Origin of the sequence: Actinophytocola sp. (assembly GCF_036555685.1) — a bacterium.
GTDB lineage: Bacteria > Actinomycetota > Actinomycetes > Mycobacteriales > Pseudonocardiaceae > Actinophytocola.
Map to the genome: position 1 here is coordinate 1 of NZ_DATBKY010000019.1, position 56,686 is coordinate 56,686.

Sequence of the window (56,686 nt, forward strand, 5' to 3'; positions counted from 1 at the left end):
CGGGAGAATCTCGGTGACCCGCACGCGATCTTCGCCGGCGGGGAGCGGTACGTCTCGCCGCGGTTCGCCGACGAGGCGGCCGCCTTGCTGCGCCACGAGCTCGCCGATGCGGGGCTCGGCGGCCGCGACGTGCTCGACGACCTCGTCGACCGGCTCGCGCTCGTGCAGCGGGCGGCCGTCGAGTTCTACGGCTGGGTCTCCACCGAGCACGGCGACTACGCGCTGCTCGCCGCATCCGCCGGACGGCGCGCGATCGTCGTCACGCGGACAGGTGACAGCGTGCGGCTCGAACCGGCGGACCCGGACCGGCTGGTCGAGACGCTCGTGCGGCGGCTGCCGGACGTTCCGCCGGGGCACGGCGACTCGGTGTCCGTGCTCGCGGCCGAGTTCGCCAGCCGGGGCGACCGGCAGCCCGGGTCGATCATGCGGCGCTCCGGCTCGGGCCGGTCCGATCAGGCGCGGCGGCTCGACGCGCTGCTCAAGGAGCCGCGCCTGGGCGGAGCGAAGCTGTACGCCGCCGCGCGCGACCGGGCCGGGGTGCGGAGCCGGTCCGTGGAATGGCTGACCGTGCTCGACCTCGTGACCGGGCGGTGGGTCGTCTATCCGACGCTGGGACGTGGCGAGCGCGCCATCAACGCCGTGCCCGGAACGCCGCAGCTGCTGGCCACCAAGCTCGGCGAGCTAGCGCGGACGCTTCGCTGACACCAGAAACACGAGGGCGATCGCGACGTAAAGGGCCATCGCCACGGTGAGGCCCTGGTGGTCGGCGACGAGACCGATCGCGAGCGGCGTCAGCACACCGACATTCGCGACCGCCTCGGCGACCGCCGACGTCGTGCCCGCCTGGCCGGGCCGCAGCGTCATGTACCCGGCCTGCAGGATGATCCAGGCCAGGTTCACCGCCGCGCCGACGGCGGCCGTGCCCACCGCAGCAGCGACGACGCTCGGCACCAGCAGGAGCAGCAGCACGCCCGCGAGCAACAGCGCCGCGCACGGGCGCAGGCCGATCTGCCGGCGGTTGGTCCGGCTCGCCCACGCGGCGGCGGCGATCCCACCCGCCATGCCGGCACCCGCGGCGAGCGTCGCGACCGCGGGAGTCAGGCCGCGGTCGGTGGTCAGGAACGCGACCGCGAAGCCGACGAACGTGTCGTCGAACGCCACGATCACCGCGACGAACAGGCCGGCGACGAGCACCCGGCGATCGCGGGCGACATCGAGGAAGTCCCGCCACGGCCGGCGTTCCTCGTCGTCGTGCCCGGTCGGGCGGGGCAGGGGCTGGGTCGCGAGGACGACGCCGTAGGCGATCATCAGCGCGCCGGCCGCCCAGAACGCGCCGCGCCAGCCGAAGCCGGTGGCGAGCGAGGCGGCCAGTAGAAGGGGCCCGACGAGGTCGCCGATCGCGGCGAGCAGGTTGGACCGGGCGAGGGCGGGTTCGAGCTTGTCGCCGGCGACGTCCACGAGCGCGACCTCGACGGCCCGGGTGAGCGCGTCGCCGACGAGGCCCATGATCACGACGGCGGCGAACAGCGTGACGAAGTCGCCGGCGATCGCGAACAGGCAGAGCCCGAGGCCGTAGCCGATGCCGCCGATGGCCGCCATCGCCCGGCGGCTGACGTAGTCGACGACCACGCCCAGCGGCGTGGCGAGCAAGCCGATGCCCGGGTAGAGGGCGAGGAGGAAGCCGGCCTGGACGTAGCTGATGCCGACGTCCTCGCGGATCGATTCGACGGCACCGTAGGGCAGGAACGCCACCGTCTCGTCGGCGAACCCGACGAGCAGCAGCGACGCGACCAACGCCGCCGGAAAGCGGGGTGCTAGATCAGTTCACCATCGAAACCAAGCGCGCATGACACCGAGGCTACCGACCCCCGCGACCGAATAACCCGACCGAACTACCCCCGCGCGCACGCGCGTGCAGAACGCAAGAAACGTAGCCCCCACCCTCTCCGGGGGCACCCCTCGTGACCGTCAGTCTACTGGGGAGGGCTGACAAAAGGGCTGGTCAGTCGTGGTCTGTGGACAAGTTCGCGGGTTGTGGACAAGTCAGCCGCGGGCGTGCGCGGCCACGATGTGGGCCACTGCTTCCGTGACGCGCTTGGCTTGTGCGATGTTCAGCCACTCGTCCGGGACGTGGGCGTTGCTGTCCGCGGACAGTGCGCCCGTCACCACGAACTGCGCCTCCGGGTAGCGCTCGGCCAGCGTGCCCATGAACGGGATCGAGCCGCCCAGCCGCATCGTCAGCCACGGGTTGCCGCCGAACACGGTCTGGCTCACAGAGTCCAATGTGGACTCGAGCCATGGCGCCATGACGGGGGCGTTCCAGCCAAGGCCCTCTTCCGAACGCGACAGCGAGACCTGCGCACCGTACGGTACGTCGGTCGTCAGCGCCTTCTCCAGCGCGGCGAGCGCGGCCGGCGGCGAGGCGGTCGGCGGCAGCCGGAAGCTCAACGTGAACGTCGTGTCCGTGCGCAGCACGTTCCCGGCCTCCTCCGGCAGCGGGAAGCCCGCGCCGCCGATCACGGACAGCGTCGGGCGCCACGAGTTGTTCAGCAGCAGCTCGACGTCGTCGTCCGACGCCGGGCTCATGCCCGCCACCAACGGGAACACCGCCTTCGCCGCGCCGGGCGCGAGTGCGGCCATCGCCTTGATCTCCGCCAGTCGCTCGGCCGGGACGTCCCCGTGCATCTCCGGCAGCAGGACCTCGCCGGTCTTCGAGTCCTCGAGCCGGTCGAGCAGCATCCGCATGATCCGGAACGAGCTCGGCACGATGCCCGACGCCATGCCCGAGTGCTGCCCGGACTCCAGCACCTTCACCGTGACCGTCGTCGACACGAGTCCGCGCAGCGACGTCGTCAGCCACAGCCGCTCGTAGTCCTGGCCGCCCGAGTCCAGGCAAACCACCAGCGACACCGGGCCGAGCTTGTCCGCGTACCGCTCCAGGTACGCCGGCAGGTGGATGCTCCCCGACTCCTCGCTCGTCTCCAGCAGCACGACGCACCGCGCGTGCGGGACCCCGGCCGCGCGCACCGCCTCGAGCGCCGCGGTCGCCGCGTAGCCGGAGTACCCGTCGTCCGCGGCACCCCGGCCGTACAGCCGGCCGTCCCGCTGCACCGGGGTCCACGGGCCGAGGCCCTCGCCCCAGCCACCAACCGGCGGCTGCTTGTCGAGGTGGCCGTACAGCAGCACGGTTCCGGCGTCCGCGCGCACCTCGCCGGTCGGCGGGACGTCGAACAGCAGCACCGGACTCTTGCCGGGCAGCCGGAGGATCTCCGCGCTCGCGCCCTCGATGTTCCGCGCGACGAGCCAGCGCCGGACGTGCTCGACGGCCGCGTCGAGGTGGCCGGACGCCGCCCAGTTCTCGTCGAAGATCGGGGAGAGCGCGGGAATCGAGACGAACTCCGAGAGGCTGGTCAGAACCGCGTCGTCCCAGACCCGCTCGACGGTGCCGCGTACCAAGCTGTTGTCCACCCGAACGATCCTGCCACGGCGGGTGAACGCGAAGTGCCTGCCAGGCGGCTACCAGGCGTCGTGGAGGATCGGCGGCTGGTCGTCCTCCGGCGGCTCGGGCCGACCGGACGGCGCGGGCGGCAGCGACGCGACGACGGCCCGCTGGGCGTCCGCGATGATCTCGTCGGCGGTACGAACGGCGACGGCCAGCGCTTCCTCAGCCTCACGGACGCGGGCGTCCTTCCAGCTGTCGTCGGCCATTCGCGAAGCGTATGCGAACTGGATCAGCCGTCGAGCCGATCCGACTAAGATGGCTGTGACGCACATCACGAGCAGGAGAGAAACGTCGCAGCGACGGGTCACGGGGCCGGGACAGCCCGCGGGGGGACCGCCGGTGGCGGCCGCCCTGAGCTGCCGCGTTCGGGAGGAGGTCCGCCGTCACCCGAATGCCTCGCGCTGACGCCCTAATGTCGGTTGTCCAATCGTTTTCGCAGCTCAGCGCATCACGTATGGGTGCGGACCGACGTTCGGGCCTCACCGTATCGAGGTAACGCATGCCAGGATGGACCTCGAAACCGTCAGCGCCGCCAGTGGCTCGCACCGCCCTCTACCCGGGTCGGTAGCCGCCGTCGGTGCGGCCGGAAGCGACGCCACAAGCGAGCGCCCCGGCGCCGACACCAAGGAGAACGCATGCCGTCCCCAGAACAGTGGACGCACCCGGAGCCGGGGGTCGGGCCGGCCGCCACCGCGGCCAAGCCCACCGCAGAGCAGGTGATCGCGGGTTTGCGAGCAACGAGCGAGGGTGGCCCGGAGCTGGTTCAGCTCCTCACGCCCGAGGGCGAACGGGTCGAGAACCCCGAATGGGACCCCTACGTAGCCGACGTCACCGCCGAGGACCTGCGCAGCCTCTACCGCGACATGGTCCTGACCCGCCGGGTCGACCGCGAGGCCAACGCCCTGCAACGCCAGGGACAGCTCGGCATCTGGGTACCGCTGCTCGGCCAGGAAGCCGCCCAGATCGGCGCCGGCCGGGCACTCAAAGCGAACGACATGGTCTTCCCCAGCTACCGCGAGCACGGCGTCGCCTGGTGCCGCGGGGTGCATCCCAGTGAGCTGCTCGGCATCTTCCGCGGCACCGACCACGGCAGCTGGGACCCGCTCGCCACGCGGTTCCACCTGTACACGATCGTCATCGGCAACCAGGTCCTCAACGCCGCCGGCTACGCGATGGGCCAGCGCTTCGAGGGCAAGGTCGGCGACGTCGACGGCGAGGCCACGATGGTCTTCTTCGGCGACGGCGCGACCAGCCAGGGCGACGTGCACGAGGGATTCGTGTGGGCTTCGGTGTACGACGCGCCGCTCGTCTTCTTCTGCCAGAACAACCAGTGGGCGATCTCCGAGCCGACCGAGCGCCAGAGCCGCCTCCCGCTCTACCAGCGCGCCCGCGGCTACGGCTTCCCGGGCGTCCGGGTAGACGGCAACGACGTCCTCGCCTCGCTCGCGGTGTCCCGCTGGGCGCTCGACGAGTGCCGGCACGGCAACGGGCCCGTGCTGATCGAGGCGTTCACCTACCGCATGGACGCGCACACGACCACCGACGACCCCACCCGCTACCGGCTCGCGGACGAGCTGGAGGCGTGGAAGCTCAAGGACCCGATCGAGCGCGTGCGGGTCAACCTGGTGCGCCACGAGCACGCCGACAAGGAGTTCTTCGACTCCGTACAGGCCGATGCCGACGCCCTCGCCGAGGAGCTGCGCGAGTTCTGCGTGAACATGCCGGATCCGCCGAAGGAGCGGATGTTCTCGAACATCTACGAGGACGTCAGCGTGCCGCTCGAGGCGCAGAAGAACAGCTTCCTGGAGTACTCCGCCGGCTTCGCGGGAGGTGAGCACTGATGGCTACTCCGGTCATGAACCAGGCCACCGACGCCGCCGCGTCGACCACGCGGACCGTCACGCTGGGCAAGAGCCTCAACCTGGGCCTGCGCGCGGCGATGGAGGCCGACCCGAAGGTCATCGTGATGGGCGAGGACGTCGGCAAGCTCGGCGGCGTCTTCCGGATTACCGACGGGCTGCAGAAGGACTTCGGCGAGCACCGCGTGCTGGACACGCCGCTCGCGGAGTCGGGCATCGTCGGCACCGCGGTCGGCCTCGCGATCCGCGGCTTCCGCCCGGTGTGCGAGATCCAGTTCGACGGCTTTATCTTCCCGGCGTTCGACCAGCTGGTCTCGCAGGTGGCGAAGCTGCACTTCCGCAGCCAGGGCAAGGTCAAGCTGCCCATGGTGATCCGCGTGCCGTTCGGCGGCGGCATCGGCGCGGTCGAGCACCACTCCGAGTCGCCCGAGTCGTACTTCGCGCACACCGCGGGGCTCAAGGTCGTCTCGTGCTCGAACGCGGTCGACGCGTACTGGATGATCCAGCAGGCCATCCGCTGCGACGACCCGGTGCTGTTCTTCGAGCCGAAGCGGCGCTACTACGAGAAGGGTGAGCTGGACGTCAACGCGACGCCGGACTCGTTGTTCTCCTCGCGCGTCCTGCGCACCGGGTCAACCGCGACGCTCGTGACGTACGGGCCGATGGTCAAGACGTGCCTGGAGTCCGCGGCCGCCGCGGCCGAGGAGGGCACCGAACTCGAGGTGATCGACCTGCGCACGCTCTCGCCGCTGGACCTGGACCCGGTTTTCGAGTCGGTGCGCCGGACCGGTCACCTGATCGTGGTCAGCGAGGCGCCGGGCGAGTCGTCGATCTCCTCGGAGGTCGCGGCCCGGGTGCAGCAGGAGTGCTTCTACTCGCTGGAGGCGCCGGTGCTGCGGGTGACCGGGTTCGACACGCCCTACCCGCCGTCGAAGCTCGAGGAGGACTTCCTCCCCGACCTCGACCGGGTCCTGGACGCCGTCGACCGTTCGCTGGGCTGGTGAGGCATGCCTGACTTCAAAGTCTTCCCCCTGCCCGACACGGCCGAGGGTCTGGTCGACGCCGAGATCCTGGCGTGGCATATCAAGCCGGGCGACGAGGTCAAGGTCAACCAGATCATCGTCGAGATCGAGACGGCGAAGGCGGCGGTCGAGCTTCCGTGCCCGTGGGCCGGCTTGGTCACCGAGCTGCACGCGCAGGTCGGCGAGACGGTCAACGTGGGCAGCCCGATCGTGACGATCGACGTCGACCCCGGTGGCGAGGCCGCTCCCGCCGCGGCCGCGGCTTCCGCGCCCGCCGCCGAGCAGAACGGCCAGACCGCGATGCTCGTCGGCTACGGCCCGAAGGCCGGCACCGCGAAGCGCCGCCCGCGCAAGGCCGCCGCGTCGTCCGCGCCCGCCGCGCCCGCCGCGTCTTCCGCGGCCGCACCGGCAGCGCCGGCCGAGCCGGTCGCGCCGGTCGCGCCGGCGGCCGTGGTGGCGCCCCCCGAGCCCGCGCCCGTTGTGCCGGACACCCCGGCGGCGCTGCTCGAGCCGCGCGGCCTGGTGCCGCTGGCGAAGCCGCCGATCCGCAAGCTGGCCAAGGATCTCGGTGTCGACCTGCGCACGCTGACCGGTACGGGCGACGGTGGCGTCATCACGCGCGACGACGTGCAGCGCGCCGTGGCCGCGCCGTCCACCGTGGGCCCCACGGCGGCTGACGGTGGAGCTCGCGAGCGGCGGGTCCCGGTCAAGGGCGTGCGCAAGATGACCGCACAGGCCATGGTCGGCTCGGCGTTCACCGCGCCGCACGTCACGGAGTTCCTGACCGTCGACGTGACACCGATGATGGAGCTGCGCGCGAAGCTCAAGACGCACCCGGCGTTCCGCGACGTGAAGATCACCCCGCTGACGTTCGCGGCGAGGGCCGTGTGCCTGGCGGCGAAGCGGACTCCCGACGTCAACGCGACGTGGGACGGCGAGGAGATCGTCTACAAGGACTACGTGCACCTGGGCATCGCGGCCGCGACGCCGCGCGGCCTGGTGGTGCCGAAGGTCCGCGACGCGGACGCCATGTCGTTGCGCGAGCTGGCCGAGGCGATCGAGGTGCTGACGGTGACGGCCCGCGACGGCAAGACGGCCCCGGCCGACATGCTGAACGGCACGTTCACGATCACCAACGTCGGAGTGTTCGGAGTGGACACCGGCACCCCGATCATCAACCCGGGCGAGTCCGCGATCCTGGCCCTGGGCGCGATCCGCGACATGCCGTGGGTGGTGGCCGGGCAGATCGTGCCGCGCAAGGTCTGCCAGCTGTCGCTGAGCTTCGACCACCGCGTGGTCGACGGCCAGCAGGGCAGCCAGTTCCTGGCCGACGTGGGCGCCATCCTGTCCGACCCCGCAATGGCGATCACCTTCTGAGCAGTTCTGCCGAAGGGCGGGCCGGCCGCGAGCCGGCCCGCCCTTCGGCACCTGCCAGGCGACGTGGTCACCTCGGCGAAGTCCGTGCCCAAGAACCTCGAGCTGTGGCCCTGCCTACGGCTTGGGGAGGTCGAAGTAGTTGATCAGCCCGGCGGCGAAGGCTATGTCGCCGCGGACCTTCACCTTGCCGCGCATGAAGAGCATGGCCACGTTGACCGTGCCGGTGACCGCGCGGAGGAAGTCGACCGGCGAGAGGGTCAGCGTGACGCGGGCATCGGCCGTCGGGTGGCGGGCGGACGTGCACGCGCCCGATTCGATCAGCGTCTGGAAGCGGTCGTAGCCGCCGTCGCCGGTGCCGCCCGTGAAGCGCCAGTGGATCACCGCGCGCAGGTCGGCGGCACGTACCGGGTCCAGGTGCTCGCTCATCCGGCGGAAGATCTCGCCGAAGACGACGTGCCGCAGATGGTCGTGCGCCATCAGCTGCTCGAGCTGCGCGGCGGACGCGCGCGAGACGAACCAGACGAACGTGTCCGTGCGCATCCCGGCCAGCTCGATGCCCGTGCCGGCCCGACCGAGCATGTCGAGCACGTCGATGAGCTGGACGAACTGCGCCTCGTCCAGGCGTTTCGGGTCGACCGCACGGGCGAACGCGTCGATGTCGACGCCCGGCGCCGCGGCCGGGCCGGCCACCTCGGAATCGGCTTCGGACTCGGCCTTCCGCCTGAATCGCATGTCCCATTGTCTACTCACGGGTAACACTACGTCCCGGTAGGTACCCTGGCGGGGAACATCGGGAGGGCCCAGTGACGGTGGAAGAGCGGCGGCGGGTCAGGAGACTGCCTCGCGAGGTGCGCGAGCGGCAGATCCTCGACGCCGCCGTGCGGGTGTTCTCCGAGCGCGGCTACCACAGCGCGTCGATGGACGAGATCTCCGAGGTCGCGGGCGTCTCGAAGCCGATGATCTATGCCTACCTCGGGTCCAAGGAGGACCTCTTCGCCGCGTGTATCCACCGCGAGGCGGCCAACCTGCTCGACGCCGTGACCCGCGGCGTGCAGGGTGACCTGCCGCCGGACATGCAGCTCTGGCACGGCCTGCGCGCGTTCTTCGACTTCGTCGAACAGCAGCGGGAGGGCTGGCAGGTGCTGCACCGTCAGGCGATCTCGCAGGGCGGGCCGTTCAGCGAGGAGCTCCTCGCCATGCGGGACCGGGCGATCAGCCTGGTCGACACGCTGCTCGTCCGCGTCGCGACCAAGCAGGGCCTCGATGACAACGCCACCGAGGCCCTGGCCGCCGCGCTGGTCGGCGCCGCCGAGTCGCTCGCCGACTGGTGGCTCGACCATCCGGACGTGCCCAGCAAGGCCGTCGCGTCCAGGCTGATGAACCTCGCCTGGATGGGCTTCGGGGACCTCGTCGAGGGCAACACCTGGCACCCCGCCGGATAGCGAACGGGTCGCGCGCGCACGCGCGTGCAGAACTCAAGAAACGTAAGCCCCCGCCCTCTCCGGGGGCACCCCTCGTGACCGTCAGTCTACCGGGGGCAACTGACGAAAGTGGTGGTCAGCCGGGTTCTGTGGACAACTGCGTGGGTTGTGGACAGTTGCGTTCGGCACGCGCGGTGCGAGCCCCGGCGGGGTCAGGCCGGGGGCTTGAAGACCCCGAAGTGGTTGCCCGACGGGTCCTGCAGGTCCGCGAACGTCAGGCCCGCCGGCGTGGTGACCGGCGGCGTGACGACCTTGCCGCCCAACCGTTTCGCCTGCGCGACCGCCTCCGCGACGTCCGACACGAGCACCACGAACGTCGCGCGGTTCTCCGACTTGCCCTCCGTGTCGGCGATCCCCCCGTGCGGGGCGTTCGCGCCGGCGTACGTGGCCAGGTGGTACTTGCCGCCGCCGTTCGGGTCCGCCGCGAACGTCCAGTCGAACAGCTCGCCGTAGAACTTCTTCGCGCCCTCGGGATCGTCGGTGTCCACCTGCACCCAGCCGACCGTTCCGTGCGTCATCCGATGCCTCCTTCGTAGTAGGTGACACCAGGATCGAGCGGCTTCGCGACAGCAGCCTGTCGGTGTTTCCCGCCTGTTTTCAGGCGAGTGCGGCGACGCGTGTCACGTTGTCCGGCAGGTACGGGGTGATCGACTCGGCGGGCCGCGCGGGCGCCGGCCGGCCGGTGTCGTGGAATGTGATGATCCGGTCCACCCGGAACGCACGCAGCTGTTCGCGTAACCGGCACCAGGCCACGAGGTACCAGCCGTGCACCCCGGCGAGGAACATCACCGGCTCCACCTCGCGCTCGGTCGGTACGCCGTTCTTGTCGATGTAGTCGATGCGCAGCACCCGCTTGGCGGCCAGCGCGTTCTCGATGACGAGTGGAATGCCGGCCGGCTCGCCCTCCTCCGACCTCGTCATGAACTGCACCCGCTCGGCCAGCTCGTGCGCGGCCGACGCCTGCCGCGCGGGCATCGCCGCCATGATCTTGCGCAGCGCGCTCTCCGCCTCGCGTGCGAACGGCGACCCGACCGCCGCACGTAAGGCGACCGAGACTGCGACCGCCTCGGCGGGCGTGAAGTTCAACGGTGGCAACGTCATCGCCGGGTCGAGCGTGTACCCGCCGCGCCGGCCCGTATCGGCGTAGATCGGCACGCCGGCCTGCTGCAGCGCGCCGATGTCGCGCTCGATCGTGCGCACGCTGACCTCGTACCGCTCCGCGAGCAGCCGGGCCGACCGCCGCCGCGGTGCGACCGCGCGGAGGTCCTCGACGATGGCGTACAACCGGTCCGTTCGGTTCATGCGGCGGACGCTAGCCGGGACCACCGACAAAACCGGGCCACGAACCGGCTATCCGATCGTGCCTGCCACGTGCGGTTTTCCGTTGCGCACACCGAAGAGCTCGAACCGCCACCCCGCGCCCTCCGGCGACGCGGCGAAGCCGACCTTCGTCGGCAGCGGGACCGGCGTCTTGAACCGGACGTCCACGGTGCACGCCTCGGGCAGCCGGCCCTCGAACGCGGCCAGGCAGCGCGCCTTCGTCCACATCCCGTGCGCGATCGCCCGCGGGTAGCCGAACATCTTCGCGGTCAGCTTGTGGAGGTGGATCGGGTTGCGGTCGCCGGACACCTCGCCGTAACGCCGCCCGATGTCGTCGGGTACGGCCCAGATCGCCGTCGGCGCGGGCGGTTCCCGTTGATCCCGGTCCGAAGAGGAACCCGAACCGCCGCCGCGGCGCAGGTAGGTCGACACGTCCGTCCATACGACCTCGCCGCCGGCCAGCGCCTCGGAGACCATGTCGAACTGCTTGCCACGCGGGTGGTCCCGGAGGTTGGCCACGTGCGCGCGCAGCTCCAGCTCATCGCCCAGAGACAGCGACCGCGCCTGCGTGATCTTGTTCGCCACGTGCACCGAGCCGGCCAGCGGGAACGGGAAGTCGCCCGCGGTCATCAGCTTGACCTGCAAGGGAAACGTCAGCACGTGGGGATAGGTCGCCGGCAGCGCATCGGTGAGACGGAACCCGCAGACCCTGTTGTACGCGGCCAGGTGCTCGGGGTCGATCCTGACGCCGGGCAGCGCGTACACGGTGTCCGGCAGCTCGCCGCCGCGCCGCCGGAACCCGGACAGCACGGCCTTCGGGTACAGCGCGGCGAGGCTCGGTGGGCTCGACAGCTCGGTGATCGCCACGTCAGGCCCCCAGCAGGCTCTGGCCGCACACCCGCACGATGTTGCCGTTCACCGCGGCCGACCCCGGATTGGCATACCACGCAATCGTTTCCGCCACATCGACCGGCAGGCCACCTTGCGACATGCTGTTCATCCGTCGGCCCGCCTCGCGGATGAACAGTGGGACCGCGGCCGTCATCTTGGTCTCGATGAAGCCCGGCGCCACGGCGTTGATCGTGGCGCCACGCTCGGCGAGCAGCGGGGCGTACGTGTCGACCATGCCGATCACGCCGGCCTTGCTGGTGGCGTAGTTGGTCTGGCCGACGTTGCCGGCGATGCCCGCGATCGACGAGACGCCGATGATCCGGCCGTTCTCGCGCAGCGCGCCGGCCTCGAGCAGCGCGTCATTGATCGCCAGCTGGCTCGCGAGGTTCACCGCGAGCACGGCGTCCCAGGCGGAGTCCTTCATGTTGCCGAGCGTCTTGTCCCGCGTGATGCCGGCGTTGTGCACGACGATGTCGACACCGCCGTGCCGCTCGGTCAGATGCTTGACGAGCCGCGCGGGCGCGTCGGCGGCGGTGATGTCGAGCTGCAGCGAGGTGCCCTTCACGCGGTTCGCGACCGCGGAGAGCTCGTCGCCCTGAGCCGGGACGTCGAGGGCCACGACGTGCGCGCCGTCTCGGGCCAGCACGTCGGCGATCGACGCGCCGATGCCGCGCGAGGCGCCGGTGACCAGCGCGACCTTGCCGTCGAGCGGCATCGTCCAGTCGTCCGGCTCGGCCGTCGTGGTGGCGTGCGTGCCGATCCGGATCACCTGCGCGTCCACGTACGCGGACCTCGCCGAGAGCAGGAACCGCAGCGTCGACTCGCTCGCCGCCTCCGCGCCCGGCGCGACGTAGCCGAGCTGAATCGTGGCACCGCGCTTGAGCTCCTTGCCCACCGAGCGGGTGAACCCCTCGAGCGCGCGCTGTGCGATGGCCGCGCGACCGTCGGCGGACTCCGGCGGCGTCCCGAGCACGACGACCCGGCCACACGTACCGACCGTGCGGATGACCGGGTGGAAGAAGTCGTACAGCTCCCGCAGCCGCTCCGGCCGGTCGATGCCGGTCGCGTCGAAGACGAGCGCGGCGTGCGTCACGCGCTCACCCTCGGGAGCGGTCAGCGGCTCGGTCAGCGCCTCGATGCCGGCGGACTTGAGGACCGCGTGCAGGGTCTCGGACAGCCGTCCGCCCTCGGCCGCGCCGACCAGCGCCGGACCGTTCAACGCCGGGTCACCCGGCTTGTACCGGCGCAGCGGGGTCGGGTTGGGCAGGCCCAGCCGGCGGACGATCTGCCGGCCCAGGCCGGAGGAGGCAAACTGCTGGTAGCGGTCGGTCATGATGCTCCGCTTTCGTGTTCGGGGCCTCATTCGACGTCGAGCCTACTCGCGAGTAGGTTAGAATCGCCAGCCGGGATGGATGTCGACCACTGGGAAGTGACAGATGGCGCAGGTGCGAAGGGTCGCGATCGTCGGTGGCAACCGGATCCCGTTCGCGCGGTCCAACGGCCGTTACGCGACCGCCGCCAACCAGGACATGTTCACCGCCGCGCTCGACGGTCTGGTGAGCCGGTTCGGCCTGCAGGACGAGCGGCTCGGCGAGGTCGCCGCGGGTGCCGTGCTCAAGCACAGCCGCGACTTCAACCTCGCGCGGGAGAGCGTCCTCGGCTCGCGGCTCGCGGCGGAGACCCCGGCCAACGACGTGCAGCAGGCGTGTGGCACCGGGCTGCAGGCGGTGTTCCAGGTGGCGAACAAGATCGCGCTGGGACAGATCGACTCGGGCGTCGCCGGCGGCGTCGACACGACCAGCGACGCGCCGCTCGGCTTGAACGAGGACCTGCGGCAGATCTTCCTCGAGCTCAACCGCGCGAGGTCGGTCGGCGCCCGGCTGAAGGCGCTCACGAAGCTGCGGCCGACGCAGATCGTGCCGGACATCCCGCGCAACGCCGAGCCGCGGACCGGCCTGTCGATGGGCGAGCACGCGGCGATCACCGCCAAGGAGTGGGGCGTCTCCCGGGAGGCGCAGGACGAGCTCGCGGCGGCGTCGCACCAGAAGCTGGCGGCCGCGTACGAGCGCGGGTTCTTCGGCGACCTGCTGACGCCGTACCTGGGCCTGACCCGCGACGCGAACCTGCGACCGGACTCCACGGCGGACAAGCTCGCGAAGCTCAAGCCGGTGTTCGGTGGGCCCGAGGGGACGATGACCGCCGGCAACTCGACACCGCTGACGGACGGCGCGTCGACCGTGCTGCTGGCGTCCGAGGACTGGGCGAAGGCGCGCAGCCTGCCCGTGCTCGCCTACCTGACGCACTCCGAGACCGCGGCGGTGGACTACGTGCACGGCGGGGAGGGCCTGCTGATGGCGCCGGCGTACGCGGTGCCGCGGATGCTCGCGCGGGCCGGGTTGTCGTTGCAGGACTTCGACTTCTACGAGATGCACGAGGCGTTCGCGTCGCAGGTGCTCGCGACGCTGGCCGCGTGGGAGAGCGTCGACTTCGCGAAGGGCCGGCTGGGCCTGGACGAGCCGCTGGGCGCGATCGACCGCTCGAGGCTGAACGTCAACGGCTCGTCGCTGGCCGCGGGTCACCCGTTCGCCGCGACGGGCGGGCGCATCGTGGCCACCCTGGCCAAGCTGCTGGCGGAGAAGGGGTCGGGACGGGGCCTGATCTCCATCTGCGCGGCAGGCGGCCAGGGTGTCACGGCGATCCTGGAAGCCGCCTAGTTACCGCGGCACCTGGGCGTTGCTCCAGCCGAGGTAGTTGACGAAGTAGTTCTTGTTGCTCGCGTGTCCGATGTGGCCGCCGACGCTGGAGGAGTAGAACCCTCCGTTGCCGTCGGAGATGCCGACGTGCCCGAACTGGCTGGTGTTCCAGTACACGAACGCACCGCGGGGCGCGGCGTAGCTACCCGGGTGCGCCTTGCCCGCGTTGATGGCGCCCTGCCAGTGAGCCTTCGCCGACGCCCAGACACCGGTGGTGCCGTAGGCGTTCTCGACCGCCTTCTCGCAGTAGCCCTCCCAGGCGGTGCTGCCGGCGTGGTTCTGCATCCACTGGATCGCGCCGCTGATCGTGCCGTCACCCGCACTCATGGGGCCGACATCGGTGGCGGCGGGAACCGGAGCGGACGTGAGCGGCGCCGCGTTCGCCGTGCTGGCGAGCGGGACGACGAGCACGAGAGCGGCAGCGCCGACGGCGACCGAGCGGCCCAACCTGGTCAGAAATGTGTTCACGAAGACTCCCGACAAATCGTGATTTTCTAACTGACGATCTACGACGTTACCGTTCGCGATCATCTGGCACCAGGCCGTGAGCACCGTCCCCGGTTGCCAGATGCGCGACACGCCGTAGGGGTTTCTCGCGCAATATCGGGCTCGCGCTAGAAACGCGGATACGGTGCGATCGTGGACCCGGTGCGCAATCCGTTCGCCCCCGGCGCGGGCCAGCGACCCCCCGAGCTCGCCGGCCGGGAGAAAGAGGTCGGCGCCTTCGACGTGGTGCTCGAGCGGGTCGCGCGCGGGCGGCCGGAACGCAGCCTCGTGCTCACCGGGCTGCGAGGTGTCGGCAAGACCGTCCTGCTCGGTGAGCTGCGGTCGATGGCCGTCCGCCGCGGGTGGGGCGCCGGCAAGATCGAGGCGCGGCCCGACGCGGGACTGCGCCGGCCGCTGTCCGCCGCCCTGCACCGGGCCGTGCGTGATCTCGCCGTGCGGCATCGCGCGCCCGACCGGGTCGAGCAGGTACTCGGCGTGCTCAAGGCGTTCGCGCTGCGGGCCTCGCCCAGCGACTCGAAGCTGCGCGACCGCTGGCAGCCGGGCATCGACGTGCCGCCGACCCAGGGCCGGGCCGACTCCGGGGACATCGAGATCGACCTGGTCGAGCTGTTCACCGACGTCGCCGAGCTGGCGCAGGACGTGGGTACCGGCGTGGCGCTGCTGATCGACGAGATGCAGGACGTCACCGCCGAGGACGTCTCCGCGCTGTGCGCCGCGTGCCACGAGCTGTCCCAGTCCGGCGCGCCGTTCGTCGTCGTCGGGGCCGGCCTGCCGCACCTGCCGGCCGTGCTGTCGGCGTCGAAGTCCTATTCGGAGCGGCTCTTCCGCTACGTGCGCATCGACCGCCTCGACCGCGCGGACGCGGACCGCGCCGTGATCGCCCCGGTGTCGCGAGAGGACGCGGGCATCACGGACGAGGCGCTCGACGCGCTGTACGACGCGGCCGGTGGTTACCCGTACTTCATCCAGGCCTACGGCAAGGCGGCCTGGGACGCGGCGCCGAGCGATCCGATCACCGCGGAGGACGTCGGTGTCGCCGCGCCGGAGGCGGAGGCCGAGCTCGCGGTCGGCTTCTTCGGCTCGCGCTACGAGCGGGCGACGCCGGCCGAGCGCGAGTACCTGCGTGCGATGGCCGAGCTGACCAAGGGCAAGACCGACGAGGGGGCGGCCACCGCCGACATCGCCGGCCACCTCAGCCGCAAGCCCTCCTCACTGTCGCCGGCCCGCGACTCGCTGATCAAGAAGGGTCTCATCTACTCGGCCGAGCGCGGCCGGATCGCGTTCACGGTGCCCCACTTCGGCCGGTACCTGCTGAACATGGACGACTAGCGTCCTCTGCCCCTTTCTCGCGGTGTCTAGCGATCTTACTAGACGTCCGGATACTCCTGCATCGACCTCATCAGCCGCATCTCCACGTCCGGCCCAGTCGCTAGTTGACCGATGAATCCCCGGCATGTGCGCTTCTTCACCGAATAAACAGGTGACCTGTGACGTTGCAACAGGCATAATAGTCAGTAGCTGGAGGAACCAGCGGAAGTCGAAGGGGAGAAGCAGACATCATGAACATCACCGCCAAGCTCCGCGCCCGCCGCGTCGAGGCCCGCAACCGTCGCGCGGTGAACCAGGCGCTGGCTCAGGCCAAGACGCCGGCGATGTACGAGGAGATCCTCGCGGTCGCGCAGCGGCAGCAGCAGTCGATCCGATAAGTCGCAAAACTTTCTTCGTGACGGTGTAACGCCCCAGGCGACCCTCACGATGAACCGGTTGACCCCGTAGTGCTGGCGGACCCCCGACCTGGCAGCACTGCGGGGTTTCCATATCCCTGCTCGCCGCTGTGCGGCTTCGCCCGGACCCCTTCGTCATTGCCCTGGGGGGCCGAGCCCCCCACACCCCCACGGTGCGAGCTCCCCCAGACCCGGCGTTGTTGCGTCCACTTCGACCAGCACCGGGATAGGCCGCCGTCGTGACCGGCACACCACGGCGCGAGCTCCCCAGACCCAGCGTGGCTGCGTCCACTTCGACCAGCCCATGGCTTCCGCATCTTGCGGGTTGGCCTTCTTTGGACAACTTTCTGTTGCTTGCTTGTCTCTTTGGGTGAACTGCCCGCACAGTGCCTGACATGGCTGCTGTGTCCGTGGTGTCCACCGAGCTGTTCGTCGGGTCGGTCGAGGCGCCGCTTCAGGTTGTCCGGGTGTCGTTCGCCGGGGCCGGGACCGCCCGGGTCATCGTCGAGGGGACCGGGGTCTCCACGCCGACACCCGTCGAGCTGGTCGTGCAGGGTGAGGTCGGCGTCGAGGTCGCCGTCGACACCCACGGCGCAGCCCCCGGAACGACCGTGCCCGCGCGGGCGGTGGTCGCGTCCGGGACAGACCGGTTCGAGGTCGACTTCGACCTCACGGTCGCCGAGCCCGGCTGGACCATGCACCTCGTCAGCCACTTCCACTACGACCCCGTCTGGTGGAACACCCAGGCCGCCTACACCGTCTCCTGGGACGAGCTCGACTTCCCCAGCTCGCACCGCGGCGCTCGCCAGCTCGCCGGCTTCGACCTCGTCCGCGCGCACCTCGACCTCGCGCTCGCCGAGCCCGCCTACAAGTTCGTGCTCGCCGAGGTCGACTACCTCAAGCCGTACTGGGACACCTATCCCGCCGACCGCGCGGTGCTCCGCCGGCTCATGGCCGAGGGCCGCGTCGAGGTCATGGGCGGCACCTACAACGAGCCGAACACCAACCTGACCGACCCCGAGACGACGATCCGCAACTTCGTGCACGGCATGGGCTTCCAGCGCGACGTCCTCGGCGCCGCGCCCGCCACCGCCTGGCAGCTCGACGCGTTCGGCCACGACCCCGCCTTCCCCGGGTTCGCCGCCGACGCCGGGCTGACCTCCACCTCGTGGGCGCGCGGGCCCTTCCACCAGTGGGGCCCGATGCTCGGCAACGGCGACCCGACCCGCATGCAGTTCCCCAGCGAGTTCGAGTGGGTCTCACCGTCCGGCCGCGGGCTGCTGACCTCGTACATGACCGACCACTACGGCTCCGGCTGGAAGCTCGACTCCGCGCCAGACCTGCACGCCGCCGGCGAGGCCGCGTACACGCTGTTCCGCGAGCTCAAGAAGGTCGCCACCACGCGCCAGGTCATGCTGCCGGTCGGCGGCGACTACACCCCGCCCAACAAGTGGATCACCGAGGTCCACCACGACTGGGCCCGCCGCTACGTATGGCCGCGGTTCGTCTGCTCGCTGCCCCGCGACTTCTTCGCCGCCGTCCGCGCCGAGCTGGCCGAGCGCGGGGAGGCGCCGACGCCGCAGACCCGGGACATGAACCCGATCTACACCGGCAAGGACGTCTCCTACATCGACACCAAGCAGGCCCAGCGGGCCGCCGAGGTCGCGGTGCTCGAGGGCGAGGCCTTCGCGACGTTCGCCGCGCTGGTCGCCGGTTCGTCCTATCCGGACGCCGCGCTCGCGAAGGCGTGGGTGCAGCTCGCATACGGCGCGCACCACGACGGCATCACCGGGTCCGAGTCCGACCAGGTCTACCTCGACCTGCTCACCAGCTGGCGCGACGCGCACGATCTCGGCGCGGAGATCCGCGACAACGCGCTCGCCGTGCTGTCCGCGCAGGTCGCCGCGACGGGCGAGGGCCGGCCCGTCGTCGTGTGGAACTCGCTCAACCACGCGAGAACCGACCTCGTGACGGTCCGGCTCGACGAGCCGCTGCCCGGCGTCGCGGTGACCGACGACGCCGGCGCGCCGGTGCCGGCGCTGGTCGAGCACGCCGGCCGGTCGGTGACGTTCCGCGCGGCCGACGTGCCGCCGCTCGGCTGGCGCACGTATCGCATCGAGCCGGCCGTGCGCGACGACCAGGGGTGGGTCGCGGCGGACGGGGTGGCGATCGAATCGGACCGGTTCCGCGTCACGGTCGACCCTTCGCGTGGTGGTGGGGTGTCGAGCCTGCTCGACGACGGCCGGGAGCTGATCGCCGAGGGACGGGTGGGCAACGAGCTGGCCTTGTACGAGGAGTACGCCGACCACCCGTCGTTCGGCGAGGGGCCGTGGCACCTGCTGCCCCGCGGTCCGGTCACGACGTCTTCGTCGGGCCGGGCGTCGGTGTCCGTCGAGCGTGGACCGCTGGGCGAGCGCGCGACGGTGTCCGGGTCGGTCGGGTCGGTGACGTACACGCAGACGATCACCGTGTGGCACGGCATCGACCGGGTCGACTGCACGACGACGGTCGACGAGTTCACCGGCTCGGACCAGCTGTTGCGGGTGCGCTGGCCGTGTCCGGTGCCGGGCGCGCTGCCGGTGAGCGAGGTCGGGAACGCCGTGGTGGGGCGCGGTTTCGGGCTGATCGACGTGGACTCGGCGCAGCATCCGTGGACGTTGGACAACCCGGCGCACACCTGGTTCGGGCTGTCGGCGGCGGCGTCGCTGCGGCTGGCGGACGGCGCGTTGCGGCCGATCGGCGTGGCGGAGATCGTCGTGCCGTCGCTCGCGGACGGTGCGCCGATGGCTCGGTCGCTCGCCGTGGCGCTCGCCCGCCGCGGGGTGACCTCGACGGTGTCTCCGGCTTCGGGCACGCGGTACGGCGACCTCGGCGTGGACTCGAACCTGCCGGACGTGCGGATCACGCTGGGTGACGCGGAGACGAACGCGTTCACCGCATCGGTGTTCGAGGGTTCGGAGACCGGCGTCTACTGGGTGCCGCCGGACAAGCCGCTGGAGGAGGTGTGGCAGCCCAGCGCCGACCTGCGCGACGAGCACGCACTGGGGGTACTCGTCGTGGCGGCTCCGCGGGCGGACCTACCGTCGCTGATTCAGTCCATTGTGGACGACCTGGCGGACGGCGTGATCGAGGTCGGCTCGGGCGATCCCGGCCAGCCGCCGTACGCGCAACGGTCCGTCGCGGTGCTGAACCGCGGGCTGCCCGGGTTCGCGGTGGACTCGTCCGGCACGTTGCACACGTCGCTGCTGCGGTCGTGCACGGGCTGGCCGGCGGGCGTGTGGATCGACCCGCCCACGCGGACGGTGCCGGACGGGTCGAGCTTCCAGCTGCAGCACTGGACGCACGAGTTCCGGTACGCGATCGCGGCGGGTCCGGGTGACTGGAGGGCGGCGGGGATCGCGGAGGCGAGCGCGTCGTTCAGCCGGCCGCTGCACGCTGTCCTCGCGTCCTCGTCCGGCTCGATCTTGCCGGCGTCCGGGTCGCTGCTGCGTGCCTCGCCGGCCGACCGGGTGCGGGTGGCGGCGGTGAAGGCGGCGGGGAACCCGCTGGTGCGCGGGTCCGCCGCAGCGGTCGACCCGCGGCGGCGGGTGGCGGTGCGGCTCGTCGGGCACCTGGGCATGCCGGTGGCGGCTTCGCTGTCCTCGGACGTCGTCTCCTTGCGCGACCTGGCCTCGGCGAACCTGCTGGAGGAGCCGGGCGCGTCGCTGGACTCGCTCGAGGTCGGCGGCTGCGACGCGGTCACCGTGCTGGCCACACCGGATGTCGACTCCGCTGCGGACGGTTCGTCGCTCGGGGCGGAAGCGGAGCCGGTGCAGCCGCTGTTCGCGAAGTACTGGCTGCACAACCGCGGGCCGGCGCCGTTGGGCGGGCTGCCGCTGGCCGTGCACCTGGATCCGACGCGTGCGGACGTGTCGCCGGGCGCGTCGATCGGCCTGCGGCTGACGGTGGCGTCGGACAGCACGGACGCCGACCTGCACGGGTTCGTCCGGCTGGCCGTGCCGGCCGGCTGGACGGTCGACGTGCCGGAGGTGCCGTTCGGCCTGCCGGCCGGCGGTCATCTGTGTACGGACCTCGCGGTGACCGCGCCCAGCGACCTGCCGCCCGGCCGGTATCCGGTGCGGGCGCTGCTGACGCCGGCGGACACGCCGGGGTTGCCGCCGAGCTGGCGCCAGGAGGTGGAGGACGTCGCGGTCCTGACGGTCGGCGAGCCGTCCGGCGACCTGATCCGGCTGGCCGCCGACCCGGCGCCGGTGCGCGTGCGGGCGGGTGCGCAAGCGCGGCTGTCGGTGCGGGTGGCCTCGGCGGCGGGCGCACCGATCACGCTGGAGGCGTCGGTCATCAGCCCGTGGGGGACGTGGTCGTGTGTCGGGCCGCGCCTCGTCGGCGCGACGCTGCCGGCGCTGGGCGAGGTGGAGCTGGGGTTCGACGTGGCGCCGCCGCCTGGCACGCCGGCCGGCAGGTGGTGGGCGTTGATCCGGGTCGTGGGCGCGGGACGGCTCCTGTACTCGCCCGCGGTGGCGTTCGAGGTGTTCTCGTGAGTGCCGTGGCCTGGGTTTCCGGCGCACCGGTCGATGTGTCCGATGTGGACGCTTTGGAGGCCGTGCTGCGGGGCGGGCCCGTCTCGGCGACCCTGCCTCGGGTCGGGACGCGGGAGGGACGGCAGCTGCGGCGGTGGCTGGTGCAGGTGCTCGTCGCGGAGCGGCTTGTCGCGGCGGAGGCCGACGCGCGGGGTCTGTCGGCGGCTGACGCGCCGCCGCTTGGCGCGCTGGCGCCGGACCGGGCCGCGCTGCTCGGGTTGGGCAGTGTCGCCGCCGATCTGCTGGCGCGTAACCCCTTGGCGCGCGCGGTGTTCGCCGCGGTCACGGCCGATGTTTCGGTCGGCGACGCGGAAGTCGCGCGTTACCACCGGAACAATCCCGAGGCGTCTCGAGTGGCCGAGGAACGGGTCGTCCGCGTACCCGGTTCGTCGCGGCCGCGGACGTTGCGGCGTGGGGAGCTGACCGGACCGGTCGAGGACGCGGTCTTCGCGGCGCGGCCCGGTGAGGTCGTCGGCCCGGTGCGGGATCCGCTCGGGGAGCACACGTTCGAGGTGGTCGAGGCGCGGCCGGCGCGGGTGCGCGGGCTGGCAGAGATCGGGGAAGACATTCGTGAACGGCTGCGAGCGGCGGCGCGGCGGCGCGCGTTCACCGCATGGCTGGACGTGGGGGCGGTGACATCGGTGCGGTTGGCGCCGGGGTTCGAGCATCCGGGCGACCCGCGCCAGCCCGACAACACGCACCGGCACTAGCAAGCCGCGCCGTCGCGACATATGCTTGCCTCAGTCAAGCAATTGTTTCACGGGAAACGAGGCAGCTCCGATGCCCACAGTTGTGCCGGTAGAGCGTATTTCTTCCGTTCGGGCGTTCAACCGGAGCTACACGAAGTTCCTCGGCGCGCTCAACGGACACCTCCTCAGTACCCCGTATTCATTGACCGAAGCAAGGGTTCTTTTCGAGCTGGGGCAACGCGACGAGACCGAGGTGTCCGAGCTGCGCCGGGTCATCGGACTGGACGCGGGGTACCTGAGCCGGCTCCTGGGGAAGTTCGAGGAGAGCGGGCTGCTTCGGCGGGAGAAGTCGCCGTCGGACGCGCGGCGGCAGCTGATCCGGTTGACCACGAAGGGCCGGGATACGTTCCGGGTGCTGGACACCAAGTCGGTGGCGCAGATCCGCGCGCTGCTCGGTGACCTCACCGACGAGGAGCAGCGGCGGCTCGTCGACGCGATGGACATGATCCGCCGCCGGCTGGCCAGTGCGGAAGCGCGGCCGGAGGTCGAGCTGCGCGCGCCGGGCGCCGGCGACTTCGGCTGGGTGATCGAGCGCAACGGCGCGCTGTACGCGCAGGAGCACGGGTGGGACTCGTCGTACGAGGGGCTCGTGGCGCGGATCGTGGCGGGTTACCTGGACGGGCACGACCCGGAGCGCGAGGCGGCGTGGATCGCGGACCTGCACGGGGAGCGGGTCGGCGCGGTCTTCTGCGTGCGCAAGGACGACGAGACGGCGAAGTTGCGGCTGTTGCACGTGGAACCGAGCGCGCGGGGCGCGGGCGTGGGCACGGTGCTGGTCGACGAGTGCGTCCGGTTCGCGCGGGCGGCCGGCTACCGGGCGATCGAGCTGTGGACGGTGTCGGTGCTCGCCCCGGCACGGCGGATCTACCAGCGAGCGGGGTTCGAGCTCGTCGAGGAGGACACGGCGGACCGGTTCGGGCACCGCCTTACCGGGCAGACGTGGCGACTCTCGCTGGACCGCGGCTAGCCGCGCGGGAGGCGGCCCATCAGGTAGAACTCGTCGTTCGGGCGCAGCGCGGTGAGGTGTGCGATCCGGTTGGAGAGCGCGAAGAGCGAGGTGATCGCGCCGACGTCCCAGATCTCCTCGTCGGTGAGGCCGGCGTCGCGGGCGGAGTCGAGGTCGTCGGAGCTGAACGTGGCCGGGTCGACGGCGAGGGCGAGCGCGAGGTCGACGATGGCGCGCTCGCGCTCGGTGAGCTCGACGGTCCACGGGTTGGTGGCGACGCGGTCGGCGATCTGCGCGTCCTTGGCGCGGATGCGGAGGATCGCGCCGTGGGCGACGACGCAGTACGTGCAGCTGTTGGCGCCGGACGTGGCGACGACGACGAGCTCGCGCTCCGCCTTGCTGAGTCCGGAGTCCCGCTCCATGACCGCGTCGTGGTAGTCCATGAACGCACGCAGCTCGGCGGGCCGGTGCCCGAGCGCGCGGAAGACGTTGGGCACGAACCCGGACTTGTCCGCGACGGCCGCGACCCGCTCGCGAAGATCCTCGGGAAGGTCCTCGAGCTCGACGACGGGGAACCTGCTCACATCCTCGGCCACGGCACCCACGCTACCTGCCACCCCACCCGCTGCTCACACACGCGCTGCTCCGCGAGCGGCTCCTCGCGCGCACGCGCGCGTACCCGTGGATGGCCGCCCTCTCCGGGGGCACCCCTCAGGACCAAGCCTATCGGGAGTCGCTGACGGATTGGGGTTGTCGTGGCTGGCTGTGGACAGGTTGGGCGGTTGTGGACAAGTCTGGGTTTCGTTTGCGGATGGTGTCGATTTTTCGTCGGGGTGGCCGTCTAGGGGGCACCTACGACACTGAGGAGGACGGATGCCCAAGTTCGTCGGGTTCCTGCGGGGGACCGAGGACGCGCAGGCCGACCTGAGCCCGGACGAGGCGCAGCGCACGCTCGAGCGGTACATCCAGTGGAGCGACGATCTGGAGAAGGCCGGCAACCCGCCCGAGGGCGGCGGGCTGTCGTATCGCGGCCGGGTCGTGCGCCGCGGCGGTGGCGGGCTGGACGTGACCGACGGGCCGTTCGTCGAGGGGACCGAGATCCTCGGCGGGTTCATCTCCGTCGAGGCCACCGATCTCGACGAGGCGGAGAAGATCTTCTCGAGCCATCCGCACCTGGACTTCGGCTCGATCGAGGTTCGCAAGATCGGCGAGCAGGGGTGCGAGCCCTGATAGCCGGCGCCGGCCGTCCTCCCGCCGCCGAGCCAGGCGTGCGGGAGGACAGGGCATCTGAGGACACGCCGCGGACGGACAAGCCCCGAACGGACACGGAGCGGCAGGCCGGAGCGGCGGTTGGTACGGGGCAGTCTCGGGTCGTCGTGGAGCAGCTCTTCCGGCACAGTGCGGGGCGCATCGTCGCCACGCTGGCCCGGGTGCTCGGGCCCGCTCGGCTCGATGTCGCCGAGGAGGCCTTGCAGGAGGCGATGCTCCGGGCGCTGCAGCGCTGGCCCTACGCCGGCGTGCCCGACAATCCGGCCGGGTGGCTCTTTCGGGTTGCGCGGAACACCGCCGTCGATCTCGTTCGGCATGACGACGTCGTGCGGGCCAAGCTGCCGCTGCTCGTTCCCGCCGAGGAAGCCGGTGAGCGGCACGGGGACGACGAGCTCGCGCTCATGTTCCTCTGCTGCCACCCCGGTCTGCCACTCGCCTCGCAGGTGGTGCTCACGCTGAAGACCGTCGGCGGGCTCGGCGCCGACGAGATCGGGGCCGCCCTGCTGGCCAAGCCGGCCACCGTCGCGCAGCGGCTGGTGCGGGCCAAGCGATGGCTGCGCGACAACCCCGTCCCGCTCGAGGTCGATCCGTCCCGGTTGGACAGCGTGCTCTCCGTGCTGTACCTGCTGTTCGACGCCGGGTACGACGCGTCCGAAGGGGACAGTGCGGTACGGGCCGAGCTCTGCGGCGAGGCCATCCGGCTCTGCCGGCTCCTCTGCGCGGACAAGCGGACCGACCTGCCGCGCACCCGTGCGCTCCTCGCCCTCATGCTGCTGCAGGCCAGCCGGCTGCGGGCCCGGACCGACCCCCACGGCGACATCCTCCTGCTGTCCGATCAGGACCGCGGCCGCTGGGACCGGGCCATGATCGCCGAGGGGACAAGGATCTTCGGCTCCGCATGCACCGGGGACGAGCGCTCCGCCTTCCACATCGAGGCGGCCATCGCGCTCTGCCATGCCATGGCGCCCGATGTCGAGCGCACCGACTGGGCACAGGTCGTTGCCCTTTACGACGACCTGCTCGACCTCAGGCCCTCGCCCGTCGCCGCGCTCAACCGGGCCATCGGCGCCGCCATGGCCGGGGACCTCGACCACGCCGAGCTCGGGCGCCTCGAAAACGAACCCGCCCTACGCGACTACCACCTGCTGCCCGCCGCTCTCGGCGCGCTCTGGCTCCGGGCCGGCGAGCCCGGCCGCGCCGCCGGCTACTACCGCCAGGCGCTCACCAAGCAGACCTCCGCGCCCACCCGCCGGTTCCTCGAACGACAGCTCGACCGGTGCGCGAACCGCCCGGCCGGGTGATCCACGAACACGTGCTCATCGCTGTGGACAACGAGGGCACGGGTCGGTGCACCCGGCATGACCGGCACCTTGCCGGCGCGTTGGCTACCGGTTCTTCGGAAGGCACGGTCCCCACAGGCTGTGCACAGCTGTGTCCACAGGCTGTGGACAAATCCGGTGGACAACCGCGTACGACTAGAAGGCGGCACCCATCCGGTGATGCTCGGCCAGGTGATCTCCCACGATCAGCAGGCACGCAACGCAACGCGTCCCGCTGTGGGAGTTCGTGACCTTGTCGATCGGGACGCTGTGCGTGCACGCCGCCTCGACGAAGCTCGCCGGCCGCCGGTCGCTGGTGAACGCGTGCACCCGGTCGTCGTATCGGGACAGCTGCCAGATCCACTTGTCGCACATGGCCGACCTCCCCGCGATCCGGCGCCACGTTCCGTACAGAGGCGGCACCGTCCGTGAACCATGATGCAACCTGCAGAAATCGAGGGGACCACCCGCAGTGGGTGATCCCCTCGATCGTTGTCGAATCTCAGCCGAGTCGCTGCTTGAGCACCTCGAGCTCGGCCCGCAGCACGGTCGGCAGCTTCTCGCCGATCTTGTCGAACCACTCCTCGATCATCGGCACCTCGGCCCGCCACTCGTCCACGTCGACCTGCAGCGCGGCGTCGATCGCATCGCGCTGGTCCTCGATCCCGGTCAGGTCGAGGTCGGCGGCGCCCGGCACGTAGCCGATCGGGGTCTCGGTGGCCGCGGCCTTGCCCTCGATGCGCTCGATGGCCCACTTCAGGACGCGTGAGTTCTCGCCGAAGCCCGGCCACAGGAACTTCTTGTTCTCGTCGCGGCGGAACCAGTTCACGTAGAAGATCTTCGGCAGCTTGTCCGCGTCGGCCCGCTTGCCGGTGTCGATCCAGTGCTGGAAGTAGTCAGCCGCGTGGTAGCCGATGAACGGCAGCATCGCCATCGGGTCGCGGCGGACGACGCCGACCTTGCCCTTGGCCGCGGCCGTGGTCTCCGACGACAGGGTGGCGCCCATGAACGTGCCGTGCTGCCAGTCGCGCGACTCCGTGACCAGCGGGATCGTGTTGGCGCGCCGGCCGCCGAAGAAGATCGCCGAGATCGGCACGCCCTGGGGGTCGTCCCACTCCGGCGCGAGGATCGGGCACTGCGCCATCGGCGTGCAGTACCGCGAGTTCGGGTGCGAGGACAGCTCGTCCGAATCCGGCGTCCAGTCCTGCTTCTTCCACGAGGTCAGGTGCGCCGGCGGCGCACCCATGCCCTCCCACCAGATGTCGCCGTCGTCGGTGAGGGCGACGTTGGTGAACAGGGAGTTGCCACGGTCGATCGTGCGCATCGCGTTCGGGTTGGTGTGCCAGTCGGTGCCCGGGGCGACGCCGAAGAAGCCGGCCTCCGGGTTGACCGCGTACAGCCGGCCGTCCTCGCCGAACCGCATCCAGGCGATGTCGTCGCCGAGCGTCTCGACCTTCCAGCCCGGGATCGTGGGCTCGAGCATCGCGAGGTTGGTCTTGCCGCACGCGCTCGGGAACGCCGCCGCGACGTAGTAGACCTTCTGCTCGGGGGAGATCAGCTTGAGGATCAGCATGTGCTCCGCGAGCCAGCCCTCGTCCCGGCCGATGACCGAAGCGATCCGCAGCGAGTAGCACTTCTTGCCGAGCAGGGCGTTGCCGCCGTAGCCCGAGCCGTAGCTCCAGATCTCGCGCGTCTCCGGGAAGTGGCTGATGTACTTCGTCTCGTTGCACGGCCAGGCCACATCCTGCTCACCGGGCTCGAGCGGCTTGCCGACCGAGTGCAGGCACGGCACGAAGTCGCGCTCGTTGCCATCGTCGTCGAAGAACTTGTCGAGCACCCGGGTGCCCATACGGGTCATGATCTTCATCGAGACGACCACGTAGGCCGAGTCGGTGAGCTCGACGCCGAGCATCGGCTTGTCGGCGGCCAGCGGACCCATGCAGAAGGGGATCACGTACATGGTCCGGCCGCGCATCGAGCCGCGGTACAGCTCGGTCATGGTCGACTTCATCTCGGCCGGGTCCGTCCAGTTGTTGGTCGGACCGGCGTCCGCGGGGTCGGTGGAGCAGATGAACGTCCGCTCCTCGACCCGGGCCACGTCGTCGGGGTCGGAGGCCGCCCAGAAGGAGTTCGGCTTCGCTGTCAGGCGCGTGAAGGTGCCGGCCTCGACCAGCTCGTCGGTAAGCCGGGTCCACTCCTCCTCGGAACCGTCGACCCAGACCACCTCGTCCGGCGTGGTCAGCTCAGCCACCTCACGAACCCATGACAGGAGCCGCTGGTGCGTCGTCGGTGCGTTGTCCACACCCGGGATTGCCACTGCCGTCATCTCGTCTCGTCTCCTGACTGACGCCGAAAAGTCGTAGGACGCCGTCGTCCAATGATCTTGGACATCGGCGTCCTGAAAGAACGGCGAACGCCCCGCCCGGGGCTCGGACGGGTTTGCCGCGTTGGGATGTAAAGAGGTTAACCAGATGAGCGGCAGCTAACCGAGTCCGAACCTGTCGGCTCCCTCACAAGACCGATTCGGGAATCGATTCAGCACACAATCGTACGAGTGTGCCTGCACACATGGCCCCCATGAAGATCGATCCCGGCCACCCGCAGGCGCCGGGATCCATCGTTGTTCAGATGTGACGGGAAGCGGTTTCAGGTCAGCGCTCTGCCCACACCGCGTCCGAGCCGGCACCCGAGTCGGCGCCGGTGGTCGAGCCGCCACCGTCCGAGGTGTACGTACCGTCCGGGTTGATGTGGCCCTCCTCGGTGACGGTCCACTGGTCGTCGCCGGAGTGCTCGGCGACCGTCACGTCGCCGTCGGCCTCGATCACCACTGCCTGGTCGGCGCTGCCGTCGTTGTTGGTGTCGGTGAACGCGTAGGTGGTGCCGTCGGTGTCGGTGACGACCGCCGTGTCGTTCCTGCCGTCGCCGTCGGTGTCGTAGGTGGCCGGGCCGGCGTCGACGTCCTCGCCCGGCATGTCGACGGTGATGTCGCCGCCACCGGCCGAGCCGTCCGTGGTGTCCGTGTCCGTGGTATCCGTGGTGTCGGAGGTTTCGGAGGTGTCGGTCGCGTCCGTGGAGCCGGAGTCGGACGCGTCCCCCGCGTCGTCCGCGCCGTCGCCGGTCGGGGTCGGCAGTGAGTCGACGCTCTCCGCGCGCCACTCGCCGGTCGACGCGTCGTACTCCGCCCCCGCGATCGGGTTCCCCTGGTCGTCGTACTGCACGGCCACGTCCGCGGTACCGTCACCGTCCGTGTCCGCGTACGCGATGTAGCCGTCCTCGGCCTGCACGACCGCCGTGTCGTTCGCCCCGTCCTGGTCGAGGTCGTAGTTCTCCTCGACCTCGTAGTCCTGGCCGTCGACCTCGACGGTCAGCTCGTCCTGACCTGCGGTGCCGGTGTCAGTGGTCGTGGTGTCGTCGGTCGAGGTGTCGTCGTCCACGTACACGGGGTGCCCCCTCTATGGGAAGTCCTGATGCGTTGTTGCGCCACTATGACTGACCGTGGGCCCGTCCGGTTCCCGGGTCAGGCGCGATCCCGGACCGAGCGGATGCTGGCGAGGAGCTTCTCCGCACGCTCGCGTCCGGTCGTCACCTCGCTCAGGCGCTTGTTTACCACGCCCAGCCGCTTCGAGCGCTCGGAAACGTCGAGTCGTAGTGCCTTGTCGACCTCGCGGAGCTCCTCCTCGATGCCCGCGATGCGCTTGCCGAGTGCCTCGTCGAGCGCGAGCGCCAGCTGGGACTCCGCCTCGATCAGCTGCTCGGACACCAGTTGATCCAATGTGGACCGCGCGTCGGCGATCGACTCGCTCAGCCACTGCTTCATGTGCTGCTTGTCCGCGGTGTGCTTGCGGGTGCGCTGCAGCCACCAGCCCGCGCCCAGGCCGACGACGACGACGGGGGCCAGCGCGATCAGGCTCGCCCCGACGCTCGCGCCGGCGCCGACCGCGCCGATACCGGGGAGGAACCGCGCGACCATCGAACCGGCGCCGAGGCCACCGGTCGCGCCGGTGAACACGAGCAGCTTGTCCTCGGTCGTCGGCTGGCGCTTCTCCGGCGGGCGCAGCACGACCGGCGGGTGGCCGGCCCGCGCGAACTGCGCGCGGATCATCGTCAGCTCCTCGGCGGAGAAGAGGTCCGACAGCACGATCTCGGCGACCCGGTTCAGCCGGGCGTTCACCGACGCCCCGATCCGCCCGGACACCATCTGCATGGCGGCGTCGACCTGGGCGGGCAGCGTGGGCAGCACGTCCCGGTCGGCCGCGTCGATGGCCTGCCGGAACCACGACTGCATGTCGCGCATCTGGCGGGCCACCTCATGGGTGTTCTCCAGCCGGGCACGCTGGATCTCGCTGCGCATCCGGACCTGCCAGCCCTTGGTGGACGAGCGCCGCTCGCCGGTCAGCTCCTCCTTGCGCGCCCGCAGCGACTCGGCCTCCTCCTCGCCGGTGGACAGCGCGCGCCGCTCGGCGTCGAGCTTGACGTGCAGCTCGCCGAGCACGGTGGCCAGGGCGCGCATCGTGTTGGCCTCGGTCAGCATGATCGACCGGCCGACGAGCAGGTTCTCCAGGGCGGTGCGCAGGCCGTCGACGCCGGAGCGCTCGCGCAGCATGGCCGCGGCCTCGGCGTTGGGTGCCTTGCCAGCCATCTCGTACATCCGAGCGGACACCGGGTGGAACGTGGCGCCGGCGAACCGCGGCGCGTGCTCGGCGAGCAGCGCCTGGTCGGCCTCGAGCACCTGCCGCCAGCCGCGGTACTGGTCCACTTTGGACAACGCGAACACGATGGTCTCGACGCGCTCGCCCACGCTGGCGAGGAAGTTCAGCTCGCCCATCGTGAACGGCGCCGACGCGTCGACGACGAACAGCAGTGCGGTGGCCGTCGCGGCGGCCTCGGCGGCGAGCTCGCCGTGCACGGAGTCCAGCCCGCCGACACCCGGAGTGTCCACGATGGACAGCTTGTCGAGCAGCTCGACCGGGCCGTCCACCTCGACGTAGCGCGGTGGCAGCTCGCCGGCGGGCAGCTGGTGCGCGGCGGACACCCAGTGGACGAGCTCGTTCAGGTCCACCGGGACGGGCGCGAGCTGGCCCGGGTAGCAGGCGCGCGCCTGCCACGTCTCGGCGTGGCCGAACACGAGGTAGGTCGCGGTGGCCACGTCGGCGTCCACAGGAGACAGTCCGGGCGCCGCGAGCAGTGCGTTGACCAGCGAGCTCTTGCCGCGGTTGGTCTCCCCGACGACGACCGCGGACGGCTTGGCCTTGCGCTTGGCCCGGATCTCCTCGACCCACTTCGCCGCGTCCTCGTCCGACTCGCGCAGCACGCCGAGCAGCTGTTCGCGGGCCTGCGCCACCTGCTTCGGCAGCGAGAACTTGGGCTTCGCCGGAGCGCTCATTGCGCCGCCTTGCTGTAGACCGTGACGATCGGCGCCCGCAGGATCTCGCCGCGGTCGGAGAAGCCCACCACCTCGGTCTCGGCGACGAGCCCGTCGAGTGCCTCGTCGGTGGTCGACACCGTGCCGCCCGCCTCGTGGAACGCCGGGTCGAAGCGGACGCCGTCCGGCCGCAGCGCCGTGACGCCGACACCGGCCAGGCCCTCCTCGAGCCGCTCGGCGACGCCCGCGCTGCGCGCCCGGTCCAGCGCGTAGAGGCACAGCTGTACCAGCGACTTCCGCTCCGCGAGCGCCTGGTCGAGGCCCGGGTTCCCCGGCTGCGGTGGCACCTCGGGGACGAAGTCGCCCCCGCTCACCAGGCCGTCCGCCGCGATCCCCGCCCGCGGTGCGCGGGCCGCGTCCGCGATCACAGACGCCTTGACCTCGATGGTGGAGTCCTCGATCGTCTCCGCGGTGGTCGCGCCGTCCTTGTCGCGCTTGAACCAGGAAGCCATTTGCCCACTCACCCCGCTTGCTCGCGAAGTTGCTGCCAGATCAGGAAGTATGCGCGATGCACGACGTGCGCGACCCGGCTTTGCGCGGGTGTGGCACCGAACGACGCGAACGAGCGCCACCAGCCGGCCCGCTCGAGGGCGTAGGCGGACAGCTCCTTGTGCGGGCGGCCCTTGAGGCCCAGCTGCTCGCCGATGTCCGCGGTACTGCCGACCCGCAGCACCTCCTCGGCGAGATCCTCGGGCATCGCGACCGCGCCGGACGTGACCAGCGTCAGCGCCTCGAGCAGCCGTAGCTGGTGCGCCTCGGGCTTGGCGAGCAGCACCTCGATGGCGTCGTGCACTCGCTGCCGCTCGCCCGGGTCGCCGGACGCGTGCGCGAGCGCGGTGACCGACGCGAGCGCGGCCGCGGCCTTGATGCCGTCGGCCCGCGCGCGGAACACGGCGTCGAGCCGGGAGCGCACGTCGGCGAGCCCCGAGGCGTTGAGCAGCGTGCGGCGCAGCGAACCGGCGGTGAGCTCCGGGTCGGCCCGCAGCGCGTCGACGGCGACGCGGACGCCGTACAGGTCGAGCTTCTCCAGCAGCCGGGTCCGCGTGCCGGCCGGGACCTCGCACTCCCAGGTGGCGAAGATGTCCGCGGACATCAGCATCGTCTCCCAGGTCGCGTCGTCCAGTTTGGACAGCGAGCGCAGCGCGTCGGCGTCGGCGGAGGTGAACCCGCCGGACTCGGCCGACTCGGCGATCAGCCCGATGACCGGGATGACGTCGGCGACCCGCGGCTTGAGGGTGGCCGCCTGCTTCTCGGCGAGGAGGCTCGCGGCCTTCCACACGTCGCCGTCCGAGCCGCTGACCGACTCCGGGGTGATCGTGTCCGCCTTGTTCAGCACGGCGATCGCGTTCACCGGCCCGGCCTCGCGGCTCGCGGTGGCGGCGGTGAACGCGGCGAGCGCCTGCTGGTCGTCGGCGCGCACGCCCTGGGTCACGACGTAGAGCACGGCCTCGGCGCCGGCGACCGCGTTGCGCGACGTGGGGTCGAGCTCGTCGCCGTCCTTCTCGCCGTCCTTCTCGCTGTCCCCGCCGTCCGCGTCGTCGGGCTTGCGGTGCTTGGCGGCGCCGAGGAGCCGCTCGGTGCGCTTGACCGAGGCGTCGTCGAGCGAGCCGAGGCCCGGGGTGTCGATCACCGTGAGGTCGCGCAGCACGGCGTTGGTGAGGTAGGCCTCCAGGTGCGACACCTTGTCGAAGTCGACCTCGAGGTCGTTCGGGATCATGCCGCTCGGGTCGAACGGCAGCACCTGCTTGCGGCCGTCGGTGAACACGAGCTCCACGCGGTCGACCGTGCCGTACTGGAAGCGGGTGACGAGCCGCGTGCACTCGCCGACGTCGGTAGGCGCGACCCGGCGGCCGATCAGCGCGTTCACGAGCGTCGACTTGCCCGACTTGATCCGGCCGGCGACGGCCACCTGCAGCGGGGCGGACAGCCGGCGCAGCACCTCGCGGAACCCGGCGGCCGTGCGAGCGGACACCTGCGGCTGCAGGCGGGTGCACAGGTTGGCGACGGCGGCCGACAACGGACCGGCGAGATGCTGCTGCTCGGTGGCCGTCGTCAACGCGTCACTCCCTTCGAGGGTGGGTTCACCCCTCACGAATCGTGCCATGACGGCCCGGCCACCGGCGGACGGTCGGGCACATCGCCGGGCCAGGCGGCGAGCACCGCGTCGGCGGCCGTGCGCGGGTCCGCACCGAGCGCCGCGGCCCGTGCGGCGTAGTCGGCCGCGAGGTCGCCGAGCGGGTCGGCCACCGGCTGGGCGGGGACGGCCGCGACGACCGTGCCGGCCCGCCGCGCGGTACGCAGCACGCCCGCGGCCTCGAGCTCGCGGTAGACCCGGGCGACGGTGCCCGCGGCGAGGCCGAGGTCGCCGGCGAGCTGGCGGATGGCCGGCAGCCTGGTGCCCACCGGCAGCGCGCCGGTTCGCACCAGGTGCACGAGCTGGTCGCGCACCTGGCGCCACGGCGCGACGCCGTTCTCCGGGTCGACGACGATGCGGGGCGGCGTCACCTCACGGGTCACCCGACGTGCGCGAGGGACTTGCGGCTCGGCATCGCGAGCCACAGCCAGCAGACGATCGCGCCGACCAGGGTGGCGAAGCCGACGATCTCGACCGTCTGGTGCAGGCCTTCGGTGAGCCAGCCGGGCCGAGCCGGCGCGCGGTAAGCGTCGCTCACGCCCTGCAGGAACACCAGGCGCCGCTGGCCGTCGTTGACCAGGCCGGCGAGCAGGATGAACCCGATGCCGATCGCGACCCGGGCCGTCCGGGTCCGCAGCGCGCGGTCGACCTCGGCGTCGGCCCCCGACGGGCGGCGCACCGCGAGGAACACGAGCACGCCGAGCACCACCAGGCAGACCACGACGCCGCCGAGGGTGAGCCAGCCGGTCGGGTGGACCAGGTCCGCGCGTGGATCGATCTCCCCGGCCTCGAGGTCGGACTTCGACGGCGGTGGGTACCCGGCCGCGTACCGGTCCGCCCACGGCTGCGCGGCGAGCCCCATGACGACGAGGGTGACGGCCCACGCGGTGAGCACCGCGGTCACCACCACCGCCCACGTCGGCACCAGGTCGCGCCAGCCGCGGCGGTCGAGCGAGGCGACGCGCACGCCGCGCACCGGGCGCAGAACCGCGATCAGCTCGGCGATCAGCATGGCGGCGATCAGCGGCACGAGGATGTTGCTGCCCGGCGGGTTCGCGCCGTTCGGCGGCGGCCAGATCACGGCCACGACCGCGGGCACGATCGCGAACAGCACGACGTAGAGGATCCGGCGCTGCCGCAGGTACCGGACGGCCTCGGCGATCTGCTGCGCGGTGGGCTCGGCGCTGCCCCACCTCTGCAGCAAGCGCTTGCCGCTGTAGCGGGTCGGCCACATCAGCATCAGCAGCAGCGCCGCCGCGCCGGCCGAGAACAGCAGAGTGCTCAGCACCCAGTGGGAGTCCACGCCGCACCTCTTTGTATCGAATGTTTGATACAAAGCTAGCGAACGACGTCCCGGCCGGGTCAACCTCCGGAAGTAGGAACCGTGCGACCTGCGCCTGACGACGGGTGACGGCGGGGCTGCATACGCTTCGTCCGTGCGCCGGTTCAGCCTGTGGATGAAGGCACACCCGATGGTCGGGGACAGCCTGCTCGCCGGGCTGCTCGCGTGCTTCGACCTGTTGATCTTCATCGCGCAGTCGGCGGTGGACAACCCGCAGATGCGGCCGCCGCCGTGGTTCGTGACGATCCCGATCATCCTGGCCGTGGTCGCGCCGCTGGTCTTCCGCCGCAGGTACCCGGTCGTCGCCGCCTACGCCACGATGCTGTTCGGCATCCCGCACTCCGCGCTGCAGCTCGGGGCCGCGAGCCTGCTGTCCACCTGCATCGCCCTCTACACGCTGGTCGCCTACGTCGGGCGCAAGCCGGCCGCGCTGTACGCGGTGGTCGGCGTCGTGCTCACGGCCGTGCAGGTGACCCTCCAGGACGACTCGCTGCAGCTGTGGCTGATCACGGTGACGTTCTCGACGCTCGCGCTCGCGTTGTGCTGGGCGGTCGGCGAGTTCGTCGGCGCGCGGCGGGCCTACCAGGACGAGGTCGAGCAGCGGCTCAAGCTGCTCGAGGTCGAGCGGGACCACCAGGCGCGCATGGCGGTGGCGGCCGAGCGCGCCCGGATCGCGCGCGAGCTGCACGACGTGGTCGCGCACGCGGTCAGCGTGATCGTCGTGCAGGCCGACGGCGCCGCGTACGCCGTGCACTCCCAGCCCGAGCTCGCGGAGCGGGCGGTCCAGACCATCTCCGCCACCGGCCGCGAGGCGCTGACCGAGCTGCGCCGGCTGCTGGGCGTGCTGCGCAGCGAGGAGGCGTCCGGCGAGCGGACCCCGCAGCCGGGCACGCAGTCGCTGTCCGAGCTCGCCGAGCGGGTGCGCGCGGTCGGCCTGCCGGTACGGCTGGAGATCGTCGGCAACGTGGACGACCTGCCGGCCGGGGTGGGGCTCGGCGTCTACCGGATCGTCCAGGAGGCGCTGACGAACTCGATCAAGCACGCCGGCCCGGGCACTGCGGCCGTGGTGCGGGTGGAGCGCGCGGGCGACGAGGTGCACCTCGACATCACCGACGACGGCCGGTCGAGCGCGCGCTCGCTGGTCGGGGTGTCCGGTGGCAACGGGCTGATCGGCATGCGCGAGCGGGCGCTGGTGTTCGGCGGCTCGCTCGACGCGGGCCCGCGGGCGGACGGCGGCTGGCGGGTGCGCGCCCGGTTGCCCCTCGCGGCCGACTGAAACCACCTGGCCGGGACAAGTAGGTTGAGCCGCATGGCGGGGGACATGATCAAGGTGTTGCTGGTCGACGACCAGGAGCTGATGCGCGTCGGGTTCCGGATGGTGCTCGGCGCGCAGGAGGACATGGCGATCGTGGGCGAGGCGAGCAACGGCATGGAGGCCGTGGACCTCGCCGGCGAGCTGCGGCCCGACGTGGTGCTGATGGACGTGCGGATGCCCGTGCTGGACGGGGTCGAGGCCACCAAGCAGATCACCGGGCAGGGCTTCGCCAAGGTGCTCGTGATGACGACGTTCGACCTCGACGAGTACGCGCTGTCCGCGTTGCGCAACGGGGCGAGCGGGTTCCTGCTCAAGGACACGCCGTCGGTGCAGCTGGTGTCCGCGCTGCGGGCGGTGGCGAGCGGCGACGCGGTGGTCTCGCCGAGCGTGACGAGACGGTTGCTGGACCGGTTCCTCGGCGCGGCGGGCGGCGAGCTGCGCGACGCGTCCGTTTTGGACGTGCTGACCGACCGCGAGCGCGAGGTACTGCTGCTGATCGCACAGGGACTGTCCAACACGGAGATCGCGCGCAAGCTCTACCTCTCCGAGGCCACCGTCAAGACGCACGTCGGGCGCGTGCTGTCCAAACTGGAGCTCCGGGACCGGGTGCAGGCGGTCGTGCTCGCGTACGAGACGGGCCTCGTGCGGCCCGGTGAACACTGAGCCGCGAACGCCGAACGGTGAACACCGAGAAGTGAACATCGAGGAAAGCCAGGGGAAAGACCGCGGAAACTCCTGAGAGTTCACTCAGCCGCGATGCGCGAGACTCCGGCCGGAACCCCTACTTCGGGGGTGCGTGAATCAGGGTCGGACTCAGGGTCGTAACGGATACACCAGCCTTTTGGTTGATGGACGCTACTCCCACAAGTTGACCTGAACTGGCGACCGCAGGTGGACGTGCGAGGTCGTCTCGGGGGACCACGATGAGCGGCATGGGGAATCCGAACTACCAGGGAGAGACCAATGATTGAGGCAGTGGGCCTCAGCAAGCGGTACGGGAGGACGGTCGCGGTCGACGACCTGTCCTTCACCGTCCAGGCCGGTCGGGTCACCGGCTTCCTCGGTCCGAACGGGGCCGGCAAGTCGACCACGATGCGGATGATTCTGGGCCTGGACGCGCCGACTGCGGGGAGCGTGCGCATCGACGGCAAGCGTTACCAGGAACTGCACCAGCCGCTGCGCATGGTCGGCGCGCTGCTCGACGCGAAGTGGGTGCACCCCAACCGCTCGGCACGCGCTCACCTGAGGTGGCTGGCCAAGTCCAACAAGCTGCCCGTCAAGCGGGTCGACGAGGTGCTCGAGATCGTGGGCCTGACGAACGTCGCGAACCGCCGGGCGGGCGGGTTCTCGCTCGGCATGTCCCAGCGGCTCGGCATCGCGGCCGCGCTGCTCGGCGACCCGCAGGTGCTGCGGTTCGACGAGCCGGTGAACGGGCTGGACCCGGAGGGCATCCTGTGGATCCGCCGGTTCATGCACCGGCTGGCCGACGAGGGCCGGACCGTGTTCGTGTCCAGCCACCTGCTGTCGGAGATGGCGCTGACCGCGCAGGAGCTCGTGGTGATCGGCCGCGGCAGGCTTATCGCGCAGTGCAGCACCGAGGAGTTCGTCGCGCAGGCGACCGAGAGCACGGTCCGGGTGCGCAGCCCGCACCTCGCGCTGCTCCGGTCCGCGCTGGGCCAGGAGGGGGCGACCCTGCGGGACGAGGGCGAGAGTCTCGTCGTGTCCGGAATGGACAGCGCGGCCATCGGTGAGCTCGCGGCCGCCAAGGGCGCGGTGCTGCACGAGCTGAGCCCGCAGCGCGGCTCGCTGGAGGAGGCGTTCATCCAGCTGACCGGCGACTCCGTGGAGTACCACGCCGCCGTCGCGAACGACCCCGCCGCCCAGGCCGCCGCGGCCACCGCCGATCTCATGACCGCCGGGAAGAAGTGAACCGATGACTCTGCTCGCAGTTGAACGCATCAAGCTCTTCACCACTCGCTCGCCGATGTGGTGCACGCTGGTGGCCCTCGTGGTCACCGTCGGGTTCGCCGCGCTGATCGCCGGCGTCGACAGCGAAAGCCCGGTCACGATCGCCTCGACCCAGTTCGGCTACGGCTTCGGGCTCGTCGTGATCATGGTGATGGCGACGCTCGCGATCACCACGGAGTACCGCTTCGGCACGATCAAGGCCACGTTCCAGGCGATCCCGAACCGGACCGCGACGCTGCTGGCCAAGACCACGGTCGTGGCACTGTTCGCCGGCCTGATCGGCGAGGTCGTGGCCTTCGGCTCGGTAGGCGTCTCGAAGCTGATCAAGTCGGGTGCCGACCTCAGCATCAACACGGCGTTCGAGTGGCGCGCCACGGCCGGCGTCGGGCTGGTCTACGCGGCGGCCGCGGTGATCGCGGTGGCGGTCGGCATCCTGGTCCGCCACTCGGCCGGTGCCGTATCGCTGGTCCTCGTGTACTCGCAGGTCGTCGAGAGTCTCGTCGCGCTGATCCCCAAGGTCGGCGACGACATCCAGAAGTGGATGCCGTTCTACGTCGCCAACAAGTTCCTGACCGGCGACCCGGACGCGACCGGCCGCGCGATCACGGACGGCCCGCCGCCCTCGGACGCGGTGCTGAGCCCGTGGTGGTCGCTCGCCTACTTCGTCGGCTTCGCACTCGTGCTGCTCGGGATCGCGATCTACTCCGCGAACAAGCGAGACGCCTGACCCATACCGGACCGACGCCGCCGACCGCCGGCGAGAAGCGATACGGGGACGCAGACCGGCGTGGGCGGCAGCCAGGGGGAAGAGCCCGGGTCACCTTTCGGGGGGTGGCCCGGGCTCTACGCTGCGTGCTCCATTCGGATGAAAACGGCCGCTGAGCACCTGAAATGTCGCGAAGAGGTAACGGGGGGCCATCTGAGACCGATGGGTGAGGTGGACGGGGCCACGTCTTGTACACCCAACAGTGTTGTTAAGACCACGTTAAGTCACTGTGACCCTGGCCACAGGGAGCGGACAGCGTGGCTGGTCGAAGAGTCATATCGACGGTGAGCAGTCGCGATTTTGCGCCGACTCCACACGTGGGCGTCCCAGGAGGTGCACTTGTGACGGTGGTTGACACCGGCCCGTTTTCCGAAGCCGTGACCGCGGCTGAGCAACGACGCTCGTCCAACCAATCGTCGATTTCCCCGCCGACGTCAACGCCGACGTCACCTGCCGCCGGGAGCCTGCACGTCGAGCCCATGATCGGGCTCGCGTGGTCGCAGGCCATCGAGCAGTGGGGTGGCGAGGACGCGACAGTGCCCGCCCAGGCCCGGCGCTCGTGGTTGCATCGCGCGCCGGAGCAGCAGGTGGTGGCCCTGTATCGGACCACCCGGGAGGCCGACCCGGACACGCCCGCGCCGTGGTGGCTGCGGGCGCTCGCGGACGGCACGCTGGACACCCGCGCCGACGGCTTCGCCGTCGAGGACCGGGTGGCGAGCCTGCTGTCCATGCGTTCGGGGTGGGTCTACGTGCCGTGGAACACCGACGGCGACTCCGGCTACTGGGAGTTCGTCCCCTCCGAGCGCACGCTCGCCGAGCCGGGCGTGCCGACCACGCTGATGCTGACCGACCGCCACCCGGGCTGGATCGACGTCTACCGCGTGCACGCCGGCGCACCCCCGGCCCCGGTCGCCATGCGTGGGCTCGCCGACCTGCGCGCGAACCTCGCGCGGCTGGAGTCGCTGACGCCCGCCTAGAGTCGCGCGGGTGGACACGCCCCCCGACCTGAGCCGCCGCCGCACGGTGGTCAGCTTCGTCAACCGCGGCGGTCGCATGACCGTCGGCCAGACCCGTGCCTGGGACCGGCTGTGGCCGGTACTCGGCCGGGACGTCGCGGACCTGCCGCCCGGGCCGCTCGACGTCCCCGCGTGGTTCGGCCGCGAGGCGCCGGCGATGCTGGAGATCGGGCCCGGCATGGGCGAGACGACCGCGGCGCTGGCCAAGGCCGCGCCCGAGCTCAACTACCTGGCCGTCGACGTGTTCCAGGCCGGCCTCGCGCAGCTGATGATGCGCGTCGAGGCGGCCGGTCTCGAGAACCTGCGCCTGCTGCGCGGGGACGCGGTCGTGCTGCTGGAGCGGCACGTCGCGCCGGACTCGCTGCACGGCGTGCGGATCTTCTACCCGGACCCGTGGCCCAAGAAGAAGCACCACAAGCGCCGGCTCGTGCAACCCGGCTTCATGGCCCTGGTCGCCTCGCGGCTCGAGCCGGGCGGCCGGGTGCACCTGGCGACCGACTGGGCCGAGTACGCCGACCAGATGCTCGAGGTCTGCGCCGCCGAGCCGCTGCTGCGCAACGTGTACGCCGCGGCGCCGGGCGGCTGGGCACCGCGGCCGGACTGGCGGCCGCGCACCAAGTTCGAGAGCCGCGCCGAGGAGGAGGGGCGCGCGAGCCGCGACCTCATCTTCGAACGTGGGTGATAGTGCCCGGCTCGCCGTCCACCGTCCGTAGCTTCCCATTGGCGAAGCCACCCGACCAGGTAATCGAGCCGCCCCTTGCCGGGACCGATACCCACGAAGTGACCGCACTCCGCGACGGGCCCCTGCCGTCTCCACCGTCTCCCGCCGCCGGGCGCGATCCACAACGGACCCAACCCGGCTCGTCCAACCGGCGGTCGGCGGTGGCCACCTACGCCGCGGCCGAGGAGTTCCTGCGCGCGTTCCACCGGGCGCGGCCGAAGGCCGGCCAGGTGGAGGTCCGGCTCGCGAAGGTCCGCGCGGAGATCGCCGCCACGGGCACCTACCGGCACAAGCCGGCCGAGCTGGCGTTCGGCGCGCGGATCGCGCTCCGGGACAGCGGCTGGTGCCCGGCCGACGTGCCGTGGCGCGGGCTGCTCGTGCGGGACCTGCGGGACATCCGCGACAGCGCGGAGGTGGCCGTCCAGTGCGTGCGGCACCTGCGCGCGGCGACCAACGGCGGCCGCGTGCGCCCGATGGTCAGCGTGTTCGCGCCGGACACGCCGTGGCGGCCGGGACCGCGCATCCGCAACCACCAGCTGGTCCGCTACGCCGGGTACGCCGAGCAGAGCCGCGTTCTCGGCGACCGGCGGTACGTCGGGTTCACCAGCGCGGTGTGCCGGCTGGGCTGGCGGCCACCCACCGGGCGGAGTCCGTTCGACATGCTGCCGCTGGTCCTGCAGACCGAGCACGAGGGGATCTCGCTGCACCCGCTGCCGCGTGACCTCGTGCACGAGGTGCCGCTGGAGCACCCGGAGCTGCCGTGGTTCGTGGGGCTCGGGCTGCGCTGGCACGCGGTGCCGGTGATCAGCAACATGCGGCTCGTCATCGGCGGCATCACCTACCCGGCCGCGCCGTTCAACGGCGTCTACATCTGCCAGGCGATCGGTGCGGACGTGCTGGCCGACGACGGCGCGTACGGGCTGGTACGCCACGTCGCCGAGCGGCTGGGCCTGGACGTGTCGTCGGAGCGCACGCTGTGGCGGGACCGGGCGGTCGTCGAGCTGAACCGCGCGGTCGTGCACTCGTTCGACGCGGCGGGCGTGACGATCCGGCACACGGCGGCCGGCTTCCTGCCCGCGACCGGCGCGCCGACGCGGCCGGCGTTTGTCCCGTGGGAAGGCGAGGCACTGAACTGAGGCGACCGCCGCGGGCTGCTGGCAGGATCTCCGCATGCGTCTCCGTGCTCCCGTGGTGCTGCCCTGTGATCCCGCCTGTTCGGTCCTGCGTGACGCCGTCGTCGACGTGTCGCCGGCGGGCCGGCTCGGCTACGTCGGCCCGGCCGCCGACGCGCCGGCGTCCGAGGATCCGGTGCGCACGCTGTCCGGCATCGTGCTGCCCGGCCTGATCAACACCCACGCCCACAGCGCCATGACCGTGCTGCGCGGGATGGGCGGGGACCTGCCGCTGCTCCGCTGGTTGCAGGAGGTCGTGTGGCCGGCGGAGGCGAAGCTGACCCCGGCGGACATCGAGGCGGGCATGCTGCTGGGCTCGGTGGAGATGCTGCGGGGTGGCATCACGACGAGCGTCGAGCAGTACTTCCAGACCGACCACCTGGTGCGCGCCCTTTCGACGACCGGCCAGCGGGCGCTGCTCGGCCCGGCGATCGTGGACACGCCCGGGCACAACTGGCGGGCGCAGCTGGACGAGGTCAGCGCCCGCATCGACGTCGACGGCCGCTTCTGCGGGCGGGACGGTCGCGTCGAGCTCGGGTACGGCCCGCACTCGGCGTACACGCTGCCGCCGGAGGCGCTGACGCTGGTCGGCGAGGCGGCCCGGGCACGCGAGGCGCTGGTCCTGATCCACGTGGCGGAGTCGGCGGAGGAGGACGCGGCGCAGCGGGCCGAGTACGGCTCGGTGCCGCGCATGCTCCACGAGGTCGGCCTCTACGGCGGCCGGGTGCTGGCTGCGCACTCGATCCACCTGTCCGATGCGGACATCGCCGAGTTCGCGCGTGCCGGGGTGGGCGTGGCCCACTGCCCGGGCTCGAACGCGAAGCTCACCTCGGGCATCGCGCGGGTGCGTGACATGCGCGCGGCCGGTGTCCGGGTCGGCCTCGGCACGGACGGCCCCGCGAGCAACGACGACCTGGACCTGTGGGAGGAGATGCGCCTGGCCGCGCTGCTGGCCCGCCTGTCCACGATGGACTCCACCGCGCTGACCGCGTCGGACGTGCTGCTGATGGCGACGCGGGGTGGCGCGGAGGCCGTGGGGCGCACGGACATCGGCGCGCTGGAGGAGGGCCGCTGGGCGGACCTCGTGCACGTCGCCGTGGACGATCCGGCCTTCGCGGCGGGCCTGGACGTCCCGGACGAGCAGCTGCTGGCGAACCTGGTCTGGGCGGCCGGCGCCCGCCTGGTGCAGGACGTCTGGGTCGGTGGCGAGCAGGTGGTCGCCGACCGTGAACCGACCACGGTGGACAGGACGAAGGTGCAGGAGGCGGCGGGCGCGGTCAACCGGCGCCTGCGCGGCTAGCGCTGGCGGATGATCACCTGGTGGACGTGTGCGTCCGCCGGCGTGCCGAGCGCGGCCGTGATCATGCCGGCCACCGACTCCGGTCGCATGTACTTGTCCGGCTCGTAGTCGCCGCCCTCGAACTCGCGGACCTCGCGCTGCATGTCCGTCGCGGTGCGGCCGGGGTGTACGGACGTGACGCGCACGTTCGGCTCCTCGGCACGCAGCACGTCGGCGAACGCGCGGAGGGCGAACTTGCTCGCCGCGTACGGGCCCCAGTTCGGGTTCGCGTTCAGGCCGGAGCCGGAGTTGACCAGGACCACATGGCCCGAGGCCGCGCGAAGTGCGGGGAGCAGCAGCCGGGTCAGCTCCGCGATCGCCACCACGTTGATCTCGTACGACTCCCGCCAGTCGGCCGGCGTCACCTCGGCCACCGGGCCCAGCCGCGAGATGCCGGCCGAGTGGACCAGCACGTCCAGCCGGTCGATGCCGGCCACCGCGGCGCGGACGGCGGCGTAGTCGGTCAGCTCCACCGGCCACGGGCGCGCGCTCGGGAGGTCGGCCGCGACCGCGGACAGCGCCGCCTCGTCGCGACCGCCGAGCAGCAGGTCGTGGGTGTCCGCCAGGGCGAGTGCCGTCGCCGCGCCGATGCCGCGGGACGCGCCGGTGATCAGAGCCAGGGGCCGGTCGGTCATGGCGCCCACGGTAGGCGAAGGGGCCGCGCCCCGGCGGAGCGCGGCCTGCCTCCCCCTACGTCTGCTTGTACACCGCCACGACCGACGGTCGCGGCTGGCTGTCGCCGCCGTCCGGCCAGTGCGAGGCCGGGTTGTCCGCGCTCGCGTCGTCGAGCTCGCCCGGGTGCTGCGCGGACACCAGCACGAAGTCGTCCCGGACCACCGGGCCGCACGTCTCCGCGCCGATCGGCACGGTCAGGAACTGCTTGACGTGCCCGCGCTCCCGGCCCTCCACCGGCACCGCGAACAGGCCGTCGTTCGACCCGAGCGCGTTGCCGTCGGTCGAGATCCACAGGTTGCCCGAGCTGTCGAACGCGACGTTGTCCGGGCACGAGATCGGGCTGACCTGCGACTTGTCGTAGCCGCCGAAGTACGTGTCGGGCGAGCTCGGGTCGCCGCACACGAGCAGCAGCTGCCAGGCGAACCGGGTCGCCGTGTTGTCCCGGCGTGCCTCCTCGAGCTCGAGGACGTGCCCGTGCTTGTTGGCCACCCGGGGATTGATCTCGGTCGGCCCTTCCTTGCCGGGGTTGCCGCGGTCGGTGTTGTTGGTCAGCGCCGCGTACATCCGCCCGGTCCGCAGGCTCGGCTCGACGTCCTCCGGGCGGTCCATCTTGGTCGCGCCGGCCGCGTCCGCCGCGGCACGGGTGAAGACGTAGACCTCCTCGGCCGTGAAACCGTCCACGAAGGACCGGTCGTTGCGCGCGAGCGGGAGCCACTCGCCGCTGCCGTCGAACTCGCCGTCGGCGGGCAGCCGGCCGGAGCCGTCGATCTCCGAGTCGGGGCTGTCGCCGGTGAACTTCGCGACGTAGAGCGTGCCGGAGTCGAGCAGCCGCTTGTTGTGCTCGCGCGCGTGGCGGCTGCCGCCCTTCTTGAACCTTCCGTCGGACACGAACTTGTACAGGTACTCGAACCGCTCGTCGTCGCCCATGTACGCGACGACCCTGCCGTCCCGCGCCACGATGACGTTCGCGCCCTCGTGCTTGAACCGGCCGAGGGCGGTGTGCTTGAGCGGGTTGCCGGTTGGGTCCTGCGGATCGATCTCGACGATCCAGCCGAAGCGGTTGGCCTCGTTGGGTTCCTGCCCGAGGTCGAAGCGCTTGTCGAACCGCTCCCACTTGCGGTCGGTCACCCCGGCCGGGAAGCCGTAGCGGGCGAGCCGGGCCCGCGCCTGCGGGTCGGTGACCGCGTCCGCGTTGGCGAAGTACTGGTGGACGTTCTCCTCGCCGGACAGGATCGTGCCCCACGGCGTGACCCCGCCCGAGCAGTTGTTCATCGTGCCGAAGACGACGGTGCCGCCCGGGTCGGCCGACGTCTTCAGCAGGTCGGACCCGGCCGCCGGCCCGCGCACGGTGAACGGCGTGTTCAGCGTGATCCGCCGGTTGTGGGTGCGGTCCAGCACGACGCCGAGCCTGCCGCGACGGTTCTTCTCGACCACGACGACCGACAGCCCGTGCGCGGCGAGTGCGACCTCGAACTGCTCGCGGGTCGGGTTGTCGGCGTCGTAGCCGTGGAACATGAACACCTCGCTGGCGTACTCGTGGTTGTTGACCATGAACCAGCGATCGCGGCAGCCCGGCACCTCGACCAGGCCGCAGAAGTCGTTGTTGAAGCCGAACTGCTTCGACTGGGCCGCGGCGGTCTGGTTGGCGAAGTCGAACTCCGGCGCGCCGGGGACCACCGGGTCGCCCCACCGAATCAGCACCTCGTGCTCGTAGCCGGGTGCGGTGACCACCGCGTCCTCGGTGTTCGGCGCGACCGGCTCGAAGTCGAGACCCGTGCCGCCGTGGCCGCGGCCGGTGCTTCCGTGACGTTGCGGGGCAGGCGCCGCGGCGGCCGAGCCGGCGCCGAGCGTCGCCGCGCCCGCCCCGGCGAGAGCCAGCACGGCGCCGGCCTTGAGCACGTTGCGACGGGCAACGATCTCCCCGACGACGTCGCCGAAGTACGGGTTCGCCGACGTGTTGGGTGCCTCGTGGGCGCACTGGTTGCCGCAGCGGTAGCGGCAGGTGACCGCCGCCCGGCCGAGCGGATGCTCGGCCAGCAAGGGAAGGAGCCGGGATTTTTCGGGGGATGACACGCGAAGCCTCCTGGTCAGTGGGAACCCGCTGACCATAGGAAAGCGACACGAGCGGAACAAGGGTACGAAGCGAACAAAAGCGGACGACTAGGTTATGCCCTCGCAGACGAGCTTGCCGTCGGCATCCCAGGCCGTGTACCCGAAGCCGTCGGGCCGGCCGCCGAAGTCCGCGAGGAACAGGGTGGCGTGCTCGTTTCGGTCGAGCTCACGCACCTGGGCCGCCGTACCGTTGCCGCGCCGCACGGCGAGCGTCGCCACCCGCGGGTCGGTCAGGAAGACCAGCCGGTTCGCGAGCATCCCCGTGTCGTCGGCCGGGTCGCCGTTGAGCAGCTCCCGGCTCTCCACGAGCGAGGGGCCGAGCCCCATCGGCCAGACCGGTACCGGCTCGCAGCGCAGCCGCACCGTCCGGTCGCCGGAGTGGGCGAGCGCGGTGCAGTACTCGGTGCCCTGGAGGTAGCCGACCGCCCGCAGCGTCTCGCCGTCGCGGGTGATCGTGCCGAGCACGGGCAGCTCACGTCCGGGCCGCGTCGTCGACATGGCGGCAGCCGCCGACCCGCCGTTCGACTGGGACGGCGAGGACGAGTCCTGGTTCGCCACCACCGGGACGAACACCGCGGTCACGACGACGGCCGCGGCGGCCGCGGTCAAGGCCGGCGCGCGGCGCCGCGCCCGGCGGCGGGCGGCGAGCCGGCGGTCCAGCTCCGCCTTCGGGTCGTCGCTGGACGCCACCTCTTCGGCGAGGACGCCGAGCCCCGCCCGCAGCCGCTCTTCGATGTCCGGCATCAGCGTTCCTTCCCGTCTGCCTCCGGCCAGGCCTTGCGCAGGTTCGCGAGCGCGTGGTTGGCCGTCGCCTTCACGGTGCCGACCGCGATGCCGAGGGTCTCGGCGATCTGGTTCTGGTCGAGGTCGAGCCAGTACCGCAGCACCAGGACCTGCCGCTGGCGGCGCGGCAGCGTCGCCAGGACATCGCGCAGCCGGTGGTGGTCCTGCCCGGCCAGCACCTCGGCCTCGGCCGACGCCGCGTCGAGCTGCCGGTCCTGCGGAGCGGTGCGCACGACCCGCAGGTGACGCAGCCGCGAGCGGGACAGGTTCACCACGGTCCGGCGCAGGTAAGGCAGCGCGAGGTCCTCGCTCGCAAGCGATTGCCACCGGCCGTGCAGCCGCACGAACGACTCCTGCGCGATGTTCTCCGGATCGTCCGCGCCGAGCAGGAACGCGAGCCGCTTCATCGCCTCGAACGCCTCGTCGAACAGGGCCGCGAAGACGGCGTCGAACCCCGCACCGGCGTCGGTACGGGGTTCGCGCGTGCTGTCGGTCGCCGTGTCCACGCCCCCTTGACGCCTGCCACGGCTCCCGGGTTTAGCGCAGAAGCCGATCTCCTCCCGGACGAGGACCGCCGTGCCACGGCCGGGCAGGAACTCGCGCTCCATGATCAGCAGCTTGCCGACGAACGACGCGTTGCCCGTGTGCCGGTGCCGGTCGTGCTCGCGCGGTAGGCGTAGGTCCACACCCGGCGCAGCGCCGTGTCGAGGTCCGGCACCACCTTCTGCGCGCCGACCCCCCAGATCGTCCGCTCCGCGCCGGCCGCGTACGGGCCGAGCTGGCTGCCGCTCGCCGACGCGGCCACGAGCGCCGTCCTCGGTGACCGCGTGCACGCTGCCGACGATCACTTCCGGAGCCGCGCCCATGGCGATCATCGTGCGGATGTCGGCCGGGTCTACGTCGGCGAGGTCGGGCGCGCACCCGACCGGAAGTCGCCCGCCGTGTCCACGTCCGCCTGGATTCCGGAGATCAGCATCGTCTCGCTCACCGCGGTGAACACGGACCTGTCGCGCGGCAGCAGCCAGCGGACCAGCACCCGGGCCTGCGCCGCGGTGTACACGACGTGCGCGGTGTAGCCGCGTTCGGTCAGGCCCTTCGCGGCGCGGCTCAGCTGTGCACGGCTCGCCGGCACGGCGAAGGACTCGTCGATCGGCAGCGGCTCGATCTCGGTCTCGGTCGTGTTCCCCTGACCGCCACCCTGCGCGCGCTCGAGCGTGACAGCCTCGTGCACCGCACGATCCACCCGGTCGTGCCGCCGCGCGTCGACTACCGGCTGACCGCCCTCGGCCTGACCCTGCTCGACACCGTCTGCACACTCATGGGCTGGGCCGTCGACCACGCCGACGACATCGACGAGGCGCGCGCCGCGTACGACGCGCGCCTCGAGAGGTGAGCGCTCAGCGGTCGACCTCGCCCGCGATGAACTTCTCCACCGCCTCGTAGGCGACCGAGTCCGAGTACTGCTCGGGCGGGGACTTCATGAAGTACGACGACGCCGACAGGATCGGGCCGCCGATGCCGCGGTCCAGCGCGATCTTCGCGGCCCGCACCGCGTCGATGATCACGCCCGCGGAGTTCGGCGAGTCCCAGACCTCCAGCTTGTACTCGAGATTCAGCGGCACGTCGCCGAAGGCCTTGCCCTCCAGCCGCACGTAGGCCCACTTGCGGTCGTCCAGCCACGGCACGTGGTCGGAGGGCCCGATGTGGACGGACGCGCGCTCCATCTCGTGCGGGATCTGCGAGGTCACCGACTGCGTCTTGGAGATCTTCTTCGACTGGAGCCGCTTGCGCTCCAGCATGTTCATGAAGTCCATGTTGCCGCCGAAGTTGAGCTGGTACGTGCGCAGCAGCTCGACCCCGCGGTCCTCGAAGAGCTTGGCCAGCACCCGGTGCGTGATGGTGGCGCCCACCTGGGACTTGATGTCGTCGCCCACGATCGGCAGGCCGGCCTCGGTGAACTTGGCCGCCCACTGCGGGTCCGAGGCGATGAACACCGGCAGCGCGTTGACGAACGCCACGCCCGCGTCGATCGCGCACTGCGCGTAGAACCGGTCCGCCTCCTCCGAGCCGACGGGCAGGTAGGACACCAGCACGTCCGCCTTCGCCTCGCGCAGCGCCGTGACGACGTCGACGGGGGACTCGTCGGACTCGGTGATGATGTCCTGGTAGTACTCGCCGAGACCGTCGAACGTGTGGCCGCGCTGGACGCTCACCCCGAGCGGCGGCACGTCGCAGATCTTGATCGTGTTGTTCTCGCTCGCCACGATCGCCTCGGACAGATCGCGGCCGACCTTCTTGGCGTCCACGTCGAACGCGGCGACGAACTCGACGTCACGCACGTGGTAGTCCCCGAACTGCACGTGCATCAGGCCAGGGACGCGGGTGGCCGGGTCGGCATCGCGGTAGTAGTGCACTCCCTGCACCAACGACGCCGCGCAGTTGCCGACGCCGACGATGGCCACCCGGACACTGCGGCGCTGTTCGCCCATGCCGGTTCTCCTTCTCGCTGTGTTGATCTCGCTCGGTCTCACTGTTCGTTCCGTGGACGCCCCTGTACCACGGATGTGCGTGCACAGATCCGCGCTGACCTGCCGGCGCCCGGCTCGCTCGCTACGGGCCGCCGTCCTGCCGTTCCTTCTGCTCCCTCTGTTCGGTCGCGATGAGCTCGTTGAGCCAGCGGACCTCCCGCTCGCTGTGCTCGAGCCCGAGTCGGTGCAACTCGCGGGTGTAGCGGTCGATCTGCTCACCCGCGCGCGCCATCGAGGAGCGCAGCCCTTCCCGTCGTTCCTCCACCCGGCGCCTGCGGCCCTCCAGAATGCGCATCCTGATCTCGGCCGGTGTCCGCGAGAAGAACGCCATGTGGACACCGAAGCCGTCGTCGTCGTACGCCTGCGGTCCGGCGTCCGCCAGCATGTCGGCGAACCGTTCCTTGCCCTCGGCCGTCAGCTTGTAGACCCGCTTGGCCCGCTTTCCCCAGCTCCTGGCCCCGCGGTCGTCGACGCCGGAGCCGGCCTCGACCGCCGGGGTCTCCTCGACGATCAGCCCGGCCTTCAGCAGCCGGCGCAGCGTGGGGTACAGCGAGCCGTAGGAGAACGTCCGCAACGTGCCGAGCATGTCGTACAGCCGTTTACGCAGCTCGTACCCATGCATCGGGGCCTCGTGCAACAGCCCGAGGATCGCGAACTCGAGCACCGGCGCCCTTTCTCGTGCTGATGTGTCGTGTGGTTCGACCTACCGATCCACTATATCGCGCCGATACATCAGCGACACGTCCACAAAGTGGACGTGGGCTTGATCACCGGTGTCCGGGCGTTACGGAAAAGATTCACGGACGATCACCTGGCCGCTCGCGAACAAGATCGCTGGTCAGATCACGGCTACGACGCAGAGTGGCGACGCGCCCGCGTGCCGTTATGCCAAACAGCATCTCGACGTGATAACGGCGCCGCGTACGCTGTGGGTCGTGCAAACACAGCGCCAGGTGGTTGACTACGCGCTGCAGCGCAAGTCGCTGCTCGCGGAGGTCTACGCTGGCCGCGTCGGCACCATGGAGGTGTGCGACGCCAACCCCTACTTGCTGCGCGCGGCCAAGTTCCACGGCGCCCCGAGCGACGTGACCTGTCCCGTCTGCCGCAAAGAGCCTGTTACCAGGGTGTCCTGGGTCTATGGTGACGCGCTGAAGCATGCGTCGGGATCGGCGAGGGCCCCCGAGGAACTCGCCAGGATGGCGAACCTCTTCGAGGAGTTCACCGTGTATGTGGTGGAGGTATGTCGTACCTGCGGGTGGAACCACCTGGTGCAGTCATACGTCCTGGGTACGCGTGGACTCGAGGATGATCGAAAGCCACGTAGAAGGACCGCGGCGGAGTGAGCCATCACGACGTCGTGAATGACCACCGCACGGCGCGTTCGCCCACCGCGCCGCTCTGGGAGGCCTGTAAGTGAACGACCACCACAGCCACCGGCGAGGTGCCAGCTCGCCGGCGTGGCCATCTGGCGACGACCCCGACTCGCCCGCCAACCGCGCTGAGCCCCAGGAGCGCACCGGCTTCTGGAGCCCGCTGTGGGACGACGACGAGCATCCCGCGGGCGGTCCGCACGTCGGCGGCCGGACCAACGGGCGGGGCGGCGCCCACCACGTCCGGCCCGCGACGAACGGGTCCAACGGCTCCAACGGACGCGCGGCCCACCGCCTGCCCGACGACGATCCACGCGCCGGCGCCAACGGCGCACACCACGCGGCGCCGCCGCCGCGGGCCGCGCGTCCGTCGAGCAGCCCGGCCTGGCCGACCGAGGAGCCGCCGGCCCCGCCGCAGCGCCCGAACGGCCGTCCGAACGGTGCCGCCACGAACGGTGCCCACCCCAACGGCGCCCACCCCAACGGCGCCCGGCCGCAGCCCGGCCAGTCGACGCGTGTCGTCCACCCGCGCCCGGCCGGTCCCCCGCGTCCCGGAGGTCCCGGTGGCCGCCCCGGTCCCGGTGGGCCGGGCATTCCGGACGGCCCGACCGAGCACCTGTCTCCCGTGCACGGGTTCAACAAGCCCGAGCCGGAGCTGCTGACCCACCGCGAGCTCGACTACGACGACGGCCGGTACGAGGAAGAGGACTACGAGCCGCAGGGCCTCTACACCGACCAGGACGTCCCGCTCAGCGAGGACCAGCGCCGCCGGCGCCGCAAGAAGGTCTGGCGCCGCGTCCGCCGGGCGGCCTACGTGGCCACCGCGCTCATGATCATCGGCCCGATGATCGGGTTCTTCGTCGCCTACCAGATGGTCGACGTGCCGTCGCCGGAGTCGGTGCGGCAGAACCAGGGCCAGACGGTGACGCTGCAGTTCGCCAACCGGGCGCAGATGGGCAAGGTGGTTCCGCAGGGCGGCGAGAACCGCACGCTCGTCAAGTACGAGGACATCCCGAAGGACGTCCTGCACGCGGTGTTCGCCGCGGAGGACGCCGACTTCATGACCAACCCGGGCTTCGACATCTCGGGTGTGCTGCGCGCCGGCTGGAACCAGCTGACCGGCGGCGAGGGCGGTGGCTCGACCATCACCCAGCAGTACGTGAAGAAGGCCACGGGCAACGAGCAGAAGACCGTCACGCGCAAGGCGCTCGAGGTGGTCACGGCCTACAAGATGAACAACACCTATCCCAAGGAAGAGATCATCACGGCCTACCTCAACACCGTCTACTTCGGACGGAGCGCGTACGGCATCTCCGCCGCCGCCCAGGCCTACTACAACAAGCCGCTCAAGAAGGTCACCGCCGAGGAGGCGGCCCTGCTGGCGGGCATGATCCAGAACCCGAGCCGCTACAAGGACCAGGACTACATGCAGCGGCGCTGGAACTACGTGATGGACCAGATGGTCTCGCACAACTGGTTCCCCGCGGACAAGCGCAGGGACGCGAAGTTCCCGACGATGTCCGACCTGGACAAGGCCCGGCCCGGCGCCATCACCGGCCCGGCCGCGCACATCAAGAACGCGGTGATCAAGGAGCTCCAGGAGCGGGCCGGCATCAGTGAGGACGAGCTCTACGAGAAGGGCTACACGATCCGCACCACGATCGACCGGCGCGCCCAGGCCGCGGCCCAGGCGGCGATGAAGGAAGTGATGACGGGCCAGCCGAAGAACATCCGGCCCGCGCTCGTGGCGGTGAACCCGAAGAACGGCGCCGTGCTGGCCTACTGGGGCGGCTCGAACGGCGCCGGCCTGGACTGGGCGGCGACGAGGCAGGAGCCCGGTTCCTCGTTCAAGCCGTTCGACCTCGTCGCGCTGCTCGAGAAGGGCAAGGGCCTCGCCGAGCGGTACGACGGCACGTCCGGCCGGATGTTCCCGGGCCGCACGGCGCCGGTGCGCAACTCCGGCGGCGCGTCCTGTGGCACGCAGTGCACCGTGGCCGAGGCCATGAAGCGCTCCATCAACACGGTGTTCTACGACGTCGCCGTCAACACGGTCGGCACCAACAGCGTGTGGCGGGCCGCGAAGCAGGCCGGCATCACCTCCGACCTCAACGGCAAGGCCGCCGACGACCTGGCGCCGGACGGCAACATCGCCATCGGCGGTGGTGACACGCAGGTGTCGACGCTGGAGATGGCGTCGGCGTACGCGACGTTCGCGGCCGACGGCACGTACCGCAAGCCGCACCTCGTGTCCCAGGTCCTCTGGCCGGACGGCAAGCTCAAGTGGCAGGCCCCGGACGAGGACAAGCCGGCGTTCGACCCCAACGACTCGAGCAGGAACCACCAGATCGCCCGCAACGTGACCGAGTCGCTCAAGCCGGTGATCGAGTACTCGCACCTCAAGTGCCCGGGTGAGCAGGTCTGCGCCGGCAAGACCGGCACGCACCAGTTCGTCGGCGCGGCCGAGGAGAACGCGAAGGCGTGGATGGTCGGCTACACGCCGCAGGTCTCCGCGGCGGTGTCGATGGGTGCCGAGTCGCCGAAGGGCAAGCAGATGCCGCTACGCAACGCCGACGGCAACATCGTGTACGGCAGCGGCCTGCCGGGCGCGGTCTGGCAGGAGTTCATGCAGCGGTATCTGGACAACGTGAAACCGGAGGACTTCGGCGAGTTCGAGGCCATCGGCGAGGACTTCCATGACGTCGACCAGACGCAGGAGAACAAGCCGGACGAGGACAACCGGGATGACGGGCGCGGCCGCGGCCGCGACGACGGGCGCGGAAACGGGAACGGCAACGGGAACGGCGGCGGCGGCAAGCCGAGCCAGTCCGAGACCCAGCAACCGAGCATCCCCGGTGGACCGGATCCGTCCGATCCGGGCGGCGACCCCGACCCGTCCGGTCCGGTGTTCCCGCCGATCGGATGACAGGTAGCCGCACGGCCGTGGACGCTGCCCCGTAGCATCGCCCGCGTGCCAGGTGAGAGCGATCGCGACGGCCCCGCCGAAGATCGCGCCGACGAGCGCGACGGCGGGGTCGTCGGCTCTTCGGCTCCGGTGCACGCTCCGGTAGACGCTCCGGTAGACGTCGACGAGGAGGTCGACGAGGAGGTCGGCGACACCGCGACGCTGACCCCGGCCGAGCGCGTGATCCCGACGTGGACCGAGCCGCTCGCGACGGCGGCGAGCGCGCCGATCGGCGGACCGCTGGGCCGGCACGCGGCGATCGGCCGGCACTGGTTCTGGACGCCGCTGCGAGTGGCGCTGCTGATCGCCGTCATCGGCCTGGCGATCGGCTGGTTCGGCAAGGCGGCGTGCGTCCAGCAGTACTACAACGAGGACTCGAAGAAGCTCGAGCTCGACTGGCGGTCGAACCGGCCGTTCACCGCCATGTGCTACTCGGACATCATCCCGCTGTACTCGGCGGAGCGGCTGAACGAGGGCGGCTTCCCGTACAAGACGAGCTGGATCGACGACGAGGGCAAGCCGACCGCGCACGTGCGGTACATGGAGTACCCCGTGCTCACCGGGCTCTTCCAGTGGGTCAACGCCAAGCTGGCCGACGGCTGGCTCGCGATCGCCGGCGCCGGCTGGCTGCCCACCGGCCTCGCGGTCACGGTGTTCTTCGACATCTCCGCGTTCTGGCTGGCGCTCGCCTGGCTGGTGACGATCTGGGCGGTGACCAGAACCGCCCGGCGACGCCCGTGGGACGCGGCCCTGATCGCGGCGTCGCCGCTGCTGCTGGTCCACGCGTTCACCAACTTCGACACGCTGGCGACCGCCTTCGCCGCGACCGGCATCCTCGCCTGGGCGCGGAAGAAACCGGCGCTCGCGGGCGTGCTGCTGGGCCTCGGCGGTGCGGCGAAGCTGTATCCGCTGTTCGTCCTCGGCCCGCTGCTCGTGCTCTGCCTGCGCGCGGGCCGCATGCGCGACTGGGCGCGAACCGCGCTCGCCGCGATCATCGCGTGGGCGGTGGTCAACCTCCCGATCATGCTCGGGTACCCGCGCGGCTGGTGGGAGTTCTTCCACCGCAACAGCTTGCGCGGGGCGGATCCGGACTCGCTGTACAACGTGGTCAGCCAGTTCACCGGCTGGGCGGGCTTCGACGGCCGGCTCGGGTTCGGCCAGACACCGGTGTGGCTGAACGCGGTGAGCGGGCTGCTGTTCGTCGTCTCCTGCGCGATCATCGCGTTCATCGCGTTGCAGGCCCCGGTCCGGCCGCGGCTGGCGCAGCTGAGCTTCCTCGTGGTGGCGGCGTTCCTGCTGACCAACAAGGTGTGGAGCCCGCAGTACTCGCTGTGGCTCGTGCCGCTGGCCGTGCTCGCGGTGCCCCGGTGGCGGATCCTGCTCGCCTGGATGACGCTCGACGCGCTGGTGTGGGCGCCCCGGATGATGTTCTACCTCGGCGACGACAAGAAGGGCCTGCCGATCGACTGGTTCCTGTCGTTCGTCGTGCTACGCGACCTCGCGGTGCTGGGCCTCTGCGTGCTCGTCGTGTACGAGATCTACCACCCGGCCCGCGACCTCGTCCGCCAGGGCGCGGGCGGCGTCCCGTTGGACGACCCGGCGGGCGGCGTGCTGGACGGCGCCCCGGACCGCCTGACCCTGACCGTGACCGGCTTCCGCCGGGCGAACGCACCCGCGCGGTAGCGGCTCAGGTGGCCAGCGCGCTGCGGCGGCCCGGCGGTTCGCCGGTGCCCTCGGCAAGCGGGTCGTCGTCCACTGTGGACCTCGCGACCAGGAACGCGTAGAACAGGCCCACCAGCAGCACCGCGCGGCCCCACACGCCGACCATGACCGCCTGGGCGGCCAGACCGTCGTAGATGCCGCCGTGCTTGCCGTAGAAGATCTCGTAGTACCAGCGGAAGATGCCGATCCCCATCGCGAGGTCGGCCAGGAAGTACGCGAGGATCCAGCCCCACCTGATCCGCAGCAGCACGAACATGGGCACGAGCCAGAGCGTGTACTGCGGCGAGTGCACCTTGTGCAGCAGCAGGAACCCGCAGAGCATCGCCGCGGACACCGCCACCCACGGGTACGTGCCCTCCTTCACGTACCGCCGCCAGCCCAGCGCGCACGCGATCACGAACGACACGAGCATCAGCGTCGGCGACAGCACGCCGATCAGGTCCTGCACCGGCTTGTTGTCCGGGTCCGAGTACGGGCGCAGCCCCCAGAACCAGATGGAGTTCGTCGTGATGTCGGCCTTGCGCTGCAGCTGGAAGGTGAACGACGCCTTCCACCCCTCGAAGCCCGCCAGCGCGAACGGCACGTTCACGACGACCGCGGTGATCAGGGCGGTCAGCGCGATCTGGCACGCGGCGAGCCAGTCCGGCACCTTGCGAGTGGCCTCCCGGCCGCCGCGACCGCCGGTGAGCACGTAGAGCATCAGCGGCAGCACGAAGATCGCCGGGTACACCTTGAACGCGAAGCCGAGGCCGAGCAGCACGGCCGCCGCCGTGGCGCGGGTCAGCAGCGGCCGGTCCACGCCGCGCTTGCCCCAGCCGCGGTGCACGACGTAGACCGCCGCGACCGCACACGCCACGACCGGGAGCTCCCAGTTGTGGAAGGCGTACAGGACGAGCGGCGGCCCGATCGCCCACAGCAGGGCTCGCCACCGGGACAACTTGCCGAGGAACCACGCGGTCAGCAGCCCGAACGGGGCCAGCACGAGCGCGGAGTAGAGGAGGAACTGGGCGTCGGTGTTCGCGAACAGCGCCGAGGCCCAGATGATCACGCCGGTCAGCACGGGGTACTCGACGACGCCGCCGACCGGCTGGCCGTCCGGGGTCAGCGCGCCGTCGACGTAGGGAAAGACGTGCCGGTCGATGTCCCGGCCGATCCACAGGAACTGGATGTCGGAGTAGCAGACGTCCTGCTTGCTGCGCTTGTCGTAGTCCGGGCCGCTGCGCCCGAGCTTGTCGTACTCCGGGCCGGTGCAGCGGTCCTTGTTGAGGAAGCCGAGCAGCAGCGTGACGCCGCAGAGCGCGACGAGGACGACGAGCGCGAGGGTGCCGAACCGGCGGGCCGGGCCCCTGCGGCGCGGGCGCGGCGGCACCTCCCCGTCAGGGAGATCCTCGGACATCCGCTCGTCCGCCATCCCTGACGAGTTCCTCTCCTCCTCCGGCGAGGCGTCGACTCCGCCGGCCGGCAGGCTGCTCACCGTCCCGTGGCCTCGCGCAGGAACGCGATGTCCTCCGCCTGGCCGTCGGCCGGGGTCTCCACCACGACCGGCGAGCCGGCCTCCTTGGCCACCGCCGCCAGCAGTTCGGGATCGATCATGCCAGTCTTGATGTTGGCGTGGCGGTCCCGGGCGGAGTCGAACTCGTCGCGGGAGCTGTTGAGGTGGACCAGGTCGATGCGGCCGGTGATCGCCTTGACCCGGTCGACGATGCCGGCGAGGTCCTCGCCCGCCGCGTGGGCGTGGCAGGTGTCGAGGCAGAACCCCGCGCCGAACTGGCCGACCTCGTCCCACAGCCGGGCCAGCATGTCGAACTTGCGGGCCATGGCGTTGTCGCCGCCCGCGGTGTTCTCGATCAGGATCGGCAGCGGGAAGCCGCCGGCCTCGGCCTGGCGCTCGAAGAACTTGCGCCAGTTGACCAGGCCTTGCGCCGGGTCCTCGTCCCTGACGACGTGCCCGCCGTGGACGATGAGTCCCTTCGCGCCGGTGGCCGCGGCCGACTGGGCGTACTGGGTGACGGTCTTGCGCGAGGGGATGCGGATGCGGTTGTT

The 56,686-nt window shown here is 71.2% G+C and carries 53 protein-coding genes (1 of these 53 cut by a window edge); 25 read left to right on the forward strand and 28 right to left on the reverse strand.

What is annotated here, in order from left to right; all coding sequences use genetic code 11:
• The coding region (locus tag VH969_RS01900; protein ID WP_331969317.1) for an ESX secretion-associated protein EspG at positions 1 to 702 on the forward strand (702 nt) is incomplete at its 5' end.
• Here VH969_RS01900 and VH969_RS01905 read toward each other — a convergent pair.
• The 3 genes from VH969_RS01905 to VH969_RS01915 all read right to left on the reverse strand — a co-directional run bounded on the left by VH969_RS01905 (position 682) and on the right by VH969_RS01915 (position 3,708).
• Entirely contained in the window at positions 682 to 1,794 is a 1,113-nt protein-coding gene (locus tag VH969_RS01905) for an MFS transporter (RefSeq protein ID WP_331969320.1), read from the reverse strand. The genes VH969_RS01900 and VH969_RS01905 overlap by 21 nt on opposite strands.
• Before the next feature lie 249 nt (positions 1,795 to 2,043).
• The gene (locus tag VH969_RS01910) at positions 2,044 to 3,477 is read right to left on the reverse strand and encodes a M20/M25/M40 family metallo-hydrolase (protein WP_331969450.1); all 1,434 of its coding nucleotides are present in this window, start codon (positions 3,475 to 3,477) and stop codon (positions 2,044 to 2,046) included.
• Between the two features lie 39 nt (positions 3,478 to 3,516).
• Positions 3,517 to 3,708, reverse strand: a complete 192-nt coding sequence (locus tag VH969_RS01915; RefSeq protein ID WP_331969323.1) for a hypothetical protein — start codon at positions 3,706 to 3,708, stop codon at positions 3,517 to 3,519.
• Between the two features lie 429 nt (positions 3,709 to 4,137).
• Here VH969_RS01915 and pdhA point away from each other — a divergent pair, with 429 nt between their 5' ends.
• Genes pdhA through VH969_RS01930 form a run of 3 tightly spaced genes read left to right on the forward strand, consistent with a single transcriptional unit; the run spans position 4,138 to position 7,760 of the window.
• Positions 4,138 to 5,343 (forward strand): pyruvate dehydrogenase (acetyl-transferring) E1 component subunit alpha, encoded by a 1,206-nt coding sequence (gene pdhA / locus VH969_RS01920; RefSeq protein ID WP_331969326.1) that lies wholly within the window; start codon positions 4,138 to 4,140, stop codon positions 5,341 to 5,343.
• On the forward strand, positions 5,343 to 6,365 hold the full coding sequence (locus tag VH969_RS01925) for an alpha-ketoacid dehydrogenase subunit beta (protein WP_331969329.1): 1,023 nt from the start codon (positions 5,343 to 5,345) through the stop codon (positions 6,363 to 6,365). The genes pdhA and VH969_RS01925 overlap by 1 nt, the downstream gene beginning before the upstream one ends.
• Positions 6,366 to 6,368: 3 nt before the next feature.
• On the forward strand, positions 6,369 to 7,760 hold the full coding sequence (locus VH969_RS01930; protein ID WP_331969332.1) for a dihydrolipoamide acetyltransferase family protein: 1,392 nt from the start codon (positions 6,369 to 6,371) through the stop codon (positions 7,758 to 7,760).
• A 114-nt stretch (positions 7,761 to 7,874) separates the two neighbouring features.
• Here the strand turns inward: VH969_RS01930 and VH969_RS01935 are convergent, their stop codons facing one another.
• A complete protein-coding gene (locus VH969_RS01935) occupies positions 7,875 to 8,492 on the reverse strand; it encodes an SCP2 sterol-binding domain-containing protein (RefSeq protein WP_331969335.1) in 618 nt (205 codons plus the stop codon).
• Between the two features lie 71 nt (positions 8,493 to 8,563).
• On the opposite strand from VH969_RS01935, the gene VH969_RS01940 reads away from it, so the two are divergent.
• Complete coding sequence (locus tag VH969_RS01940; RefSeq protein ID WP_331969338.1) at positions 8,564 to 9,202, forward strand: TetR/AcrR family transcriptional regulator; 639 nt, start codon at positions 8,564 to 8,566, stop codon at positions 9,200 to 9,202.
• A gap of 191 nt (positions 9,203 to 9,393) precedes the next feature.
• Here VH969_RS01940 and VH969_RS01945 read toward each other — a convergent pair whose 3' ends face one another.
• The 4 genes from VH969_RS01945 to VH969_RS01960 form a co-directional block, all read right to left on the reverse strand.
• The gene (locus VH969_RS01945) at positions 9,394 to 9,759 is read right to left on the reverse strand and encodes a VOC family protein (protein WP_331969341.1); all 366 of its coding nucleotides are present in this window, start codon (positions 9,757 to 9,759) and stop codon (positions 9,394 to 9,396) included.
• A 79-nt stretch (positions 9,760 to 9,838) separates the two neighbouring features.
• Positions 9,839 to 10,543: a helix-turn-helix transcriptional regulator gene (locus tag VH969_RS01950; protein WP_331969344.1), complete on the reverse strand. Its 705-nt coding sequence runs from the start codon at positions 10,541 to 10,543 to the stop codon at positions 9,839 to 9,841.
• A gap of 48 nt (positions 10,544 to 10,591) precedes the next feature.
• Positions 10,592 to 11,428, reverse strand: a complete 837-nt coding sequence (locus tag VH969_RS01955; RefSeq protein ID WP_331969347.1) for a MaoC family dehydratase — start codon at positions 11,426 to 11,428, stop codon at positions 10,592 to 10,594.
• A gap of 1 nt (position 11,429) precedes the next feature.
• Positions 11,430 to 12,785 carry a 3-oxoacyl-ACP reductase gene (locus VH969_RS01960; RefSeq protein ID WP_331969350.1) on the reverse strand — a complete coding sequence of 452 codons (1,356 nt, stop codon included), beginning with the start codon at positions 12,783 to 12,785 and terminating at the stop codon, positions 11,430 to 11,432.
• Between the two features lie 103 nt (positions 12,786 to 12,888).
• On the opposite strand from VH969_RS01960, the gene VH969_RS01965 reads away from it, so the two are divergent.
• On the forward strand, positions 12,889 to 14,166 hold the full coding sequence (locus tag VH969_RS01965; protein ID WP_331969353.1) for an acetyl-CoA C-acetyltransferase: 1,278 nt from the start codon (positions 12,889 to 12,891) through the stop codon (positions 14,164 to 14,166).
• Here VH969_RS01965 and VH969_RS01970 read toward each other — a convergent pair whose 3' ends face one another.
• Positions 14,167 to 14,673 (reverse strand): CHAP domain-containing protein, encoded by a 507-nt coding sequence (locus VH969_RS01970; protein ID WP_331969356.1) that lies wholly within the window; start codon positions 14,671 to 14,673, stop codon positions 14,167 to 14,169.
• A gap of 171 nt (positions 14,674 to 14,844) precedes the next feature.
• On the opposite strand from VH969_RS01970, the gene VH969_RS01975 reads away from it, so the two are divergent.
• The 5 genes from VH969_RS01975 to VH969_RS01995 all read left to right on the forward strand — a co-directional run bounded on the left by VH969_RS01975 (position 14,845) and on the right by VH969_RS01995 (position 22,729).
• Positions 14,845 to 16,041 (forward strand): DUF8462 domain-containing protein, encoded by a 1,197-nt coding sequence (locus tag VH969_RS01975; protein ID WP_331969359.1) that lies wholly within the window; start codon positions 14,845 to 14,847, stop codon positions 16,039 to 16,041.
• 230 nt (positions 16,042 to 16,271) lie between these two features.
• Positions 16,272 to 16,418, forward strand: coding sequence for a hypothetical protein (locus tag VH969_RS01980; RefSeq protein ID WP_331969362.1), 147 nt, complete (start codon positions 16,272 to 16,274; stop codon positions 16,416 to 16,418).
• Between the two features lie 413 nt (positions 16,419 to 16,831).
• Positions 16,832 to 20,974, forward strand: coding sequence for a glycoside hydrolase family 38 N-terminal domain-containing protein (locus VH969_RS01985; RefSeq protein ID WP_331969365.1), 4,143 nt, complete (start codon positions 16,832 to 16,834; stop codon positions 20,972 to 20,974).
• A complete protein-coding gene (locus VH969_RS01990; protein WP_331969368.1) occupies positions 20,971 to 21,723 on the forward strand; it encodes a peptidylprolyl isomerase in 753 nt (250 codons plus the stop codon). Before VH969_RS01985 ends, VH969_RS01990 begins: the two co-directional genes overlap by 4 nt.
• Positions 21,724 to 21,793: 70 nt before the next feature.
• Entirely contained in the window at positions 21,794 to 22,729 is a 936-nt protein-coding gene (locus VH969_RS01995; protein WP_331969371.1) for a bifunctional helix-turn-helix transcriptional regulator/GNAT family N-acetyltransferase, read from the forward strand.
• Here VH969_RS01995 and VH969_RS02000 read toward each other — a convergent pair.
• The gene (locus VH969_RS02000; protein ID WP_331969374.1) at positions 22,726 to 23,304 is read right to left on the reverse strand and encodes a peroxidase-related enzyme; all 579 of its coding nucleotides are present in this window, start codon (positions 23,302 to 23,304) and stop codon (positions 22,726 to 22,728) included. The genes VH969_RS01995 and VH969_RS02000 overlap by 4 nt on opposite strands.
• 277 nt (positions 23,305 to 23,581) lie before the next feature.
• Between VH969_RS02000 and VH969_RS02005 the strand changes: the two genes are divergently transcribed.
• Entirely contained in the window at positions 23,582 to 23,938 is a 357-nt protein-coding gene (locus tag VH969_RS02005) for a YciI family protein (protein ID WP_331969377.1), read from the forward strand.
• A 146-nt stretch (positions 23,939 to 24,084) separates the two neighbouring features.
• Positions 24,085 to 25,278, forward strand: a complete 1,194-nt coding sequence (locus tag VH969_RS02010; protein WP_331969380.1) for an RNA polymerase sigma factor — start codon at positions 24,085 to 24,087, stop codon at positions 25,276 to 25,278.
• 174 nt (positions 25,279 to 25,452) lie between these two features.
• Here the strand turns inward: VH969_RS02010 and VH969_RS02015 are convergent, their stop codons facing one another.
• The 8 genes from VH969_RS02015 to VH969_RS02050 form a co-directional block, all read right to left on the reverse strand.
• Positions 25,453 to 25,671: a hypothetical protein gene (locus tag VH969_RS02015; protein ID WP_331969383.1), complete on the reverse strand. Its 219-nt coding sequence runs from the start codon at positions 25,669 to 25,671 to the stop codon at positions 25,453 to 25,455.
• A 127-nt stretch (positions 25,672 to 25,798) separates the two neighbouring features.
• Positions 25,799 to 27,622 (reverse strand): phosphoenolpyruvate carboxykinase (GTP), encoded by a 1,824-nt coding sequence (locus tag VH969_RS02020; protein WP_331969386.1) that lies wholly within the window; start codon positions 27,620 to 27,622, stop codon positions 25,799 to 25,801.
• A gap of 325 nt (positions 27,623 to 27,947) precedes the next feature.
• A complete protein-coding gene (locus VH969_RS02025; RefSeq protein ID WP_331969389.1) occupies positions 27,948 to 28,730 on the reverse strand; it encodes a hypothetical protein in 783 nt (260 codons plus the stop codon).
• A gap of 83 nt (positions 28,731 to 28,813) precedes the next feature.
• Positions 28,814 to 30,679 (reverse strand): dynamin family protein, encoded by a 1,866-nt coding sequence (locus tag VH969_RS02030; protein WP_331969392.1) that lies wholly within the window; start codon positions 30,677 to 30,679, stop codon positions 28,814 to 28,816.
• Positions 30,676 to 31,170 carry a nucleotide exchange factor GrpE gene (locus VH969_RS02035; RefSeq protein WP_331969395.1) on the reverse strand — a complete coding sequence of 165 codons (495 nt, stop codon included), beginning with the start codon at positions 31,168 to 31,170 and terminating at the stop codon, positions 30,676 to 30,678. The genes VH969_RS02030 and VH969_RS02035 overlap by 4 nt, the downstream gene beginning before the upstream one ends.
• Before the next feature lie 8 nt (positions 31,171 to 31,178).
• Complete coding sequence (locus VH969_RS02040) at positions 31,179 to 32,822, reverse strand: dynamin family protein (protein WP_331969398.1); 1,644 nt, start codon at positions 32,820 to 32,822, stop codon at positions 31,179 to 31,181.
• Positions 32,807 to 33,235: a GntR family transcriptional regulator gene (locus VH969_RS02045; RefSeq protein WP_331969401.1), complete on the reverse strand. Its 429-nt coding sequence runs from the start codon at positions 33,233 to 33,235 to the stop codon at positions 32,807 to 32,809. Before VH969_RS02045 ends, VH969_RS02040 begins: the two co-directional genes overlap by 16 nt.
• On the reverse strand, positions 33,232 to 34,155 hold the full coding sequence (locus tag VH969_RS02050; protein WP_331969403.1) for a hypothetical protein: 924 nt from the start codon (positions 34,153 to 34,155) through the stop codon (positions 33,232 to 33,234). Before VH969_RS02050 ends, VH969_RS02045 begins: the two co-directional genes overlap by 4 nt.
• 154 nt (positions 34,156 to 34,309) lie before the next feature.
• On the opposite strand from VH969_RS02050, the gene VH969_RS02055 reads away from it, so the two are divergent.
• The 8 genes from VH969_RS02055 (at position 34,310) to VH969_RS02090 (ending at position 42,452) form a co-directional block, all read left to right on the forward strand.
• A complete protein-coding gene (locus tag VH969_RS02055; RefSeq protein ID WP_422653108.1) occupies positions 34,310 to 35,470 on the forward strand; it encodes a sensor histidine kinase in 1,161 nt (386 codons plus the stop codon).
• A gap of 45 nt (positions 35,471 to 35,515) precedes the next feature.
• Positions 35,516 to 36,172: a response regulator gene (locus tag VH969_RS02060; protein ID WP_331969455.1), complete on the forward strand. Its 657-nt coding sequence runs from the start codon at positions 35,516 to 35,518 to the stop codon at positions 36,170 to 36,172.
• A gap of 300 nt (positions 36,173 to 36,472) precedes the next feature.
• Positions 36,473 to 37,438, forward strand: a complete 966-nt coding sequence (locus VH969_RS02065; protein WP_331969405.1) for an ABC transporter ATP-binding protein — start codon at positions 36,473 to 36,475, stop codon at positions 37,436 to 37,438.
• Positions 37,439 to 37,442: 4 nt separating this feature from the next.
• Positions 37,443 to 38,204 (forward strand): ABC transporter permease, encoded by a 762-nt coding sequence (locus VH969_RS02070; RefSeq protein ID WP_331969408.1) that lies wholly within the window; start codon positions 37,443 to 37,445, stop codon positions 38,202 to 38,204.
• Between the two features lie 518 nt (positions 38,205 to 38,722).
• Entirely contained in the window at positions 38,723 to 39,220 is a 498-nt protein-coding gene (locus VH969_RS02075; protein WP_331969410.1) for a hypothetical protein, read from the forward strand.
• Positions 39,221 to 39,296: 76 nt separating this feature from the next.
• Positions 39,297 to 39,941 carry a tRNA (guanosine(46)-N7)-methyltransferase TrmB gene (trmB, locus tag VH969_RS02080; RefSeq protein WP_331969458.1) on the forward strand — a complete coding sequence of 215 codons (645 nt, stop codon included), beginning with the start codon at positions 39,297 to 39,299 and terminating at the stop codon, positions 39,939 to 39,941.
• A gap of 200 nt (positions 39,942 to 40,141) precedes the next feature.
• On the forward strand, positions 40,142 to 41,116 hold the full coding sequence (locus VH969_RS02085; protein ID WP_331969412.1) for a nitric oxide synthase oxygenase: 975 nt from the start codon (positions 40,142 to 40,144) through the stop codon (positions 41,114 to 41,116).
• Between the two features lie 34 nt (positions 41,117 to 41,150).
• Positions 41,151 to 42,452 carry an amidohydrolase family protein gene (locus tag VH969_RS02090; RefSeq protein ID WP_331969414.1) on the forward strand — a complete coding sequence of 434 codons (1,302 nt, stop codon included), beginning with the start codon at positions 41,151 to 41,153 and terminating at the stop codon, positions 42,450 to 42,452.
• Here VH969_RS02090 and VH969_RS02095 read toward each other — a convergent pair.
• The 6 genes from VH969_RS02095 to VH969_RS02120 form a co-directional block, all read right to left on the reverse strand.
• Positions 42,449 to 43,126 (reverse strand): SDR family oxidoreductase, encoded by a 678-nt coding sequence (locus tag VH969_RS02095; RefSeq protein ID WP_331969416.1) that lies wholly within the window; start codon positions 43,124 to 43,126, stop codon positions 42,449 to 42,451. The two genes, VH969_RS02090 and VH969_RS02095, sit on opposite strands and share 4 nt — an antisense overlap.
• A 55-nt stretch (positions 43,127 to 43,181) precedes the next feature.
• On the reverse strand, positions 43,182 to 45,275 hold the full coding sequence (locus tag VH969_RS02100; protein ID WP_331969418.1) for a PhoX family protein: 2,094 nt from the start codon (positions 45,273 to 45,275) through the stop codon (positions 43,182 to 43,184).
• A 51-nt stretch (positions 45,276 to 45,326) separates the two neighbouring features.
• The gene (locus VH969_RS02105) at positions 45,327 to 46,022 is read right to left on the reverse strand and encodes a hypothetical protein (RefSeq protein WP_331969420.1); all 696 of its coding nucleotides are present in this window, start codon (positions 46,020 to 46,022) and stop codon (positions 45,327 to 45,329) included.
• The gene (locus VH969_RS02110; protein ID WP_331969422.1) at positions 46,022 to 46,669 is read right to left on the reverse strand and encodes a SigE family RNA polymerase sigma factor; all 648 of its coding nucleotides are present in this window, start codon (positions 46,667 to 46,669) and stop codon (positions 46,022 to 46,024) included. The genes VH969_RS02105 and VH969_RS02110 overlap by 1 nt, the downstream gene beginning before the upstream one ends.
• 2 nt (positions 46,670 to 46,671) lie before the next feature.
• Complete coding sequence (locus VH969_RS02115) at positions 46,672 to 46,866, reverse strand: hypothetical protein (protein WP_331969424.1); 195 nt, start codon at positions 46,864 to 46,866, stop codon at positions 46,672 to 46,674.
• A 90-nt stretch (positions 46,867 to 46,956) separates the two neighbouring features.
• Positions 46,957 to 47,292 (reverse strand): hypothetical protein, encoded by a 336-nt coding sequence (locus VH969_RS02120; RefSeq protein ID WP_331969426.1) that lies wholly within the window; start codon positions 47,290 to 47,292, stop codon positions 46,957 to 46,959.
• On the opposite strand from VH969_RS02120, the gene VH969_RS02125 reads away from it, so the two are divergent.
• Positions 47,287 to 47,454 carry a winged helix-turn-helix transcriptional regulator gene (locus VH969_RS02125; RefSeq protein ID WP_331969428.1) on the forward strand — a complete coding sequence of 56 codons (168 nt, stop codon included), beginning with the start codon at positions 47,287 to 47,289 and terminating at the stop codon, positions 47,452 to 47,454. The two genes, VH969_RS02120 and VH969_RS02125, sit on opposite strands and share 6 nt — an antisense overlap.
• Positions 47,455 to 47,458: 4 nt before the next feature.
• On the opposite strand, the gene VH969_RS02130 is transcribed toward VH969_RS02125, so the two are convergent.
• Both VH969_RS02130 and VH969_RS02135 read right to left on the reverse strand, forming a co-directional pair.
• Entirely contained in the window at positions 47,459 to 48,550 is a 1,092-nt protein-coding gene (locus VH969_RS02130) for an inositol-3-phosphate synthase (RefSeq protein WP_331969430.1), read from the reverse strand.
• Positions 48,551 to 48,671: 121 nt separating this feature from the next.
• The gene (locus VH969_RS02135; protein ID WP_331969432.1) at positions 48,672 to 49,253 is read right to left on the reverse strand and encodes a PadR family transcriptional regulator; all 582 of its coding nucleotides are present in this window, start codon (positions 49,251 to 49,253) and stop codon (positions 48,672 to 48,674) included.
• 271 nt (positions 49,254 to 49,524) lie between these two features.
• Between VH969_RS02135 and VH969_RS02140 the strand changes: the two genes are divergently transcribed.
• From VH969_RS02140 to VH969_RS02150, 3 genes are all read left to right on the forward strand, one after another.
• Positions 49,525 to 49,932, forward strand: coding sequence for a DUF5318 domain-containing protein (locus VH969_RS02140; protein ID WP_331969461.1), 408 nt, complete (start codon positions 49,525 to 49,527; stop codon positions 49,930 to 49,932).
• A gap of 70 nt (positions 49,933 to 50,002) precedes the next feature.
• Positions 50,003 to 52,882 (forward strand): transglycosylase domain-containing protein, encoded by a 2,880-nt coding sequence (locus VH969_RS02145; RefSeq protein WP_331969434.1) that lies wholly within the window; start codon positions 50,003 to 50,005, stop codon positions 52,880 to 52,882.
• 201 nt (positions 52,883 to 53,083) lie between these two features.
• Positions 53,084 to 54,604: a glycosyltransferase family 87 protein gene (locus VH969_RS02150; protein ID WP_414638412.1), complete on the forward strand. Its 1,521-nt coding sequence runs from the start codon at positions 53,084 to 53,086 to the stop codon at positions 54,602 to 54,604.
• 4 nt (positions 54,605 to 54,608) lie between these two features.
• Here VH969_RS02150 and VH969_RS02155 read toward each other — a convergent pair whose 3' ends face one another.
• A complete protein-coding gene (locus VH969_RS02155) occupies positions 54,609 to 56,039 on the reverse strand; it encodes a glycosyltransferase family 87 protein (protein WP_331969468.1) in 1,431 nt (476 codons plus the stop codon).
• A 74-nt stretch (positions 56,040 to 56,113) separates the two neighbouring features.
• Positions 56,114 to 56,686, reverse strand: the 3' portion of a protein-coding gene (locus VH969_RS02160; protein ID WP_331969436.1) for a deoxyribonuclease IV. Its footprint extends 198 nt past the window's final position; the window shows 573 of its 771 coding nt (coding positions 199–771); its start codon lies off the right edge, out of view; it ends in the stop codon at positions 56,114 to 56,116.

What these genes read in the sequence shown, in the direction of transcription:
- VH969_RS02090 (WP_331969414.1), top strand. Translation starts at nt 41,151, where the DNA reads ATGCGTCTCCGTGCTCCCGTGGTGCTGCCCTGTGATCCCGCCTGTTCG.
- VH969_RS01950 (WP_331969344.1), bottom strand. Translation starts at nt 10,543, where the DNA reads ATGAACCGAACGGACCGGTTGTACGCCATCGTCGAGGACCTCCGCGCG.
- VH969_RS02065 (WP_331969405.1), top strand. Translation starts at nt 36,473, where the DNA reads ATGATTGAGGCAGTGGGCCTCAGCAAGCGGTACGGGAGGACGGTCGCG.
- VH969_RS02040 (WP_331969398.1), bottom strand. Translation starts at nt 32,822, where the DNA reads ATGGCACGATTCGTGAGGGGTGAACCCACCCTCGAAGGGAGTGACGCG.
- VH969_RS01985 (WP_331969365.1), top strand. Translation starts at nt 16,832, where the DNA reads ATGGCTGCTGTGTCCGTGGTGTCCACCGAGCTGTTCGTCGGGTCGGTC.
- VH969_RS02110 (WP_331969422.1), bottom strand. Translation starts at nt 46,669, where the DNA reads ATGGAGCGCGAGTTCCTGCCCGGCCGTGGCACGGCGGTCCTCGTCCGG.
- VH969_RS02020 (WP_331969386.1), bottom strand. Translation starts at nt 27,622, where the DNA reads ATGACGGCAGTGGCAATCCCGGGTGTGGACAACGCACCGACGACGCAC.
- VH969_RS02070 (WP_331969408.1), top strand. Translation starts at nt 37,443, where the DNA reads ATGACTCTGCTCGCAGTTGAACGCATCAAGCTCTTCACCACTCGCTCG.
- VH969_RS02030 (WP_331969392.1), bottom strand. Translation starts at nt 30,679, where the DNA reads ATGAGCGCTCCGGCGAAGCCCAAGTTCTCGCTGCCGAAGCAGGTGGCG.
- VH969_RS01995 (WP_331969371.1), top strand. Translation starts at nt 21,794, where the DNA reads ATGCCCACAGTTGTGCCGGTAGAGCGTATTTCTTCCGTTCGGGCGTTC.
- VH969_RS01960 (WP_331969350.1), bottom strand. Translation starts at nt 12,785, where the DNA reads ATGACCGACCGCTACCAGCAGTTTGCCTCCTCCGGCCTGGGCCGGCAG.
- VH969_RS01925 (WP_331969329.1), top strand. Translation starts at nt 5,343, where the DNA reads ATGGCTACTCCGGTCATGAACCAGGCCACCGACGCCGCCGCGTCGACC.
- trmB (WP_331969458.1), top strand. Translation starts at nt 39,297, where the DNA reads ATGACCGTCGGCCAGACCCGTGCCTGGGACCGGCTGTGGCCGGTACTC.
- VH969_RS02055 (WP_422653108.1), top strand. Translation starts at nt 34,310, where the DNA reads ATGAAGGCACACCCGATGGTCGGGGACAGCCTGCTCGCCGGGCTGCTC.
- VH969_RS02130 (WP_331969430.1), bottom strand. Translation starts at nt 48,550, where the DNA reads ATGGGCGAACAGCGCCGCAGTGTCCGGGTGGCCATCGTCGGCGTCGGC.
- VH969_RS02095 (WP_331969416.1), bottom strand. Translation starts at nt 43,126, where the DNA reads ATGACCGACCGGCCCCTGGCTCTGATCACCGGCGCGTCCCGCGGCATC.
- VH969_RS02100 (WP_331969418.1), bottom strand. Translation starts at nt 45,275, where the DNA reads ATGGTCAGCGGGTTCCCACTGACCAGGAGGCTTCGCGTGTCATCCCCC.
- VH969_RS01935 (WP_331969335.1), bottom strand. Translation starts at nt 8,492, where the DNA reads ATGCGATTCAGGCGGAAGGCCGAGTCCGAAGCCGATTCCGAGGTGGCC.
- VH969_RS02075 (WP_331969410.1), top strand. Translation starts at nt 38,723, where the DNA reads ATGATCGGGCTCGCGTGGTCGCAGGCCATCGAGCAGTGGGGTGGCGAG.
- VH969_RS01930 (WP_331969332.1), top strand. Translation starts at nt 6,369, where the DNA reads ATGCCTGACTTCAAAGTCTTCCCCCTGCCCGACACGGCCGAGGGTCTG.
- VH969_RS02005 (WP_331969377.1), top strand. Translation starts at nt 23,582, where the DNA reads ATGCCCAAGTTCGTCGGGTTCCTGCGGGGGACCGAGGACGCGCAGGCC.
- pdhA (WP_331969326.1), top strand. Translation starts at nt 4,138, where the DNA reads ATGCCGTCCCCAGAACAGTGGACGCACCCGGAGCCGGGGGTCGGGCCG.
- VH969_RS01945 (WP_331969341.1), bottom strand. Translation starts at nt 9,759, where the DNA reads ATGACGCACGGAACGGTCGGCTGGGTGCAGGTGGACACCGACGATCCC.
- VH969_RS02105 (WP_331969420.1), bottom strand. Translation starts at nt 46,022, where the DNA reads ATGCCGGACATCGAAGAGCGGCTGCGGGCGGGGCTCGGCGTCCTCGCC.
- VH969_RS01915 (WP_331969323.1), bottom strand. Translation starts at nt 3,708, where the DNA reads ATGGCCGACGACAGCTGGAAGGACGCCCGCGTCCGTGAGGCTGAGGAA.
- VH969_RS02015 (WP_331969383.1), bottom strand. Translation starts at nt 25,671, where the DNA reads ATGTGCGACAAGTGGATCTGGCAGCTGTCCCGATACGACGACCGGGTG.
- VH969_RS02035 (WP_331969395.1), bottom strand. Translation starts at nt 31,170, where the DNA reads ATGGCTTCCTGGTTCAAGCGCGACAAGGACGGCGCGACCACCGCGGAG.
- VH969_RS01965 (WP_331969353.1), top strand. Translation starts at nt 12,889, where the DNA reads ATGGCGCAGGTGCGAAGGGTCGCGATCGTCGGTGGCAACCGGATCCCG.
- VH969_RS02155 (WP_331969468.1), bottom strand. Translation starts at nt 56,039, where the DNA reads ATGTCCGAGGATCTCCCTGACGGGGAGGTGCCGCCGCGCCCGCGCCGC.
- VH969_RS01980 (WP_331969362.1), top strand. Translation starts at nt 16,272, where the DNA reads ATGAACATCACCGCCAAGCTCCGCGCCCGCCGCGTCGAGGCCCGCAAC.
- VH969_RS02060 (WP_331969455.1), top strand. Translation starts at nt 35,516, where the DNA reads ATGATCAAGGTGTTGCTGGTCGACGACCAGGAGCTGATGCGCGTCGGG.